Raw genomic sequence first — 57,384 nt, forward strand, 5'->3', positions numbered from 1 at the left:
GTCACAACGGATCCTAAAAAGCGCCGTGTCAATTTCCACTTCATCTTGTTTCACCCTTGGTCTGTAATTTATAACCAAGCCCTTTAACGGTTATTAAAAAAGTTGGCTTTGAAGGATCTGCTTCGATTTTTTCGCGTAAACGGCGAATATGGACCATCACTGTATTATCAGAGCCAAAGAAATCATCGCCCCACACATGTTCAAATAAAGTTTCCTTGCTCAAGATCTGATTCGGATGATGCATAAAACAGCTCATCAGACCGATTTCTTTAGCTGTCAGCTCAAGGGTTTTGCCATCCTTTTTCACTTCATTTTCATTTGAACTAAGCTCAAATGGACCAATTTGCAATCTTTTCGGTGAGGTTTTTTCCTCTGTATAGCCCGCCCGCCTTAGCTGCGCCTTTACTCGAAAGGCAACTTCTTTCGGACTGAATGGTTTGGTAATATAATCATCCCCGCCAATCGCCAGCCCCAAAAGCTTATCAATTTCCTCATCCTTTGCCGACAAAAATAAAATGGGCACATTCGACACTTCACGAATTTGCTTGCATAAGTCATAGCCTTCACCATCTGGCAGCATGATATCCAGCAAGACTAGTGATGGATCGAACTTTTGAAACTTTGCCCACCCATCCGCAATCGTCCCCGCCGTAATAATATTGGGGATACCTTCTTTATGTAAAACTGTCTCCATGAGACGTGCCAAATCTTCTTCATCGTCAATAATTAAAATCCACTGATCATTAGACATTCTTCTACCTCCCAAACATCAATCATACCCTACAGTATAGAGTAACCCTTAAGAAAAAATAAGGGGAGGAAAAGATTTTTAACGAACTCATGCCATTGATTTCACGAAACACATTGAAAATAACGAAGTGCCATTACAGGAGAAATGACTGTAGAGTTGAGGATATTTATGCCTGGTTCTTATTTATTTAAGGGAGTTTCCGAAAGAAGATCGTGCTTCATACTGATTTGGTAAAGGTTGTATGATAAACTGTTTAAAGAATTGCCAGGTAGATTATGCTAAGTAATGGGATTTTTGGAATTCGTTCCAATGTACGTAGTGAATGTGGAAGAATAAAAGGAGAAATATATAATGGAAACAAAAAAGGTGTTACCCGTACTTTTTTTAGTGATGTTTTTAGTCATGGTCGGATTTGGGATCATCATTCCCGTCATTCCGTTCCTTGCTGAAAAGGTTGGTGGCAGTCCTACAGAGCTTGGCCTTTTAATGGCTGTTTATTCACTGATGCAATTATTTTTTGCCCCGATATGGGGACGTATATCTGACCGGATAGGGCGTAAGCCTGTCATGATTATCGGGATTGCTGGACTGGCCCTTTCGTTTTTCATCCAGGCTTCGGCAGATTCCCTATGGGTATTATTTGCAGCCAGAATCATTGGCGGGATTTTGTCATCGGCAAACATGCCAACCGCAATGGCTTATGTGGCTGACATCACGACGCCGGAAGATCGGGGAAAAGGGATGGGAATCATCGGGGCCGCCACAGGGCTTGGATTCATCTTTGGACCGGCGATTGGCGGGGTATTCTCCAAATCAAGTTTGAACTTGCCGTTTTACATTGCTGGAATATCCTCTTTGATTACTTTATTCTTAGTGATTGCAATACTGAAGGAATCACATACAGTAGAGAAGAGGGCCCAACAGTCAAAAAATAAAGAGTCCATGTGGAAAGCCTTTAAAGGGCCTCTTAAAACCATGTTCTTTTTGCAAATGATCGTCACCCTTTCAATGGCAGGACTAGAAACGACTTTCGCCTATTTTGCAGCCAAAAAGGCTGATATAAGTCTTGTACAATTAGGCTATATCTTTATGATCATGGGGTTTGGGAGTGCGATCGTTCAAGGTGGATTAGTAGGCAGGATGACAAAGAAATATGGGGAAGGCGCGGTCATACGAATGGGAATCATCGTCTCGGCAGTCGGTTTCATTCTCATCCTGTTTTCTTCCGGGTTCTGGACATCGGCGGTCTTCCTGACGATTTTCGGAGTGGGTAATGGGTTCATCCGGCCTGCCATTTCGGCCCTGCTTACCAAAAGTTCCATGTCGGGCCATGGCAGTGTCACGGGATTGCTATCTTCCTTCGACTCGTTCGGCAGGATTGCCGGTCCTCCGATTGGCGGTTGGTTATTTTCGATTTCGATTGATTTACCATTTATATCGGGTGCCATCCTTTCCGTTTTTGCTTTGATTCTTTTTCAGTTATACCATGCACGGACACAGACTAAACAGGTCCAAGCATCTCATTGATATAATGATGGGCAAAACCCCCCATTTCTAAAAATGGGGGGTTTTGCGAGCGGTGCTTGAATAGCACCGTTTTTTTATTGAATCATATTGAGGAATTTTCGTGTGCGCGCTTCTTTAGGGTTTGTGAAAATCTGCTCGGGTGTTCCCCGCTCCATTATTTTTCCTTCATCCATGAAAATGACTTCATCGGCGACTTCGCGGGCGAAACGCATTTCATGGGTTACCACGATCATTGTCATGCCTTCATCTTTCGCCAGGTCTTTCATGACCTGCAGGACGTCTCCCACTAGTTCGGGATCCAAAGCGGAAGTGGGTTCATCGAATAGCATCACCTTAGGCTCCATGGCCAGGGCCCTTGCAATTCCGACCCGTTGCTGCTGACCGCCGGACAATTGAAACGGATAAAAATCGATTTTTTCCCCTAAGCCCACCTTTGTAAGCAGGGCAGCCGCCGTTTCTTTCGCTTGATGTTTGGCTATGTTTTTTACAATGATTGGGCCTTCCATTACATTTTCCAAAGCTGTTTTGTGGGGGAAGAGGTTATAGCTTTGGAAAACCATCCCTGTCAAACTGCGAAAAGATGTAATCGAATTTTTTCTAACGGGTTTTTTGAAGTCCATTACCGTTTCATTGATTTCAATCGTCCCGTCCGTGGGCACCTCAAGGAGATTCAAACACCGAAGAAAGGTTGTTTTACCTGAACCGGAAGGACCGATCAATACAATGACTTTGCCTTGCTCCACTTCCAAATCGATGCCCTTTAATACTTCAAGGTCACCAAACGATTTATGAAGATTCTTAATGTTGATCATTTTAAAATCTCCTTTAACTACTGCGGTTCTTATTTTGCTACATAACGATTAAGTCTCTCCTCTAGACTTCCTTGAATGAAGGATAGAATCGTACACAAAATCCAATATAAAGCAGCTGCTTCCATGTAAAGTAGTAAAAATTCATAGTTTTTTGCAGCGATTTCCTGGGCTTTACGGAATAATTCCGTTACAAGAATGAGTGATGCAAGCGATGTATCTTTTAAAAGGCTAATGAACGTATTGGATAATGGGGGAATGGATACCCGTGCTGCTTGCGGCAAAATGATGCGCTTTAAAGCTTGGGTATATGTCATCCCGATTGAATAGCCTGCTTCCCATTGCCCTTTTGGTATCGATAAAATGGCTGCTCGTATAATTTCCGAAGCATATGCTCCTACATTTAAAGAGAATCCTATAATTGCCGAAATGAAAGGATCGATGGTTACACCTAAATTTGGAAGTCCATAGAAAATGATAAATAATTGCACAAGTAATGGTGTCCCGCGGATGATTGACACATATACACGCGCAATTATTTGAAGAATTCTCATGGAAGATAATCTAGCCAATGCTGTGAGTACAGCCAGAATAAGGCCGAGAACGAATGTGATTAATGTTAGTGGAATCGTATATTGAATAGCTCCCTCTATCATCGGATAGAGGGAGGTTTGAGCGATCGAAACAAGCTGGTTCATACGCTCGGGGTCGGTGAAAATATTACTTAGGAGAAACATCTTCACCAAACCATTTATCCGAGATCTTCGCGTACGTGCCGTCGTCTTTCATTGCTTTAAGTGCTTTGTTTACTTCTTCCACTAATTTGCCGCTGTCTTTTCTGAACATTAAACCACTTGCAACTCCGGTTTCTTCCTCATCAGCCACTTTGATAGGTGCATCCGGATGTTGCTTTTTATAATCAAGGTACGATAATTTGTCATTGATCGTCGCATCTACACGTTTAGAACCAATAAGCTGTACGGATTGAGAAAATCCTTCAATGCCTGTAACTTCAGCACCATGAGATTTGGCTAGATCATTGTAATTACTCGTTAAAGATTGTGCAGAGGTCTTGCCTTTCAAATCATCGAAGGATTTAATATCCGTATTATCTTTGTGTACAAGCAATACGGCTCCTGATTGAATATATGGGTCAGAGAAATCATATTTCTTTTGACGGTCTTCATCGATGCCCACTTGGTTTGCGATCATATCAAAACGTTTAGCATCCAAGCCTGCAAACATGCCGTCCCATTGTGTTTCCTTGAATTCAGCTTTCACTCCAAGGCGTTTTGCCACTTCTTTAGCAATTTCAACATCAAACCCCGTTAGTTTATCTGAATCATCGTGGAATGTGAAAGGAGGATATGTACCTTCAGTTCCAACAGTTAATACGCCATCTTTTTTGACTTTATCATAAAGACTTTCTTGTGATGAAGATCTATTGCCGGTATCGTTTGCCTCATTTTTGGTATTGGTACCACAAGCGGTTAGTACGACCGTGAAGGCTAACAATAGCGATAAAAGTGCAACCATTTTTTTCATTTGGGTAAACCTCCTAGTAATCTGATAGGGATTGATACTCTGTGATACTATACAAGAAAAGGAAAAAAGTCAATGAAAATAACTTACATCATTAGTGTTAATGAAACTTGGTGAATTATACGGATTTTCATGCAAGGAAGTGAAAAAAACGAAAGGGAAGGGAAGTGTACATTAAAATTCTAAGGGGGCAAAAAGCCCTCTTCCGCTAATTGGGAGAGGGGCTTTTTGAAGCCGTCCAGAACTATTGCAGTATTCTTTTTAACTTAGTGTTTACCATGATTATTTATCCTCTACGCTGACGAATATAGGGTTTGAATAAAACCAAAGGTCTTTATAGTTACGATTGTTTATTTCTGAAAAACGCGTTTCGTTATCCTCGATTTCAGTCTTTTTATCGATCAGCGGTTCACCGTCCATCGTTTCTCCAGAGACATTTTCCCCTAGATTCGTGCCGCGCAAACGGAAATATTGATCCTTCTCGGCTTTGACTCTGTAAGTGATGGCATGAAAACCATCGCGACCGGTTTTCCAGTCTTTACTTGTAAAGCGTTTAACCACTTTTGTCGTATCATTGGTGGCTTTATTATAAGCAGGTGTGCCAGGCTCTGCTTTCCCGGTTACTTCACCGGAAATTAGATCCACGTGATCTACCTTGACGGGGTCCCCGTTATTGTTCTTTTCGGGGCTCTTAAATCGGACGGTGATCTTGACCATCTGTCCTTCCTTCACTTTAAGGTATCCGCCCATATCCACCGTATTGTTTCCGTTTTTAGCTTGGAATTCAAGGGCATCGATCAAATCACCAAAAACGGAGAAGGATTTTCCGGATCGCATGCCATCAAGGACAGATTTTATTGATGAGCCATTTACCCATGTATAATTCTTGGAATATTCTCCTGGCCAGTAACCGCTTGAGTATAGGCGGTTTTCACTGATTACAAAATGGGAGTCCGAATTGGAAAAATTCCAGAACTTGCGACCTTCCCCAAGTAGCGCATCCCATGCACCTCCTACCTTAGCAAGCATGTAATCGGAACCGCCATAGGTCCGGTTTTCCGGTGTTGTCAGATTTAAACCGCCTCTGTCCGGCTCCATCTGGTTACCTGGCATACCTTCAAATCCGAACATGACATCCGGGGCGATATTGTTGAAGTCGCGAAAATCAGATATGCTGTACACCCTCTTTCTTGATGGATGGTTCAATATGGCATAACTTGTATTTTTATAATTTTTTTCGAGCCATGCCAATGCCGTTCGGGCATCCTCGGATGTTTTATTGGCTCTTTGATCCTGTGACTTCCAAATGACTACATCCTTAGGATCAAACATCTTTTCATCCTGGTTGGTGAACAGATATTCGAACTGATTGCCAGCTTTCAGACTTTTGGGCGAGCCCGGCTGATCTCCCAAAATACCTATACCGACATGCTCGTATGTGGGCATGTCCCATTCGAAGCCTGAAAAGATGACTTTATCTTTAAATTTGCCCTCTTTTTGCAGTTGTTTTATTTTTGGGGCTTGATATTGAATGATTCCCTGAGACAGCGGTATCGGCCCTCCTGGAATCAAATTACCTTCATCATCCCTCGAAGACATCCTCAAGTGATCGGAAATTCCCATCCAATCCATGCCATACTTATCAAATGCGTTATTCAGCAAGCTTTCAAGGCTCTGTGATCCCTCGGCATCCTCGGACTGAGTGGTATGGGCATGATATTCCCCCTTCATCCATCTGCCTCCTGGATTTGTCTGATTGTCTTCTGCATCTTTTGCTGAAACCGCGGCCGGAAGACCCTGAAAAAGGATGGCCAGGCTTAGAACCGATACTGTGAAAGCCCTGAACTTATTAAACATTTTACTGACACCCTCCATATATTGAAATAATATTGAACAAGCTAATTTTATTGTAAAAATATTAAGAATCCGTTTGGGGTAAGTATGGTTTAGTAAATGAAATGACCGTTTTGCTTCCATTATCTGATTTTGGCAGTACACGGCTTTGAAGTTGAAAGGGAAAGAAGGGGAGGGGCTTGAAACAAAAAAGGTTGCAGAGATACTTTTCATTCTCTGCAACCTTCGACAACCATTTTACCGTACATATTATTTAGCTTCGAGTAGATTGATATGATCTACAGTTTGATTTTCACCGACAATGAATTGCAGTTCATAATTCCCTGTCTTGTAAATGTAGTTGATTTCATTCGTACTGGAAATATGGCGTATTTCGTCAGCACTGCCGAGTTGATTTCCTAATACTTTAGGTGTGATGCTTCCTAGATTATGGTCCCGTTCCACATTTGTCCCGAAATATCGGATTTGTGAGATGGTCTTGTCAGCGTTATAGGCAAATGCAAAACCTGGATGCCCCATTTCTGCATGGTAATAGTCAAAAGTTTCATCTGTGTTCCCTGGTTCTGGGGGAGAACCAAATATCTCATATACATCTTTTTGGGTGTTTTCATTAATTTTCAAACCCATGGCAGTATAAGGCATTTCTCCTGAAAAAGCTTTGTTGTAGATTTCATGTAAGGTGGTAAGAGCGTGATCCTTAGCTATGGCAGAAGCGGAATCCATTGTGGATGCAGCCTCAACAGCTTCTGTTGAAAACGATGCACCTGCCCCTAAAAGAGAACCGGTCAGAATAAAGGCACTGACCATTCTGGCCGCCGGTTTTTTTGATAACATTTCTTATCCCTCCTATATCATTACTTTTCCACAATTTTCTTGCATGAAACATTTTCTTGAAGATAATTGGATTGTTTGATCATGGTGGAGCATCAGGGGATTTATAAGCTGCATCTGCGGCAACAGTTGATTTAAAGTAAACATATCAAGTTGATCTCTAGAATCATGTTTAGCAAGCATCCTCATAATCACAAGTTTAAATACTTCCATTTAAAACAATAAAGAATGCCTGAAGCGGAAATCACCATCCAAATCGTACAAGCAAAAAAAACTGCAGGCCATGCAGACCGGTCCTGCAGTTTGTAGGCGGAAAACATATCTTTCATCAAATGATGTTCTTAAACCAACCTACAACTCCCGGGTATGGGTTCTAACTAAATGCTAATACAAAGTTGATTGGTGCGGAAGGTACGAGACTCCTGCGGGAAAAGCGTGTCTGGGGGAGACCCCGCAGGGTTAAGCCGAGAAGGCTCCCCGACCGCCCGCGGAAAGCGAGTGCCTGAAGCGGAAATCAACGTCAAAATCGTACCAGCAAAAAAACTGCAGGCCATGCAGACCGGTCCCCGCAGCTTGTAGGCGGAAAACATATCTTTGATCAAATGATGTTCTCAAACCAACCTACAACTCCCGGGTATGGTTTCTAACTAAATGCTAATACAAAGTGATTGGTGCGGAAGGTACGAGACTCCTGCGGGAAAAGCGTGTCTGGGGGAGACCCCGCAGGCGCAAGACGAGAAGGCTCCCCGACCGCCCGCGGAAAGCGAGTGCCTGAAGCGGAAATCAACGTCCAAATCCGTACAAGCAAAAAAAACTGCAGACAAACACGATTTTCATCGAGTTGCCTACAGTGTGGTGCTTCAGGATGATGAAACACCTTTGAAAATGATTTGATTAATCCCAAACGCTTATTCTAGGGACTCCAGCAGTTCTTAAATAGTCCAATAATTGACCAGTATGTACAGACTCATGATAAGCGATTCTTAGCAACATGTCTCCTAAATCCCTGATATATCCAACATCAGAGCGATCAATTTTAATAGTGGATAAGTCGTCTTCGCTGAAGGACATGATTGTTTCCAAAAAATCACGCCTGTATGGTTCAGCAAAGTTTAATTCCGCTTCCACGGAGATAAGCGGCTGTTTTTCATATGGTGATTCATAAACTGGTAAGCTGCCTTGATTTTTAATGGATAAATGATAATAATGCTCACTATCAAGGACATGTCTAACCATTTCTAAACAGCTCATTGCCTTGTCGTCCGGTTTCCAATGGAGTGTGCCTTTAGGTATTGAAGTCCATAGTTTAATGTTTCTTCTTCTAACCTCTTCCAGATTTAAGATGATTAGTTCTATCGATTTCATTATATCTCCCCTTTTAGAAGGTATACACTCACTATACAGGAATGGGTTTATTTTGAAAATATAGAAAAATGTTATGACTAGGGTAATGAATTATTGCGATTCCTTCCAATATAGTACCGCTCAAGTTTTATTCAAAAAGATAAACATATGATAGGTTCACTAGTGTTACTGGTTGACCTTTTTAATGGGAACTCTACGACCAAGCCTAGGAATGACAAACGTTGCATACTGTTTTTTTAATAGAGTTGCCTGAAAAGTTGCACGAAAAAGAAGCATCGGAGAGAGGAGTAAGATTATAAGTAAGGTTGAAGAGACTACAGGGAAAATGCCTATGAATCCGTGTAGAATTTACAGGCTTTCCTTCCCTAGTTATTCATTGCATGGAGGAACAGGGAATTCATATATCCCTATAATCCTATTCCCGCTTATTTGTATTGGTATCAGGAATGAAATTCCGTTAATAGGGGGTGAAACAGAATGTATTTTGATTGATCTTTCTTCTTATTTACGCTATAAGCTTCAAGAGAACCTTCTTAAATCAGTGATTGAATTAGAATGTCATCATGATAAATAAAAATCGGTTTAAAACCAAGGGCTCTAAACTTTTGCAATGCCTCATGGTTATTTTTGTTCACGAAACCGGATACTACAAGGATTCCTTTATTTCTCACATATTCTACTAATTCGGGTAAAAGGGCTTGCAGAATTCCCTTTCCTCTATATTTTTTGTCAATGACTACATAATTAATATGAGCCACTTTATATAAATAAAGATTGTAACAAATGTATCCCACTACTTTACCTTTATCATTACAAATCACAAGTACCTTGTGTGACTTTTGCAGAATTTCATTCACTTTATCGGAAGAAACCCGAAAATTTTTTACGGTGATATCCGTTAATCTCTTTATATCCTTTTTAGGTTTCCAGTCTCGAAAAAAATACATCATAACTTCTCCTTTATCTCTATTAGATATAACAGTTATTCACTAGATATATATAGCTGGTACATGTAAATACATAACACGGAATCCCTTTAGATCAGTCCAAAGGGATTCCATGTTAATCTCAAAAAAGCAACCTTCTAATTTTCAAATTCTTTGACAGAAGTGGGTTGCTTGATGGAAGTAGGTTCCTTAATTGAAGTACCTCTATTATTGTTTAATAAATTTTGTAAGACTCTTCTCAAGGCAGACCTAAGGCTGCTATTGCCAGTTCCGGAATTACCAGTTCCAGAATTAACAGCTCTTCTTAGCTTTTTGTTTGACACTGAAATCATCCCCTTTGTTTTATAAATTTCCACATTACTAATTTATGTGTAATTTTCCCTTTTGCTTGGACAAGTTCACCAATTATTGCACAGCGGCAGGAGTTGCTACCATTTAATGTAATAACATGGTGTGATATATGTGAATTACTTCACATATAAGGCGCTCGTTATTATTCATATTATTAACTCATAAACGAAAGTGGTTGGTTATATGCGAGATGGGGGAGTGATGACCCCATATAGGAATTTGGTTAAATTCGCACTGGGAGGCCATAAAGGATCAGGAAATCAGAAATTCAGTTGGATACATATAGAAGATTGTCCATTTTCTAAGAAAGAATCAGGAGCTGAGCGGGGTGTTCAACTGTTCATCGCTGCATCCAGTTACAAATCGTGAATTGATGGCTCATTTGAGAAAGCTCATGAATATTCGGAATTGACTTCCCTGTCCAACTCCCATTCTTGAAATGGGGACTTTCTTTATGGGGACCGAAACGGAATTGATATTAAAAAGCTGGCGGGTCATACCTGAGAGATTGGAAAAGGCGGGGTATGCATTTAAATTCGATGATCTCGATGAGGCTCTCGAACAGATACGGATGAAGTCTTAAAATACTCGTGAAAGATTGCTATAATGATAGATAGAAAATCATTAATGGAGGGGAATCGCAGAATGAATATGACTCCATCTGAAAAAGTCGGAAGATTCACAACAGGAATATTTTCAGAGTTGGCGGCCCGCAAGCAGGATGCAATGAAACGGGGGCTGGATGTTATCGATTTGAGTGTAGGAAGTCCGGATTTACCCCCGCCTGATTTTGTAGTGGATACGCTTGTGAAGTATGCGCAGGATCTCAATTCTTACGGGTATACGTTAAAAGGTACGCCTGAATTCCATGAGGCAGTCCGGTATTTTTATCGGATGCGTTATGGAGTGGAGCTGGATGCAGAAAGGGAAGTCCTCCAACTGATGGGGTCACAGGATGGCCTTGCACACCTGGCAACGGCGATGATAAACCCTGGAGATTATGTGCTGGTGCCAGATCCGGGATATCCAATTTATGAAGCGAGTGTGGAACTTGCCGGCGGAATCATTCATCCGATGCCGCTTACTGCCGAAAATGGATTCCTGCCGCAGCTGAACGAAATTCCGGATGAAATACTGAAAAAGACGAAAATGATGATCATCAGTTATCCAGGAAATCCTGTCACGGCCCTTGCTGATGAGACTTTCTTTTCGGACGTTATATCGTTTGCGAAAAAGAATGAAATAATGGTGGTTCACGATTTTGCTTATTCGGAATTGATTTTTGATGATCATCCGCAAATTAGTTTTATGTCCATTCCTGGTGCCAAGGAAGTGGGGATTGAATTTAACTCACTTTCCAAAACTTTTAATATGGCCGGCTGTCGCATTGGGTATGCAGTGGGCAATCAAGAGGCGCTGAACATCCTGGGAACGCTGAAATCACACATCGATTATGGGGTTTTTTATCCTATTCAAAAAGCTGCCGAAATGGCGCTAACTTCCAATCTTTCGCTGCTATCCGAACAGGTTAAGGAATACCAGTCCCGACGTGATGCCTTGATTTCAGGTCTTGCGGAAGGGGGATGGCATGTACCGAAAACATCAGCTACGATGTTTATTTGGGCCCAAATTCCTGCTGGCTGGAAATCACGGGATTTTGCCTATGCATTGATTGAAAAAGCAGGGGTAACGGTCGTTCCAGGCAATGCTTTTGGGAAGCAGGGTGAAGGGTATGTCCGGATGGCCTTGGTCCAGCCGGCCGAGAGATTGACTGAAGCTGCCGAACGGATCAGAGTGTTTTTGCAGGAAAAAATGGAGTGTGAAAAATCTAGCATTTAATATATTCAGATTTTAAGAACGTTCGATCACGAGCACACCGAGGAGTATATAGAGCTCGAGGAAGCTGTTACTTACTTGTTAAAGTGAGGCGCTCTCTAGTGTTTTTAAGAACTACTTTGAAGGTCCATCCTCTGATGGGCTTTTTTTATGTTTATGGGAAACTAGCGTGATAGATTATGAATGGAATTTCCGAACGTAAGAAGGACAAGCCGCATAAAATATAGCAGGTCCGCGACAATCTTCAATGAAGCGGACTTAATAGGATAGAGAGGGGGAAAAGCAATGATCAACTGGAAAGTGCGTCTTAAGAACCCTACGTTTATATTCACTGTACTCCTTCCTGGGCTTTTAATATTGGCGCAGATGGTTGCCGCGTTCATAAACAATTTCATTACTCCTATAGGCTTTACCATTACTGATGATGCATTGAACGGCGCTTTAGGCATCATTAACTTCATAGCGCTTACATTTTTTGGGGTCGGCGGTGTGGTCGATCATACAACTAAAGGTTTAAGTGACAGTGAAAATGCACGACAATACAAGGAACCTAAGTAATGGACACTATTCTTTCAGTTACTGAAAAGTAGAGTATACCAGATAGCACCGTATTAGCTAGAAAACGGCGTTATCTGGTTATTTTTTTTTGCAGGGATGACGATCGCCGAAAATGATTTGGTCTAAAAACCGAAATGTAACATACATTTAAAATTGTGGTTCATTTTCAGTTTGGGGAGGAAAAAGGATGAGTTATCGTTTACCAGTTTCAAAATGGTTTGCAGCCATAGTTTTAGTCGGGGCATTATTGACGGCATTCATATTCAGTCCGGCTAATGCTTCAGCCTCTATCAATTATGGTGATGAAGTTGCCGCTTTGGCAAAGAAGCAGGTGGGAAGCAAATATAAATATGGGGGGACGACCCCTAAAGGGTTTGATGCTAGCGGTCTTACCCAATATGTATATAAAAATGCCGCCACAGAAATGAAGATTCCAAGAACGAGTGCGGACCAGTATAAAACCGGAAAGGCCGTGAAGCAAAAAGATTTGAAAGCGGGCGATTTGGTTTTCTATGCGACAGGTAAGAAAGGGCAGGTCTCTTTTGTAGGAATCTATTATGGAAATGGCACATTTGTCGGTACCACCACCAAAGGGGTCAAAGTGGTCAAAATGAGTGATGAATATTGGAAAGAAAAATATATAGGGGCTAAACGGGTCATTAAGTAACAATCTGAATTCACATGATAATAGTCCAGAAAACAAAAGAGCATCGAAAAACCGATGCTCTTTTTGCTAGTCATATCCGGGGCCATTCATTCAATGATGATATCGGTTAAAACAACATGGCCATTACGAACTTTTACGACGGCCACTGAAGGATTGGCCAATGCTTCCTTCTCCATTTCTTTTGCCTTTTCTTCGGATGCGAAATAATTGTCCAGACCGTATCTGATCTGAATGGATTTAGCATTTTGCAGGTCATAAGGGACTTCCAATTCCCCTTTTAGGTACACGCCTTCGCCGGGTTTTTCTTTCGTTACGTAATCGACAACATATAGTCCATCCTTATTTTGTTTTAAACGTACATATACCTTTTTATAATCACCCATATTCCTTATATTGAACTCGGTTTTAATCGAGTCATCGACTTGCGACGGCTTTACTGATTCAATTTCGTATTTCAAAGCCACATAGCTTCCCCTAAACAAATCAGTCGGGTCGACCGGGGCTGTTTTGATTTTGATTACATCTCCTGTCATTGTTGTCCAGACCGGGGGAAACGCCAAGATTAACAAAATCAAGACTGGAATGGAAAATACGATGAGTGGCCGGAATGATGGATTACTCATTGAGTTCCCCTCCTTTTTTTCGTTGGTTTTCAAAGAAGAAGCCAAAACCGATGAGCATGATTCCACCGATGATGAATGTAAGCGATTTTGGCAGGAAGTCAAAGGAGTAGATGTAATATCTGAAAATCAGTACACATATTATCACGATGCTGGTCAAACTGCCTTTTAGAATCAGATAAAGCAGAAAAACGAAATAAGCTATAGGAAACCAGATTGAAAAATCAAAGGTAAGGAAGAGTGCGGTTAAACCATGTAAGATATGCCCTTGTATGTGTGTGATGTTTTGTAATTTGGCTCTTACCGGAATATAGGCAAGCACGATACCCAGTACAAACAAGATGGAAAGGACAATCGTATTCGAATTTTCAAACCCTAGTTTCGGCACGAATTCCATAAGAAATAAGGCAATTGTATTGATGGCTAAAGCGTTAATGAAAAAGGTCAGATAATTAGGGTAATCGAATTTCTTTAACAGAATGTATAAAGCCGGTAGAAACACAAGAATGGCAAGCGGATAAGATGTTTCATCAACGAATATACTTCCATTCAAATAAATGAAAAGCAGGAAAGATGTAAAAAGGAGGATGAAAACATCCTTCAAATAGTATCCAATGAATACCGTTCCAATCGCCCATAATAAAAAGGAATTGTTGAAATTGATGCTAATGTTAAACATCTGCTCGACTAGAAATATCCCTGCACCAAAGATCAGGATACCTGCATAATGCAGACTTCGTGACGTTTTGGGAAAGCGTGCCTGCACCTTCACGCCAGCAAAGTTCACTCCGATTAGGCATGCAATGATAAGCAGGAATTTAACCGCTTTACTCAAATAGATCCAGTTGCTGGCCACGAAGGTCAATACGCCTAAACCTAAAAGAAGTGCCCCAATGGATAATAGAATCGTGATGAAGTTCAAATTGCCTTTTACATCATAGGAACCTAACATCCTCACTTTCTCTTGCCGGGAGATGACTCCTTCCTTTTCAAGGTAATTAAATTCATGTTCAAGAAAATCGAATTGCTTCTTTGTTATTGCTTTGTTGGCCAAAGTAACTCCTCCTTCCACATTTTACTATTATACATCGTATTCTCTTGCAGCTTTGAATATAATGCTAATTTTCTTCTACCCTTATTGGAATGCGTGTAGGACATAAAAATATTTATAGTACCTTGCAATGAACAGTACCATGTGGTAAATTATTTACATAAGATGTATTGTTCGGTGTTCAGTACTGTTTATTGAACTATACTGAAAAACTTTTGGAAGGAGTGAAGGTGCTATGAATGTACAATTTAAGAAAGGTGTCCTGGAACTGTGTGTTCTGGTGTTACTGGATAAGCAGGATCGCTATGGGTATGAACTTGTACAGAAGATTTCGGATCAAATTGAAATATCGGAAGGGTCGGTATATCCACTTTTAAGACGATTGACGAAGGAAGAGTATTTTACGACATATTTGCAAGAATCAACAGAAGGGCCTCCGCGCAAATATTATACATTAACCGAAAAAGGACGGAGATACCTTCAAGAACTGCTGATGGAATGGAATGAATTTTCCAATGGGGTCAACCAATTAATCAAGGAAGGTGTGAACCAATGAATAAAGAACAATTTTTAAAACAATTGAATGCCTCTTTAACCAGACTTTCCTTAGAGGAACGGGAAGATATCCTTCAAGATTACGAAGAGTATTTCGAAATTGGAATGGAAGAAGGGAAGTCAGAGCAGGAAATCTCCAAATCCCTTGGGAATCCTAAACAGATTTCCAAGGAACTGATGGCAACCTATCATCTTGGTCAGGTAGAACAAACGACTTCTGCAGGTAATGTTATGCGGGCAGTTTGGGCAGTCATTGGTTTGGGGTTCTTTAATTTAGTGATCGTTTTGGGACCATTTATAGCCTTGATCGGAGTTGTCATTGCAGGGTGGGTTTCGGCGATAGCGTTCATTCTTGCTCCGCTTGGCGCTCTGTTTAACCTTGTGTTAGGTAACTTTCAATTATTCGATTTTTTCTTCGCATTGGGACTATGCGGGATTGGCATTTTCATTGCCATGGGAATGTTTGTCGCTACGAGTGCTTTAACTAAAGGATTCATTCGCTATTTAAAATTTAACGCTTCCCTTGTGAAAGGCGGTTTGAAAAATGATTAATGTAAAAAAATTATCGATCATTGCACTTGTATTGTTATTGATCGGGGTAATAGGAAGTCTGTTTACGTTTTCCCAAATGACGAATAAGGAAACGACTACAGAGGAAAAAACGATTTCGGAAATCGTGACGGACATTCAGATCGACGCTGACAATGCAGCTGTAGAGATCGTGCCAACGAAGGATAAGGAGACCAGGATAGAGTTGGTTTCAAAAGGGATGGATGTTTCCAAGTTGGATTTCACTGCAGATGTGGAAGGGAAGAAGCTTTCGGTACAATTAAAGGATCGACGTACGTTTAGCTTTGGTTTTCATATTCAATCCTTACATTTAAAGGTGTATGTGCCTGATGAATCTTATAAATCCTTTGTCGCCGAATCCGATAATGGAAAATTGCAAATAACAGGATTGAAAAGTGAAAATCTAAATGTGAAATCTCAAAATGGCCGGGTAGAATTAAATGATATAATAACCGAAAAAGTTGAAGTGAAATCTGCTAATGGAAAAGTAGAGCTTAATAATGTGGAGGGAAAACTAGTTGGTTCATCGAATAACGGTAAAATCACATTAGTCACGAAAGACTTGGATAGGGAGATCGAACTCGAAAGTAATAATGGTAAAATCATGATCAAAACGGAGAATGAACCGACAAATACAACTTTCGATGTTCATGTTGACAATGGGAGAGTGGATATCCTTGGTAAGTATGAGGGCGATACTGTCATTGGCAAAGGTGAAAATCTAGTTAAATTGGAAACGAATAATGGGAAAATCGAGATAACGAAATAGTCGTGAAGCATGAAAAGCCGATCCAATTGGGATCGGCTTTTTTCAGTTATGCATCCCCTTTTCTTAAGGAGATAAGGAAAAACATTTAAAGTTTTTCCTTTTAGATGTTTTTGGAATTTAATAAGATAGGGTGTAGAACCATCCTTCACTTGCAGAATGGTTGTTTCAGGGGATGTTTTATGAAAATTTGAATGTAAGGAAAATCCATTATGCTGGAGGAATGCGTTTCAGCTAAGAGCCGTTACGGATGAATAGAGGCAATGGTTTAATGTATTACAGCATGGAGAATCTAAATTATTGGTTCGCATACGGAGGGTAAGTGGACGGAATGATCATGAATGTTAAAGGGGGAGCCCTATGTCATATTGGGTTTTTATTTATATATATATATTTAGGTACACGAAATAAATCATTCGCTTATTTTAACCAATTTTAGTAAACTGGCAATGACTATTATAATTAGAAGGTGAAGGAATATGAGGGAAACCTTAGTGGATGAACGGGTAAGAGGGACTGATAAAATCTGGACACGTGATTTCATCATGATCTGTTTGGCAAATATGTGCATCTTCATGGGTTTTCAAATGACGATGCCGACCCTCCCGTTGTTTGTGGAACAGCTTGGCGGTGATGATCGTCTTGTGGGGGCTGTCCTTGGAATCTTCACTTTTTCGGCCTTGCTTGTCCGGCCAATTGCCGGAAGATTATTGGAGACGAAAGGAAGGCGCATCGTTTTTCTTGCTGGGTTAGCCATTTTTGCATTGTCAGTGGGTTCCTTCGGTTTCATGGGGAGCATCGGCTTGTTATTCATGATGCGGATTGTACAGGGCGTCGGCTGGGGATTTTCTTCAACGGCTTCAGGAACGATTGCTTCCGATATAATCCCTGCGAAACGGCGGGGTGAGGGGATGGGGTATTACGGATTATCGGGTAACTTAGCACTGGCATTCGGGCCATCATTGGGTCTTTTCCTAGTTACGGTACTTCCGTTCCAAGAGTTGTTTTTAATCTGCTCTTTATTAGGATTGCTTGCCATCATTGCAGCATCACTTATTCGGTATCAAAAAGTGGAAAGTGATCCTTCGGTTGCTGTCAGAGCCAAAAGGTTTGATATTTATGAAAAAAGTGCCCTTCAGCCATCTTTGCTCATTTTCTTCATCTCCGTTACATTTGGTGGAATTGCAACCTTCCTTCCCCTGTATACAGCGGAAAAAGGTGTAGATGGAATTCAGTGGTACTTTTTAGTATATGCAATGGCCCTTATGGTCACGAGATTATTCGCGGGCCGACTATATGACAGAAGGGGACATCGAGCCGTATTCGTGCCTTCAACGGTACTCATCATGGCTGGGATGCTGCTGCTTGCATGGATGCCGAGTGAAGCAGTACTTTACATTGCGGCAGTGCTTTATGGATTTGGCTTCGGTTCTGTTCAGCCGGCGCTGCAGGCATGGTCGATTGAAAAGACGGCACCCAATCGGAAGGCGATGGCGAATGCCACATACTTTTCATTTTTCGATCTTGGAGTGGGCATAGGTGCCATCGTGTTCGGGCAGATTGGCTTCCTCTTCGGATATAGGAGCATCTATATCACGGCGGCCGCCTCGATTTTCATTTCGATGATCGTTTATTTATTCATCATCAGGAGCGAGGATAAAGGAAAATCAATATAAGGATGTTGAATGGCTTCAATGGAAGTCATTCTTTTTTTTGAGTCAGCAGGAACACGCTTGGTGCATTATCCTGAATATTTTAAAAATGGAAAAACTTTGTTATTATCGAAAAGAGATTATACATAAGATGATAGAAGGTCTATTTGAAGGAAGGGGAAGCTTGGAATGAATGACTCTTCAAACGAAGAAATGACATTAGAAAGAAGGAAGCGTATTTTCCAAGAAGAGCTGGATGTTTTATGGGAAAGGCGGCTCATCCCTAAATCAGAATATATCCGGATTAGCAGGGCTTACAATCGGCATTTCCAATTAGCCCTCCATAAACAAAAGCGCTTAGAGCAAGAAAAGAAGAAACCCACCCATGGAACTGAAACGATAATCGGTGAAAATGCCGATAAGAGGAGGATTCAGGATAGCCTGATCGAAGAATCTTCATTCCAATTAAGGGGATCCAGTGGATTGAATGAAGCGCCTACTGAATCTGGTTTCGAGGAGAGCCTTGAACCTGTCAAGGAGAGCAATGATAGGAAACCGGTTATTCAAAAGCAGGCCATCAAGCGGGATAAACCGGTAAAACCGGCAAAGCCGAAGAAAACACCTGAACAAATCAGGGAACGGAATATTTCTGTCATCCTGCTCACTGGGGTCATATTGCTTCTGTTTGGCGGGTTGATTTTAGCAACCACTTCATGGGGGGATCTGAATGCGGTCCTGAAAGTTTTCTTCATTGGAATGGTTTCCGTCATTTTTGCAGGGATGGCCTTCATCGCATCGAAGCTGAAAATTAAACAAACCGCTTTTGCATTCCTGACGCTAGCGGGGCTGTTCATTCCGATTACGATATTATCAGCTTCATATTATCGGATTTTTGGAGAGTACCTTTCACTTAATGGTGATGGGCGGGGGCTTCTGGGGTTTCTTGGGGGATTACTTTGCTTAGCCATTTATTGTAAGATTGCTGACTTCTTCAAGTCGAAAATATTCATTTTCATTTCAATATTCACTTTTGCCATTACCTGCTATTTCGGATTGGCTTTTGTGACGCCAACTATCGAGTGGATGTTTTTGGCGATTGGCATTCTTAATTTAATACTAGTATGGAATATGGAGCAATTGAAAAATCAAAAAGCCTTAACGCTATTCAAACCATTCATTTTTCAATTCATCCAGTTTAAGCTCATCGTGGAAGCCTTTGTGATCCTGACGTTATTTTCAAGCAACTTGGTGTATTCGCTAACGTTGATGGTCTTTTCTGTTTTGTTTTTGATTTTTTCGGTCAAATTCAAAAAAAAATATTATGAAATGGCTTTTAGCGCCGTTTTCACGTATGGATATATCCATCTTGTTTATAACTCGTTTTTAAGTGAGTACATGATCATTGCATTTGCACTTGTTCCAATCATTTTTACTATGCTATCGAAATATCTGGCCAAAGCCAAAAGGACTAACCTTTCGAAGAACTTCATGATTACCAGTTTGATTGAGAGCGGGATCGTTTTCTTATATAGTAACGCGATGGTGTACCAGGATAACTATGCGCAAATATTCATCGCGCTCATGTTAGTATCCGCCCAGCTTGCTTATGTTTCCCTTCATTCGGGAAATTCAAGCTTCACGTACCCGGCTGTTGTTGTTTTCGACTTAGCGTTCCTATATCTTTTCTTTGCCTTGCAAATCTCTTTTTCTACCATTTTAAATCTGTTATTTGTTGTTCAGGTCATTCAATATCTTGGAGTATATCTATATAACCGTCACCCAAGGTACAGCCTGTTTAAGAAGAGTATCTTACTTATCTCCCCAATGATCATGCTAGTGATACTTACCAGTAAATTGAGCGAAATGGCTTGGCTTGCTGTTAGTGCAGAGCTCGCCATGATCTCTGGGCTTTTCTTCATCACCTATATAAAAGACGAATCAAAGCATATGAAGGAAAACGCCATATACGGATTTCCGATCACTTTCATACTGGCTTTGGTTGCTTTCTATCCATATTTGACGGAAAGTTTAGAATGGGTTCGGTCAAATATCCCGCTCAGCGTCTATTTAATGGGTGTTTCACTGATTTCCATCGGAGCAGCTTACACATTTAAAAAGGGATACCATAAATTGTTTCCAGTTTTTGCGTATAGCGGACAGATTCTTTCCTTCCTTTCCTTGATATCGATTCCCTTCAATTCACAGAATCCTTTGGAGGCAAGCGGAGTGATTGCCGTAGCTACCGCAATGAACGGCTGGTCCGTCCATATACATCGGAAGCAAATATTCTGGGTGCCTGTCGTGATTACAAGTGCCAGCTTATATGCCTCACTCTACGATGTTTTTGATTTTGCTTCAATGGAGCTGAGGATTGCGTTCGTGTTGCTCGGCCCCATTATCTTTTTCCTATTAGGAGAATGGCTTGGGAAATATTCGAAAAATGGGAAACTGTATTTCATTTACGCAAGTCACCTTGCCAATTTACTGGCGATTCCCGTTGGATATTTGCTCATCATCCAAACGGAAAGTTCACCGTTCCTATATGTTGCACAACTCTTGATTTATATTTTAAGTGCTTTAAGGGCACATGTGAAATGGGAAAAATACGTTTTTACTTACCTAGGGTTTTCGACCCTTTTCCTACAGGTCCATTTATTTGTGGTAAACATCGAGCAAATAGTATTCATTACATCAATATGCATGATGATTACAGCAGGACTCATAACCATTCTGTGGGGGTTATCCAATAAGAATTGGAAAGGCATCATGGAGTATTACCTTATTCCATTCATTCATTTAGGGATAAGCATATCCATTTTGGAAACGGCAATCCGGGACTTTCCACTTAACCGCGAGTTAGTCTGGGTAGGAGTGATGACTGTACAGCTCTTGTTTGCCTGGTATCTGCTCATGCAAAGAAACTGGCGGAACTATGTTGCCGCTCCTCTAAGCCTGGCGTTCATCTTCTATAATCTGTATGTAAATACATTGCCTCTGGTTATGGCGTTTATCGTATTGCTTGTATGTATGTTTGTGATGTTGATGGCTAGCAGACGCCTTTTCAAAGGATTGCTCAACCAAGAGGGAACAAAGAGAGTCATTGATTATTATCGGATTTTTGGCTTGCTATATCTATGTACTCTGAATCTGGAAGTGTTTACGAGTGACTCAGATTCTGTGATTTTAGAGATTTTTGTTTCCCTGCTGTTGCCTAGCTACTTCATCCTGATAGGAAGATTCACAATCTATAAGAAAGAAAAAAGCATTTACTCGGGAATAGCGGCTATCATCGGCCTTTTCCCGTTCATCAATATCATCGATTATGCCCATACACTTCCAATCGTCATGAGTTTGGCTGTTCTTTTTGGCTGTATGGCAGGAATGTTGTTGTTAAGCAGGTTGTATTCCAGAGGATTACTCAAGAAAAACGGATCAGGCATCATCAGCTTTGATCCTTTCAGGATTTATGGTTTATTCTTTTTGATCGATATGAATGCAGAGGTTTTTAATGATACTAAACATCAGTTACTCCAAGTCTTTGTATCGCTGCTGTTAACCGCTTATTTCATTTTCCTGAGAAGCTTGACAGAGGAAAAGCTAGAAAGGAAAATCTATTCCAATATTGCTGCACTAGTCAGTCTGTATCCCTTCCTGATCATAGTTGGCTATGCCGACAGCTTATCTGTTGTAATGGGATTGCTATTCCTTTTTGGCTGTATGTCAGGGATGCTGCTTTTAAGCTGGCGTTATTTCGATGGTTTAATAAAAAAGGAAGAAACAGGAATTACCTTCGATGCATACAGGATATATGGCCTGCTGTTTTTACTGGCCATGAATAGGGGAATCCTAGCATCTGAAACATCAAGCCAGTTACTTCAGGTTTTCGTCTCGATCTTGATCACGGTTTACTTCATCTTGATTGGAAGTTTCTCAAAGGATGTAAAAGAAAAGGGCATCTACGTTTGGCTGACGGGAGTTCTCAGTTTGTATCCGTATTGGATCATCATCATGTACGCGGACACATTACAGCCTTTCGTTGGAACGGCAGTCCTTCTTGGATGTACGGCCATAATGGTCTTGCTAAGCAAGAAATACTTTAAAGGTTTGCTTGATAAAGGCGGGGCAGGACTTCAATTGGATTTTTACAGAGTCTATGGTCTGCTGTTTCTTATTGCCATGAACATGGATGTTTTGACGGGGGGACCGACACATTTCATTTTGGAAATCATCGCGGCACTTCTGATTCCGGCCTATTTCATTTTGATGAGAAGCACGACGACAGGCATGTTGGAAAGAAAATCCCAGATGGCAGCAGCGATTTTGTTCAGCCTATATCCGTATTGGGTCATTGTCGATCAGCTCACGATTCCTCCTGTATTTGAGGAGGAGGTGAATATTCTGCCGCTGTTCATTGTCAGCACCACTCTGCTGAGGAAAATATTTGTTAAAGGCAAAGTCACACAATATATCGAAAGCGGGATTGTTTTCCTATTGTTTTTAGCCCTGATCATTGATGCAATGGCAGGAAACACCTTATATGATGCCCTCATTATCGGAACCGTGTCATTGGCAGCAATGCTCTTTGGATTCATGATGAAATACAAATCCTATTTCATCGCTGGGACTGGGACGATTTTATTCAATGTCTATATGAATACCAATTCGATGTGGAGCGAGATGCCATGGTGGCTGTATTTAATCATCGGCGGAGGGCTGCTTATCGGAATTGCATCTTTCTTTGAATGGAAAAAACAAAAAGACAACCGGACATCGAAGGAGGTACTTGAGAAAAATAAACAAAGGATCAAGAATTGGTTCAATCGGTGGAATTAATGAAGAAGGAAATGGATTGCGTTAGATACCCAAGCTCAAAACCTTGGACGAAAATTCAAAGGGGTTCGGAATTTATTAATTCCGAACCCCTTTTGCCTGTAAACCGAGAGCACTTAAAAGCTCTCTTCCTCTGCTTCTATTTTTTTTATTTCCTCATCCCAATCATGAAGCCTGAATTTTCGAATCTCATTATCATCCATATCAGTTGTAACTCCTTTAAAATTGAGTGAAAAACTAAGCACGATCAATCAGTTCATCTAATGCTTGTGTATACAAAAACGCTTGGATTTCTCCAAGCGAAAAGCTCAAGACGAACAAGAACTGCATGAAGAACAGCTGGAAGACGAATCAGAACTGCTGTCATGGGAACCGGTATGGCCACCATGATCGGCATGGCCGGATCCGGAGGAAACCGTGTTCGGTTCATTCCCGAATATATCTTTAAATTCGCTGTCAAAATCATCAGTGCTTGCATAAGTGAAATAGGCAGGAGCTGCGTAGTCCGTCTGGTTGTAGGTTTTCCGCCCATTCAATTCTGTCATGGGCCGATTTTCTTTAAATTGTGAAGTGAAGGCTTCAAAGGTCCGTTCCGCTTGTATACTTGTCGGTTTCCGCATATATTTCCCTTTTAACTGCTCCAGCTCCAACGTTTCAAAATCGCGGAGAAGCTTTAGCCCTTTATCATGTTTGAAAAATTTTCCCCACTTTTGAATGGAATGGGTGTCCACCGTAAATAGCTGTACATAGTAAAAGTCAAAAAGAGTGCGCTCTTCGGGTTTGAAAACGGGTTCTGAATGGTCCTACCGATGAAAACCTGGCAAAACTCATCATATTCCTGACTATAGTTCAGCATGATATGCCATAACTCATCGATGACTGAATTAAACATTTCAACTTTTCCAAACACTGCAGCCATAATCAAATGGCGTTTCAATTCACGCCAGGCCTGATTGACCTTTAACTGTGAGTACCGTGGATGCTTCAGGCGGAATTCAGTATTGACCTTTTCCATATAATCGAAATCCAGTGCTTTATTAAGCTTTTCTATCAATGCTTCTGAAACGACTTCAGTTGCATGAAGATCTAAAGTTTCTTCACGGTATTTACGGAATTCATTTTGATAGCGTTCCATTTTAGCCGGTTCACTTAGCCCTTTAACGAAATTGACAAGTAAAACAGCAAAAATTGCCGCAAGAATGACATAAAAGAAGGTCATTTTTGTCCACTCCTCTTAATCTATGGATATATTGCTTTAACATTATCTTACATGTTAATGGAAGGGATTGTAAGCTGTTTTATCTAAAATGTTCCATTCGCGGAAATTGATTAATCTCGTGAGGTTAAAGGACAATACCTTGAATCGGGTATCGTCCTTTCCTTGGCATGTAAGGGATTTTCAGTTAAAAATCAAGCGCTTCAAATAATGCCTCATATCTAGTATAGTTATAGGGGAAAAGGGGTGAAGGCATGTACTTGACAGTAAAAGAGACTGCGGAATATCTATCGATGCCGGAATCTTATATAGAAGGTTTGATCATTCAAAATAAAATTCGCACCGTTCATGATGGTGAGCAGCATTTGATTTTTAAAGATCAGTTTAATATGCATCTTGAACAGATGGAGAAATATAAGAAGGATTTAGCGGATTATTATAACGAACCCATCCCCGAAGATATCGATGTGAAAGATGAAGATTAGCATCTGTCCATTTAGCAGTTGCTGAGTTTCAAAAAGGAGGAAGGTACGAGAATCCTGCTTAGAAAAGCGTGTCAGGGGAGACCCCACAGGCGCAAGCCGAGGAGGCTCCCCGACCGCCCGCGGAAAGCGAGTGTCTGGAGCGGAAATCAATGCCCAAATTGTACAGCCATAACAAAAGCTGAGGCCTTATGCTTCAGCTTTAGTTTGTAGATAAAAGGGGTCCTGAAAGCATATCTTTCATCAAGTGAAGTTCCCGAATCATTTGCCCCAAAACAACACCTTCAACTCCATAGGTAGGTTCGTTCTAAATTTAAGAACAGAGTTGATTGAAGTGAAAGGTACGAGGTTCCTGCTAAGAAAAGCGTGTCTAGGGGAGACCCCACAGGCGCAAGCCGAGGAGGCTCCCCAACCGCCCGCGGAAAGCGAGTGCCTGGTGCGGAAATCAACTTCCAAATAGTACAAACCAATAAAAAACCTTAGACATACTCGATTTTCATTGAGTTTGTCCAAGGTCTGACATCTGCCGATTTGTCAGATGTTTTTTCATGCAGAAATGGCTGTCAAAGTAATGGTCGAATTTCCGAAAAAGGTCTTTAAATACGTCTGTATCATGGGAATTACTGATCATTCAAATAATTTTGTTGTCAATGCAAGGTAATTGTAGTAGAATTCCTCAATTCCGTGTAAAATGAAAGGTAGATGGAATTATCACGGCAGAATGGTAGTTAGGAGATAGGTAAGTGGTAAAAGAGTATTTGCAAAGCGAAGGTTTTTCAAGGTTAATTACATTAATTGTGTTAGTCCTCTTTTTAATAAGCATCGGCAGTATGGTTAATATCGTGTTATTCACATTTGTTTTCACTTTCCTGATGGGAAGGCTGGAGCAATTTATCATGATTCGGCTGAATAAAGTAGTGCATATCAACTCTAAGGTTGTCATAAGCTTTTTATATGTAGTCGTCATTTCTTGTTTAGCCATCGTACTTTATAAATATCTACCGGTCATTACGCTACAATTCACGGAATTAGTGACACAGATCGTTTTCTTCTTTCAACATCCACCAGATAGCAGGGTCATTCAATATGCCATTAATATAATGAACGAGCTGGAATCGCCGCTCGATCTTCAAAAACAGATGAATACACTCTATCTTTATATATCCGATTTCGGTAAACTGGCATTTCAAATTTTCATTTCCATGTTGCTTAGTCTATTTTTCTTATTGGAAAAAGATAAAATCATTCGCTTCACTTCTAAATTCAAGCGCGCCAAATTCAAGTCTTTCTTTATAAACTTAAGCCACTTTGGCGTCAAATTCATCAATTCATTCGGGAAGGTGATCGAGGTCCAGTTCTTGATAGCCATTACGAATGCTGTCCTATCCGTAACTTTCTTATGGATTCTTGGCTTCCCGCAGTTGCTTGGTCTAGGGATCATGATTTTCTTTCTTGGTTTGATTCCGGTTGCAGGGGTCATCATCTCCCTCATCCCGCTTAGCATGATTGCCTATAGCATCGGCGGCATGCCCAAAGTGATTGCTGTATTAATCATGATTGTTGTGATCCATGCAATTGAAAGCTATATTTTAAATCCGAAATTCATGTCGGCAAAAACGAATCTTCCAACATTTTTCACCTTCATCATCCTATTGTTTTCCGAGCACTTCCTAGGAATATGGGGATTGATCATCGGAATACCGATATTCATCTTCCTGTTGGATATGTTGGATATTGAAGAGGGGAATACGGAAGTACCATAATAATCTTTTAGCAGCGGCCGCTAATTTGGCCGCTGCTTTTTTTGTTCCTTAAATCTTTTGAACGGTGGCACTATCTGTTTTCAATATAATATCCATTAACTCGAGTGAAGGGGAGAAAGTTGCCTCTTTCCCTATTAGAGCACAGTTGCGTTTTTAATTTACCGAGTTAATTGATTAAAATTTTATTTTACTAAAGTTATTTATCGACTTTTTATTGCATAAAAAAACAAATAAACGTATAATATTCTTAAAAGAATAAACTGAAAGTTCTCTAAAGTTAGATTTATCTGTTTTTTTTAAAAAAAGAGAGTTTACGAGAGAGAAGAGGGGATTATTTTGAAAAAGGTTTCTTTTTTAGTGTTTGCCTTGGTTGCTTCTTTGTTACTAGTCATGACAGGATGCGGGAAGGATAAGGAAGTCTCGACAACTGGTAAAGAAGAAGAGTCAAATGGGAAAACACTCAGGATCGTGACTGACGCCAACTATGCTCCATTTGAATATCTTGAAGGCGATAAGATTGTAGGATTCGATGTTGATTTCATCAATGCCGTTGCAAAAGAAGCGGGATATGAAGTTAAATTGGAAAGTGTTGGCTGGGATCCGATTTTTGTTGAAATTGAAGGTAAGAGAGCGGATGTCGCCATATCTGCGATTACAGTGAATGACGAAAGAAAACAATCTTATGACTTCTCGGTTCCGTATTTCTTATCCACAAACAAAATTCTCGTTCCTGAGGATAGTGATATAAAATCTGGAGATGAATTGAAAGGAAACGTTATTGCCGTTCAGACCGGTACTACTGGACAGGAAGCGGTAGAGAAACTCCTTGGAAAGAATCACAAGGATATCAAAAAATTCGAAAATAATAACCTGGCCATTCAGGAATTATTGAAGGGCGGAGCATCGGCTGTCGTTGCTGATAATACGGTTGTTGAAGAATATGTGAAAAATAACCCCGATCAAAAACTGAAAGTCGTTGAAGACAGCAAAAGTTTCAATGAGGAGTTTTATGGTCTTATGTTCCCAAAAGGCAGTGAATTGAAATCGGAGTTCGATAAAGCCGTGAATGCCATTTATGAAAATGGGAAATATGCAGAAATTTATAAAGAGTGGTTTGGTACTGACCCAGATATTGAAACGTTGAAAGCACAACAATAAAACAAATGGATAGTAAAAGATTGCGTAACTTTACGTATGAAGTTACGCAGTTTTTTTGGCCTTTAGGAGGGGAACGAAATGAGTTTTCGCTGGGATATTATTTTTGAGTATGCTCCTTTCTTATTAAAAGGGACATTGCTTACTATTGGGCTTTCGGTTTCCTCCATCCTGATCGGAACCTTTTTGGGGTTATTGATCGGTTTAGGGAAAATCATGAAAAACAAAGTGCTTGCCTTTCCATTTTACGGTTATGTCACGGTTTTTCGCGGAACACCGCTTTTAGTTCAAATCTTTTTAATCCATTTTGGAATCGTGCCCTTTTTTACCGGGGAAACGAATGCAGTAACCGCCGGTGTCATTGCTTTATCGTTAAATGCAGCCGCGTATATCGCAGAAATTTTCCGGGCGGGCATTCAATCCATCGATAAAGGGCAAATGGAAGGGGCGCGTTCATTGGGGATGACCCATGCCCAAACAATGATACATGTTGTATTGCCACAAGCTTTCAAACGAATGATTCCTCCGTTAGGAAATGAATTCATCGTATTATTGAAGGATTCATCCCTGCTTTGTGTCATTGCTGCCCCGGAATTAATGTACTGGGGGAAAGCGATGGGGAGCCAGTACTTTAAAGTGTGGGAGCCATACTTGGCTTGTGCCTTCATTTATCTATTCCTGACCCTCATTTTAAGTTTCGTATTAAATAGACTCGAAAGAAGGTTGAAAACAGAATGATAAAGGTGGAGAATCTAAAGAAGTCATTTGGCGAAAATGATGTATTGAAAAATATCAATGCAATCGTTTCCCCTCGGGAAGTAGTCGTGGTAATTGGTCCTTCCGGGTCGGGTAAATCCACTTTTCTCAGATGCATCAATCAACTTGAAACGATTACGGGAGGCCATATTTTCATTGAAGGGCTTGATACGACAGACAAGAAGGTCAATATCAATAAAGTCCGGACGGAAGTTGGCATGGTATTTCAGCATTTTAACTTATTTCCGCATAAGACTGTTCTTGAGAATATAATGCTGGCGCCTATAAAGGTCCGCAAGATATCCAAAGAGCAGGCTTCCCAAAGAGGGATGGAACTGCTTAAGAAAGTGGGACTTGCAGAGAAAGCGAACGCATATCCGGATTCATTATCAGGTGGACAAAAGCAACGCGTCGCAATTGCCAGGGCGTTGGCGATGGAACCCAAAATCATGCTATTCGACGAGCCCACTTCCGCCCTGGATCCGGAAATGGTCGGTGAAGTCCTTGAGGTCATGAAGCAACTGGCCAAGGAAGGCATGACCATGGTAGTTGTGACCCATGAGATGGGGTTTGCAAAAGAAGTTGGAGATCGCGTGATCTTCATGGACGAAGGTTATATTATTGAAGAAAATATTCCTAGTGAGATTTTTAATAATCCCCAGCAGGAAAGAACTAAAGCCTTTTTGAGTAAAGTCCTTTAATTACACGTAAAGAAAAAACCTTCCATTATGGGAGGTTTTTTTTCGGGGCATATCAGGGGGCTTCATTTTATGCATGAAGCTCCTAAAAGCGATTCAGGGCTTTTACCGAGCACAAGCATACTGATTTTTGCATATCCAATATTCTTACTTTGGGAGAAGGTCTGAAGTAATAACTGGATATTCGGATCATCCTTTAACTTTTGAACTTCCTCAATATATAATTCGATAACGGAGGGCATAACGAATTCAGGGGTGTATTCGTTAGGGTTTTCATCCATGATTAATGTGCCCATAAATTGATATTTAAAATGGAGAGCCCGTGTTAAGGCAACGACATGGAGCAGTTTATTAAATAGTTCGGGGTATGAATATTTAATTTTCTCCAGAGCTGCTTCTGATGCCTGTAACTCATCGACATTAGATAAAGTGATCATGAATATCTCCTTTTTAGAACATATGGAATCCATCAGCATTCAACGTGCTATTTACTCATACTAGTCTACCCCCGCTGTAACTCATTGTAAAATGGTTAGATGTTATCACGTGCATAACCCAAATCTATGATAGTGCTTTCATCAATCTTGCTGGATAATCCACTACTTATGGGACCATGCTTCCCTAGTATATTTCAGCCATTCTTTTGCAGCGTATGAAAGGTAATGGTCCTTACTCCATATAAATCCTAAATTCCAGCTAATGGAGGGGTTTCTAACCTTGATTGTCTTTACGCGATCATCATGACGGCATAAACTTTCAGGTAATAGAGCAACGCCAAGTTTACAGTAAACCATTTCCTCAATAAAATCCCATCGTGAACTTTCCGTGACGATATGTGGAGAAAAACCAGCTTCACTACAGGATGAAATGATGAGATCTCGAAGGACGTAATCTTTATTGAATAAGATGAAAGATTCCTTTTCCAGGTCGGCCAAATCAATTTCTTCCACACAAGCATGGGGGTGGGAGGGATGAACTATCAAGTTGATGTCTTCTTCCAAAAAAGCAAAATGGTGAAAAAGCGCGTTGTTGGTTGGCAGGACTATTACGCCTATATCGATTAAATCATTTTGGACGGATTCTTCTATTTTCTTTGAACCATCCTCCACTAATTGAAAGGTGATATTGGGATAGTCCTGGTGAAAACGGCTAAGAATTCGGGGGAAGAAAGAAGCGTCGATGATCGGCGGCAGCCCGATGCGTATATGTCCCTTTTTTAAACCTAATAAATTGTCCATTTCCGTTTCTAAATTGTGAAAGGCCTTATCGATCAATTTTGCCTGGTCTAAGACAACCCTGCCTGCATCGGTCAAGATCAGTTGCTTACGTGAACGATCAAAAAGCTCAACACCTAGCTCGATTTCCAGGTTTTTAATCATCTTGCTGATGGTCGGCTGTGTAATGAATAAATGATCGGCAGCCCGAGTGAAGCTATTGAAATTGGCAACCTCTATAAAGTATTGCAAATGTTTAATATCCATTGCGTCACCTGTTTTCCTCGTTTGAAATTAGTTTCATTTTACCCGTAAACGGAAGTGTTTGTAAAACATGATAAGTTTGGAGTTCATGCACGCATAAATAAGCTGGATTCCAAAGGGGAACCCAGCCTATGAAGGGGCTGGCCATAACTGCCGTAAATTTCATTTGACCAACAAGACAGGAACTGGAGAATGTTGAACGATATAGTGGCTCACGCTGCCCAGGAATTCCTTGAAGCCGCTCAATCCGCGGCTGCCCATGATAATAAGGTCACAATTCTTGGATTTTGCATGTTCCAATAAAGTCGTGATGGCTGAACCTTCTACGACAAATGTTTGGGATGCATTCGGGATTTCGGATAAAAGGGCTTCCGCTTTTTTAATCACTTCCTTGCCATGCTTAAGCATGGATTCTTCAATTTCCTGAAAAGCACTGCCATATATATTTGGCTTGATTGGCAGTGTAACAGCGTGAAGCACCTGGATTTCGATAGCGGGATCCAGCTTTGCTAATTCAATCGCTTTTTCTAAAGACTTTAGTGCCAACTCAGATTCATCATAAGCAACTAATATTTTTGAACATAGCATTGATCGATCATTCCCTTCTATAAAAAGAATATACCCATAGTATATCAATATAAATCTTCCATGCAGATTCATATATTATAAATTTTGTGAATATTTCATTGAAGTTTACGTTAACGTTAATGTTAGAATAAAGGTAAATAATCCCTTTGCAAAGTGTGGTTTTAACATGTACACCATTTCTGAGTTAGCAAAAGAATTCGAATTGACGACAAGGACCCTCCGTTATTATGAGGAACTGGGTATGCTTAGGCCAATGCGTACCGAAACGGGAAAAAGAGTTTATGGAAAGAAAGAATATGCACAGCTCAAAATCATAATGCGCGGTAAGAAGTATGGTTTTTCGTTAGTGGAAATAAAGGATATAGTCCTTTTATTCGATAAGGATAGGACAGGCATTAAGCAATTGGAAAAAACGATTGAAACTGCAGGACAGAAGTTAAACGAACTTAATGAACGAATTAAAGAGCTGGATGGGTTGAAGCAGGATTTTGAACAGGTAATCAAAGGCTTTACCGAAACCCTTCTTGAGTTGAAAATGAACGATAAAACAGGCAAGCGGTGAAATTAATCTTGAAAATAGGTTTTGATGATAGTGAAAGATGAATATATTCTAGAAACAGATGGGGTGAGAATTTGGAAATTCAAGAAACCATTGCAGTTGTGACAGGCGGGGCTTCAGGTCTGGGAGCGGCGACAGTAAGAAACATCATTAAAAAAGGTGGAAAAGCGGTCATATTCGACCTCTCGGAAGAAAATGGCGCTAAAATGGCTCAGGAGTTGGGCGATTCGGTCCTGTTTATTAAAACGGATGTAACTAGTGAAGATAGCGTATCTGTAGCATTGGATGAAGGATTAAAAAAATTCGGTAGCATTAATACTGTCATCAACTGTGCAGGCATTGCCATTGCAGAGAAGGTCATAGGCAGGAAAGGCATACATGAATTGAAAGCGTTCTCAAAAGTCGTGCAAATCAATTTGGTCGGTACATTTAACGTAATCCGGCTTGCAGCTGAAAAAATGGTCGAAAATGAACCGAATCAAGAGGGGGAGCGTGGAGTCATCATCAATACAGCTTCGGTCGCTGCCTTTGAAGGACAAATCGGACAAGCCGCATATAGTGCCTCCAAGGGAGGGATTGTCGGTATGACTCTGCCAATCGCAAGGGAGCTTGCCATCAAAGGGATACGTGTCGTATCGATTGCACCGGGTCTATTCCATACACCGATGTTCGATTCATTACCTGAAGAAGCCAGGACGTCATTAGGGAAAACCGTGCCATTCCCATCAAGGCTCGGGTATCCAGAAGAGTACGCTAAACTAACGGAAAGCATCATAACGAATCCGATGCTGAATGGGGAAACAATCAGACTGGATGGGGCCATTAGAATGTCACCAAGGTAAGTTGTCAATCAAACCATTGTAAATCTAGAAAAAGAGCCTCCGACAAAGGAATGGAGAGGAGATAAAACAGATGAAGCATCCGTACCTAAGTGAAGAACATGAAATTTTCCGTATGTCCTTCCGAAAGTTTTTAGAGAAAGAAGCAGTTCCCCACTATGAACGTTGGGAAGAAGAAAGAATCATTCCCCGGTCTTTTTGGGTGAAAATGGGGGAACAGGGTTTTTTATGTCCGGACCTTGAAGAAGATTATGGGGGTTCCGGGGTAGATTGGGGCTTTGCCGTTATCATTAATGAAGAATTGGAAAGGGTTGGTTCTGGGTTCATTGGTTTCGGACTTCACAGTGATATCACCGTACCGTATATTTCCGCCTACGGAAATGAGTCGCAGAAACAGCGCTGGCTTCGAAAATGTACGACAGGGGAAATCATTACAGCCATTGCCATGACAGAGCCTGGTACAGGTTCGGATTTGGCCAATATTAAAACGACTGCCATTTTGGATGGAGATCATTACATATTAAATGGTCAAAAGACATTCATCACAAATGGCATTCATTCGGACTTGATCATTGTTGCCTGTAAAACGGATCCCAGCGCCGTTCCGAAACATAAAGGCGTTAGCTTAGTCGTGGTCGAAAGGGATACACCCGGATTTTCCAGGGGGAGAAAACTGAAGAAACTTGGCTTGCACAGTCAGGATACAGCAGAACTCATCTTCGAGGATTGCCGTGTTCCAAAGGAAAACCTGCTTGGTGAAGAAGGCAAGGGGTTTATTTATTTAATGGAAAAACTGCAGCAGGAACGCCTTGTGGTGGCAATTTGTGCTCAAACCGCGTCTGAGGATATGCTGGCTGATACGATTGAGTATGTGAAGGGCAGGGAAGCGTTCGGAAAGTCTGTAAGTCAGTTTCAAAATACTCAATTCAAAATCGCGGAAATGGCTACGGAGATAAAAATGGGGCGTGCTTTCCTAGATCAATTGATCACCAAACATATGGCTGGGGAACAGGTTGTAACGGAAGTTTCGATGGCGAAATGGCGTTTGACGGAGACTGCCAGAAAAATATCCATTGAATGCATGCAGCTCCATGGCGGCTATGGGTATATGGAGGAATACAAAATTGCCAGAAGGTATCGGGATGTTCCGGTAGCAAGCATCTATGCCGGCACAAATGAAATCATGAAGAAAATCATCGCTAAGAATCTGGGCCTATAGTAAAGATGAGAAGGGAAGAGAGTATATGCGGGAAGTGGTTATCGTTGAAGGAATTCGCACGCCGGTAGGCAGAAGGAACGGTGTCTTGAAAGACGTTCGCCCTGATAATCTGGCAGGGGAAGTATTGAAGAAGCTGATTGAAAAGGCGGGCATCGATCCTGCTATTGTCGATGATGTCATTTTAGGGTGTGTCTCACAGTCGGGCGAACAGGCCGGTGATATAGCAAGGGTTGCCGCACTGATAGCCGGATTTCCGATTGAAGTGCCGGGAACGACGATTGACCGTCAATGCGGATCAAGTCAGCAGGCAGTCCATTTTGCTTCCCAGGCCATCCTGTCGGGTGATATGGATGTGGTAGTGGCAGGTGGAGTGGAAAACATGTCACGAGTTCCCATGGGGTCAAATCTTCAAGGTGCTGTAACAAGCCAAAAGTATATGGACCTTTACGAGGTGATCAACCAAGGTTTATCAGCTGAAAGAATCGCAGACAAGTGGGGAATAACACGTGAAGATTGTGATCGGTTTTCCGTTGAAAGTCATGCCAAGGCAATACGTGCTCAAAAAGAAGGACATTTTAACCGTGAAATGATATCAGTAATGGGTACTGATAAAGAAGGAAATCAAATCGAAGTTACGGAAGATCAAGGCCCAAGGAGCGGAACTACGCTTGAAGTGCTGGCTGGATTGAAACCGGCATTTCAAGAAGGCGGTTTAATCCATGCAGGGAATTCTAGTCAGATCAGTGACGGTGCTGCCGCTTTATTATTGATGGAACGCAGTAAAGCAGAAGAACTTGGATTGAAACCGCGCTTTAAAGTGCATACACGGGTTGTTGTCGGGTCGGATCCCACCCTGATGCTAACGGGACCGATTCCCGCCACCCAAAAAGCTTTGGAAAAAGCGGGTCTTACAATTGATGATATCGATATCTTTGAAGTGAACGAGGCTTTCGCTCCTGTACCGATTGCATGGCTAAAAGAAACGGGGGCAGACCCAAAGAAGCTGAATCCAAATGGCGGGGCGATTGCATTGGGGCATCCTCTTGGCGGCAGCGGGGCCCGTTTGATGGTGTCCATGATCCATGAATTAGAAAGGACGGGCGGCCGTTATGGGCTGCAAACAATGTGTGAAGGCCACGGCATGGCGAATGCCACCATCATTGAAAGAATGGACTGAAGCTGGACTATCCATTTATGAATATTCGTAATTCGCACGAAAGTAAAAGCTGAAAAAGGGATGAAGTCGACCATCGGCAGGCTTTGCTGAATTCTTCCTGTTGATGGTGGTTACTTGAGGAGGAGAATGATTTGTCAGTAACGATTAAGAATATCTTTGATCAGACGGTTCAGAAATTCCCCATTAAAGAAGCTATCTACGACGTGAGAAGAAATATCCGCTATACGTATATCCAATGGAATGAACAGGTGAATAGGTTGGCGGCGGCCCTTCAAGCGGAAGGGGTGCGAAAAGGGGACAGGGTATCTACGTACCTTTACAACAATGAAGAGCTTGCAACAGCGTTCTTTGCCTGTGCAAAAATCGGTGCAATCTTCAATCCGATCAACTTCCGTTTAATGCCGGAAGAGTTGGCCTTCATTTTGAATGACGCTGCTCCAAAGGTCGTTCTATTCGAACGCGAATTGGAAACGAACGTCGCCGCGGTTGAAAAGCGATTTCCGGAAACGGCCTTCTGGTATATTGATCAGGATGTGCCTGGGTATGCCAAAGGTTACCGCCAAAAATTGGCCAGTATCTCCTCAAAGCCAGATGAAGTTGAAGTTCACGAAGATGACATTTATGCCATCATGTATACGAGCGGAACTACCGGACGTCCCAAAGGGGTCATTCACCTTCATAAAGACATGGTCAAACAAGCCGAGATTTTAATAGAGGCCATGAAGTATGAACGCTCTGATATCGGTTTGATTACTGCACCAATGTTTCATTGTGCTGAATTGCACTGCTCTTTTTTACCTCGTGTACAGGTCGGTGCAGCTAATGTCATATTACATCAGTTTCATCCCAAAAAGGTCATGGAACTGATTGAATCCGAGGGGGTCACCAAGTTTTTTGCTGCACCTACGATGTGGAACATGCTCATTCAGGAAAAATTGGAGGAGTATAAATTCCAGAGCTTGAAGTTAGGGCTTTATGGAGCAGCCCCGATGGCTCCATCCCTTGTACGTGCCTGTCAGGAGAAACTCGGCATCCAGTTCATCCAGGCCTATGGAATGACTGAAATGGGGCCGGCCATAACTCTCCTATTGGAGGAAGATCAAATTAGGAAAGCGGGTTCTGCCGGCAAGGCATGTTCCGAACATGAAATCATCATTGCCCGTCCGAATGACGATGGGCCATCAGATCCCGAGGATATGCTGGAACCTGGGGAAACAGGGGAAATCCTTGTAAAGGGTCCGTGTATCATGCAGGGTTACTTTCAAAAAGATAGAGAGACCGAAAAGGCGCTTTACAAAGGCTGGTACCATTCCGGTGACATCGGTTTCCTGGATGAAGATGGATATCTGTGGGTCAAGGACCGTGTGGACGACATGATTATTTCTGGAGGGGAAAATATTTATCCGCGTGAAGTGGAAGATACACTATATGAGCATCAAGGAGTTCTCGACTGTGCGGTACTTGGTCAGCCAGATGATCAATGGGGGGAAACGGTAACGGCATTCATCGTAGCCAAAGACCCAATGCTTGCCGAAAGCGATTTAGAAACTTGGTGTAAGAACAGTAATAGTTTGGCGAACTATAAACGTCCAAGGAGATATATCTTCTGTAATGAGCTGCCTCGGAACGCAAGTGGGAAGATACAAAAGTTCTTGCTTCGTAAACAGTTGGAAGAAAATGTTGATGGCAAAGGTTTGGGGAACCTTCTTTAAATGCCGGGGTCAGCGGCCGATGAAATACCAAGATAGGGTTTAGAATTGCTGGAAAAAGATTTGGATAAATTATTTTATAAATAATAACCTTGTGGAACAAATGAAGGAGAGAGAATAGTTATCCACAACGAAAATGTAGCGTGTTAGCCCAATCTCTCCTTTATCCACATAATCCACAGGGTTATCCAGAAATAACATTATTTTCATGTTGATAAGGTGAGTTAATGGACTTATTTTTTGTCAGTATTTTCAGAATATATCCACAATATACACAGGGTTGTGGATAAGCTATGTAAATAAAGAGGACCAAGGGGCTAACTTACAGCCCCTTGGGTTGGTTTATTCTGCTTATCGGCGATTATGAGCACGGCGGTCAGCCGCATTTGCACGGGCTTGTGCCTCGATATCTTCCTGGTCAGCCAGTTCGGAAGAATATTCAACGTCAAGTCCGTCACTTTTCAGGTTTTTGGGAACCTGAGGAAGTTTCTGTGTGTTCTTATCTCGATTATGGTGTATGTTATTTCGTCCCATGTTATCGCCCCCTGGAATATAAATAAGCTGGAGATGAATTTCACTAATCATCTCCAGCTTATTTTGTGTTGAGTGGCTGTTCAAAATGTAAGGGAAAAAACTCCAAACCTAACGACGGGATTTCTTCTCGGTATATCCACCAGCTCGATCTGCTTTTTTAAATTCGCGAGCATAAAGGATCGCTTGTGTACTAGTTAAGTTACTTTTTTCTTTATCGTGTTTTTTGAGCAATTAGATCATCTCCATTCACTTAATATCCCTATTTTTTCCTAAAATGACCCTTTCATACGTGGGAATCTTCTTTTAAGATATTTTGTAAGGCTTCTTTAAGGGTTGGAAAGGAGAAGGTGAATCCTTCTTCTTTAAGTTTAGTGGGAAGGACATTTTGCCCTTCAAGTACAAGGATGCTCATTTCCCCCAACAATTTCTTGAGGAAGAAAGGGGGGACAGTTAACCAATGGGGCCGGTGCAGGACAGTTCCTATTGTTTTTCCGAATGTATCCATCTGGACGGGGTTCGGTGCCGTAAAATTGACTGGACCTTCTATCCTAGCATCATTCATGCTAAAGATGATTGCACGGACCGCGTCATGGATATGAATCCAGGAAAGCCACTGATTCCCTTTGCCAATCTTTCCTCCGCCAAATAGTTTATAGGGGAAGGCCATCATTGGCAGTGCTCCGTCTTTTTCTCCAAGAATCACCCCGAATCTTGTTAAGATCAACCTTTTACTGTAAGAGCGTGATTTAGCCGCTTCCTTTTCCCATAGTTGAACAGTACGGGCCAAGAAATCATCACCAATGGATTCAGAGGTTTCGGTAAAGGTCTCATCGTCCGAAATACCATAATATCCGATTGCACTTGCATTAATGATGACGGACACTTTGGAGGGCAGTATGGAAATGATCCGGTTCATCTCTTTGGAAGCCTCGATCCTGCTTTCGACAATCCGGCGCTTTCGTTCAGGTGTCCAACGGCCGCTGTTCAGAGATTCACCAGCAAGGTTAATGAACACATCGAGCCCCTCCAAGTGCATTTCCGGCGTTGCCTCCTCGGTTAACCAGCCGATATATGTCAAATTAGTCCGTTTCTTGAATTTTTCGGGATGACGGGTCAAAATATATATATCATGATTTTCTTTTGATAATTCATCAATTAGGGCTGTGCCGACAAAACCGCTTCCACCAGCAATGGCTATTTTCATGAAAACCACTTCCTTTCCCTGTCTTTCCTTCACTTTAACATGCCCATGTTCTTTTTTCATTTTTAGGCATGCTATATATAGAAATGGTAAACGTAAAGGGGTAAAGTAGGTGTGGGGGGTGGATTTATGCCAAACATAACAAAAATAACAACCCAAAAGAAACGTAAAGATCGTTATAACATCTTCGTTGACGAAAAATATGCCTTCAGTGTAGACGAAGAAGTGCTATTGAAATTTCAGTTGAAAAAGGGTATGGAACTTGATGACCTGCTTTTGGCCGAAATACAATTCCATGATGAAATCCAAAAAGCATTTACCGATGCACTTAATTATTTATCATACCGGATGCGCTCAGAATCGGAAATTCGCCTTTATTTAAAAAAGAAGGAAACGGAAGAGCCGATCATTAAGGAAGCGATACATAAACTATACAGCTTTAACTATTTAGACGACCTTGAATTTTCCAAGGCTTACGTGCGGACCCATGTGAATGGAGGGAATAAAGGGCCCACTACCCTTAAGCTTGAGCTTAAGGAAAAAGGGGTGCAAGAGAAGTTGATTGTCGAGGCATTGAAGGAATACCCTTATGACATTCAAATTGAACATGCAAGGAATCTGGCTGGAAAAGCGGTCAAAAAGGAAAAAAACATTTCCGAACGAGCTTTAAGGCTGAAGGTTGAACAAACCTTGTTACGGAAAGGTTTTCCAAGAGATATCATCCATGAAGCACTTGAAGATGTGACGGTGGAAAAGGATGAGGATGAACAATGGGATTCCCTTTGCCACCATGCCGAAAAAATGCAACGCCGATATAAAAACCATGAAGGCTTCGAATATGAACAAAAAATGAAGCAGGCATTATACCGAAAAGGTTTTCCAATAGAATTGATTGAGCGTTATCTTTCCAATCCTGATGGTGATTAAGTGCATCAATAGCCAAATCACAAAATTTTGTTTAATATATAAGTAAATTAATTATTTCATTTGAGGAGTCATATATATGAGCGACGTAAGATACAGCAAGCTATCTGCCTATGAACTGCAACAGGAAATCGCAGCGTTGACTGAAAAAGCGAGAAAAGCAGAGCAATTGGGAATGGTTAATGAATATTCAGTATTGGAACGAAAAGTGACGATGGCCAAGGCCTATTTGTTAAATCCTGATGATTTCAAAAAAGGTGAAATATATCAAATTGACGGAGATCCCGGTGTCTATTTCAAAATTGATTATATGAACGGCGTATTCGCTTGGGGTTACCGCTTGGGCGGTAGCGGTAAGGAAGAAGCACTCCCGATTTCAATGCTGAAATAAAAAGGAACCGGGGAAGTACCCGGTTCCTTCTGATGTACCTTTTAATTCGATCGCTCGTTTGAAGCTTTCATTCTTTCTTGAGGGTGTGTATTAATACTTCCATCTGCACGCTTTGAAGCATATCTTGCCTTTGCACGAGGCTCGCCTTGGAATTTATTATTGTTTTGGTTGGGGAATCCTTTTTGTTTATTTCGCAAATTTTTTCTCCTCCAAGCATCAGATTAAGAAAGAAGCGTTTCCGCTTACAACTAGTATGGGTATGGGACAGTATAGTTCATTCTGTAAAAATATTGGCAATGAGGTGGTTCTAATGAATGATTACCATGAAAGATTAACCAAGATACTGCTTGAGAAAAATGAACACATCACGTATGAGCAAGCTTTGACTTGGGTGGAATTATTATGGGAAGATTTCGAAGCGACCTATGCAAAGGCTGGGCATGAATATGCCGGTGAAGAAATGACATCGCGCGTTGTAAGGACCTGGATTGATAACTACGGTGAGCAATTCCACGAATTCATTGCAAAGAACCCTAAATATCAGCAGTTATTAAATCAGCAGAATCGACTGCATTAAAAAAGCTGATTCCAGAGGAGTTCCCTGGAATCAGCTCTTTTTCAATATACTATAAAATAATATTCAATTTCTTCTGCAGCTTCGCTTCACTAAAGATCCAGCCGGTATAAGAATTCAAGATATTCAATTCGCTGTCTAAATGGACCACTGCCACAAACGGGTAATATCCATTGCTGCGATATCTTAGATCGATAAAACGGACTTCGTAATATTCTTTTATCTGTTCGATTTCGAATCGGTAAACCGGAGAAAAGGACAGAAAGGCTGCCAAGTTGATATCCTTCTTGGCGGCTTCGAGAATTTCACTTTCAGGCAATGGCACCCGATCGAACGTATCAAGAATCTTCACATATCCATTATCGGCTCGTGCCACATAATAATTCTTTTCGGTAATCACCGCAATTTTCCAGCGGTGAAAACGCATCGTCGGTGATAAAAGAATTTTCCTTGCTCCAGGAATTTGCTGTTTGACCACTCTTTTTATAAAAGCTTGTTCCCTGAACCTGGAAATGTAATAAATGACGAGTATCCCGTAAATGGAAAGAAATAAATAGCCTGGAGGAAATCCGAAGCCCCATAATATTAGGCCTGCAACATGTATTCCAAAAATGAATGGATCGAATGTATTGATGACCCCTAAAGCTACCCATTTTGACGAAATCGGCCTAAGAGCCTGGGTCCCATAAGCATTGAATATATCCACGAATACGTGAAGGAATACGGCTAAAAAGGTCCAAAGCCAAAGATGAAGGTAATTTGCTTCAGGTATGATGGCGAAAATTGCTCCGCTAATAATCAAGGGCCAAAGTAAAACAGCGGGAATGGAATGCGTGATTCCACGATGGTTACGTATATATACAGCGTTATTCCTTAATTTTAAAACGGTGTCAATGTCCGGAGCTTGTGATCCCAATATCGTACCTGCTATGACTGCACTTGCAGTAACTGGGCTCTGCGCAATGACGGGATCTAATGTGGCAAGACCTCCAAGAGCAATTCCCATGACAAAGTGAGTACCTGTATCCAAAAAACTAACCTCCCTGCCACAATTTGAAAAAAATGGTCTTCTTTCATCATACCGTATTTATATATTAACCATCAAATGAATATAATTTTGATTTATTTCAAGTGACCCGTTACAAATAAATGGATATGAACATGATATTAAAAAAAGAATGGCCTACTATAGGTATTCCCAATTTTGATTAGAGTGTAACATCTTTGGAGGAACTGATGTGAAAGAAATAACGATCCCGACAATAGAAAAAATAAAAATCGATGAATTTCAAAAAGATTTGGTTTCCTGGTTTCTCGAAGAACAAAGAGAATTGCCATGGAGGGAAAATAAGGACCCTTACCGCGTTTGGGTTTCTGAAATAATGCTGCAGCAAACGAGAGTGGATACGGTGATTCCTTTTTTCAACCGGTTCATCGAATGGTTCCCGACACTCGAGGACTTTGCCAATGCAGATGAAGAAAAGGTCCTGAAAGCTTGGGAAGGGCTGGGATATTACTCGCGTGTAAGGAATCTGCATAGTGCCGTTCAGGAAGTGAAGGCATCCTACAATGGGATTGTACCGGATGATCCCGAGGAAATCTCCAAATTGAAAGGTGTCGGCCCATATACTGCTGGTGCGATTCTAAGTATCGCATACGGCAAGCCGGAGCCAGCCGTTGATGGAAACGTCATGCGAGTTTTATCAAGGATATTAATGATATATGAAGATATAGCAAAGCCAAAGACAAGAAAAACATTCGAAGCTGCCGTCAGGAAGCTGATCGATCATGAACATACCTCTGCCTTCAATCAAGCCTTGATGGAACTTGGAGCATTAATCTGCACACCTGGTAAGCCTGCCTGCCTATTATGCCCCGTTCAAAGTCATTGTCTAGCATTTGAAGCAGGGGTTCAGTCGGAATTGCCGGTAAAAATCCAAAAGAAAAAAACAAGGGATGTACCAATTGTAGCCGCCGTTTTAACGAATGAAAAAGGTGAATTTTTAATTCACAAGCGAGCGTCAGAAGGATTGCTAGCTAATCTTTGGGAATATCCGAATTTCGAAAACCATACATCCCTCTTGCATAAGAGGGAATTCTTCGGGAGTCGGTTTAAGGAAATGTATGGCGTCAAACCGGAAATCACTGAATCACTTGTGAGAATTGAACATGTTTTCTCACATCTCGTTTGGAAAATGGACACGTATACCGGCGTGGTCAAAGAGGACATCGATGAAGAGACACTGAAAGAACAGCAACTTAAGTGGGTGAGTGCAGCAGAGATGGAGCAGTTGGCATTTCCGGTCTCCCACCAAAAAATGATGAAGGCGTATAAAGAAAAAGGAGTGCATTGAATAAGCGAATGAAATCGTGATATATGCATAAAAGAGGATATCCGATAAGATATCCTCTTCCTTTTGTTGATTTTCAAAGCAATATCCGTATAAAATCATTCGTAACTGGTTTTCGTTCCATGAGTATAATCGGCCTCTTGCCTGTTAAGTCCGCCTCTATTTTCAATTTCTTTGACGATTTCGTTATGGATACTCTGTCCTTCTTGGTTTAAATAAGGTACCATTTGTTGAAGGGAGTGATGAAAATAGGCAAGTTCACTATTTTCCCAATCCGATTTTTTCATCATCGACAACTCAGTCATATCACGTCCAACATACATAACAGTAACACTCCTTAAAAAATGATTTTTATTACTCGGTGTTTACTCAGAAAGGATGAATAAACGAATGGAACAAAAAGTGGCACTCGTTACAGGTAGCAGTAAAGGTTTAGGCAGAAGCACGGCAATAAGGCTTGCGGAGGAGGGTTACGACCTCGTTATTAATTATGCCCGGAGCAAGTCGAAAGCATTAGAAGTGGCTGCCGAAATTGAAGCGTTGGGGCGAAAAGCCCTTGTAGTCAAGGCAAATGTCGGTGATGTTGCGAAAGTGAAAAGCATGTTCGAGGAAATCGATGCTTATTACGGACGTTTGGATATTTTCATCAATAATGCGGCCTCTGGCGTCCAGCGTCCATTGATGGAGCTGGAGGAATCCCATTGGAACTGGACCATGGACATCAATACAAAAGCTCTCCTTTTCTGCGCACAGGAAGCGGCGAAACTAATGGAGAGGAACGGCGGGGGGAAAATCGTCAGCATCAGTTCACTAGGATCCATTCGCTATTTGAAAAATTATACAGCTGTTGGAGTTTCCAAAGCTGCGCTTGAAGCCCTGACAAGATATTTAGCGGTCGAATTGGCTGCTAAAAATATTTGTGTCAATGCCGTTTCAGGCGGTGTGATCGATACGGATGCCCTGAAGTCTTTCCCGAATCGGGATGAAATGCTTGCTGAGGCGGCAGAACAGACTCCCGCTGGACGGATGGTCGAGGTGGAAGATATGGTGAATACCATCCTGTTTTTAATTTCCGATGGAGCCAGGATGATTCGTGGACAAACCGTAATAGTTGATGGGGGCATTTCATTGCTTGTTTAATGTAACTGGAAAAATTTAAATGATTATTGTTGGATAGCACTCCGGGATAATGGTTATCTTATTATCGTGGAGGTGATATCAATGGCTAAAAACAACATGAATAAATCACAAGCAGGTACTGACGTTCAACAAGTAAGACAACAAAATGCGCAATCTCAACAAGGCCAAGGCCAATTCGGTACAGAATTTGCTTCTGAAACTAACGTTCAAGAAGTAAGACAACAAAACGCTCAATCTCAACAAAGAAAAGGCCAAGGTCAAGCACAAGGCCAATTCGGTACAGAGTTTGCTTCTGAAACTAACGTTCAAGAAGTGAAACAACAAAACCAAAGATCTCAAAGCAATAAAAACCAAGGCTAATTGCCGATGAAAAGCATCCTTCTTATGAAGGGTGCTTTTTTTTGCCTTCCATTGGATTCGACAAATGTTTCGTCGTGTTTACATTTTATGTCAAAGGAGAAAGCTGATAAAAATAGAATATACATACTATAGAAAAAATACAGATTAGGAAGGTGCATTCATGGAGGAATTTAACCGGCTTATAAACAACCAGTTGAAAACGATGGATAAGCTTTTACTTTTACAATCCGAAATCGAAAGATGCCAAGATATAGAGAAGCAACTCCTTGCCCTTGAAGAGGAGAGTGAAGCGGTCACAATTCAGGAAGAGATTCAACTTAAAAAGCAGGAATTGAAAAGTATCCATGAAATGTTCGAAAAGCAAACGGAAGAAGTAATCCGTTATTTTCAGCAAGGACAGGCAGCCATACGATAAATAACCGGCTAATTTCTTAGATGAAATGGGTGGATGGTCAGACTTTTTCGACTTATTTACACATTTTCACTGGGAGATTAGCCACTTTTGTTTTAAATTTATGAATAAATCGCTATAATATAGGAATATAGGGTAAATGGAAAAAAGTATATATTTTAAATACACAAAACAACTGCAAACGGAATAGGGCACAGTACGCTGTCAGGGTGTCTATAGAAAGTAGGGAGAGATAAATGGGGATTGTTCCTGCCGAAGGAGGAAAAATCCAAATCCATAGCTATAAACATAATGGACATATCCATCGTATCTGGGAAGAGACAACCGTTTTAAAAGGGACCCAAAATCTGGTGATAGCAGCGAATGACCGTACTATGGTAACGGAATCAGATGGAAGGACCTGGATTACGAGAGAGCCGGCGATTTGCTATTTTCATTCAAAGTATTGGTTTAATGTTATTGGTATGTTGAGAGAGGACGGGGTTTATTATTATTGCAATATCAGTTCGCCGTTCACATACGATTCGGGAGCATTGAAATACATTGATTATGACCTGGACATTAAAGTATTCCCAGATATGACGTTTAATTTGCTGGATGAGGATGAATATGAAAGGCATCGGAAAGAAATGAATTACCCGGATGCCATCGATTCAATATTGAAACAGAACGTAGACTATTTGATTTATATGATACGCCAGCGAAAAGGACCATTCTCCGCAGAGTTTATTGATAGTTGGTATGAACGCTTTTTAACCTATCGATGATAGAAAAGGCCTGCTGCATAATTGGCAGGCTTTTTCATTGTGTATCTTACCTACACATCTGATTCACTCTTTATACGCAGGAACCATTAAACCTCCTACAAATGTTTATGAAGGTGATCCTTTTGATAGTTAATTACCGAAAAGGAAAATATAATTGAATAGTGCATATAAGATTCCCAAATGACCGTAATGGGCTTTTTTAGCATTTGGATTTATTGATTAAGAAAAGGAGGAATTCCGTGGGGAGCATTAAGAGATATTTGCAATTCGTCAAACCATATAAATGGCAGATAATCGGAACGGTACTGATTGGACTGTTAAAGTTCGCGATTCCGCTTTTGCTTCCATTGCTCAGTAAGTATATAGTGGATGACATTATCGGAAACGATGATCTGTCCAAAGCCGTGAAGTCCGAACGCCTTATCTGGGCGATGGCCATCATGATATTCATTTTTGTTGCAGTTAGACCGCCGATTGAGTATTACCGACAATATTTCGCTCAATGGACCGGAACGAAAATCTTATATGATATTCGTAATGATTTATTTACCCATATACAGAAACTGAGTTTTAAATATTATTCCAATACAAGGGTGGGCGAGGTCATTTCAAGAATGATCACGGACGTGGAACAAACAAAGAACTTTGTCATCACGGGTTTAATGAACCTTTGGCTCGATATCGCAACGATCATCATAGTGATAGTCATCATGTTTACGATGGATGTGAAATTAACCATTGTATCCATCATCATGCTTCCATTTTACGCATTTTCGATTAAGCATTTCTTTGGCAAGCTGAGAACGTATACAAGGATTCGGTCCCAAGCCTTAGCGGATGTACAGAGTCACCTTCATGAACGGGTTTCAGGGATGTCAGTCATCAAAAGCTTTGCGATAGAAGACAGGGAACAGGAATTGTTTGCAAAGCAGAACAAGAATTTCCTCGATAAAGCCCTAAAGCATACGAGCTGGAATGCCAAGTCATTTGCTGTCGTGAATACGATCACGGATATTGCCCCCTTGCTCGTGATAGGATTTGCCGGTTATCAGGTCATTCATGAACAATTGTCACTGGGTACCATGGTTGCTTTCGTCGGTTTCATTGACCGGCTATATAATCCCCTCAGACGTTTAGTTAACTCTTCGACGACAATGACCCAGACATTGGCGTCCATGGACAGGGTTTTTGAGTTTGTGGATGAGAAGTATGATATCGATGATGAACCAGGGGCGAAAGAGCTGAAGCATGTGGATGGCCGAATAACCTTTCAGGATGTATCGTTTGCTTATGACGAGAAAGAGGCACCTGTTTTGAAACATATAAACTTGGATGTTAAACCAGGGGAAACCATTGCACTTGTCGGTATGAGCGGCGGCGGGAAATCCTCGATCGTCAGTTTGATTTCCCGTTTCTATGATGTGACGGAGGGAAGGGTATTATTGGATGGGATGGATATCCGTAAATATCAAGTCCGCAGCCTAAGAGATAAAATAGGAATGGTACTACAGGATAATATCTTATTTAGTGAATCGGTTAAGGCCAACATCCTTATGGGACGACCTGATGCAAGTGATGAAGAAGTATTTGAAGCGGCAAAGGCGGCGAATGCCCATGACTTCATCATGGGTCTAAAAGAAGGATATGAAACGAAAGTCGGGGAGCGGGGAGTTAAATTATCCGGGGGCCAAAAGCAACGGGTGGCCATTGCGAGGGTATTTTTGAAAAACCCGCCAATCCTTGTTCTCGATGAAGCCACCTCCGCATTGGATTTGGAAAGTGAACACTTTATCCAGGAGGCGCTGGATATTTTGGCGAAAAACCGGACCACGATCATCGTCGCCCATCGGTTATCAACCATCACCCATGCCGATCGGATCATTCATATCGATAATGGGGAAATTACGGAAATGGGAACACACGAAGAACTTATGAAAAAGCAAGGGCATTACTACAACCTATTTCAAGTACAACAATTGGATTCTTAAGGAATACAAGATAAAAAAGAAGGCCATTCCGCTAAAGGAATGGCCTTCTTTTTTATTCTGATACGAACTTGTGCATGCACGTTATGAAATCCTTTTTTCATGCAGCGTTTTTTTTCCAGGAAGGAAATGCGGCAGATGCTTTATTCCCTCAGGCAAGGCGATGCCGACGATGATCAAGCACATCCCGAACCATTGCAGTGACGTTACCTGTTCATTCAAGAAGATGACGGAAACGACCATCGCTGAAGGCAGTTCCGCAGCACAAAGAATTGTTCCAAGCCCGACCCCCACTTTCGGTAAACTGACAGCAAAGAAAAAGAAAGGAACTAAAACACCCAATGTGCCGAGCAGCAGACCGTAGTACCATAGGTTCGTTTGGACAAGATTCGTTACAAGTGTGACGGGGTTAGTTGTGAATACAGCAGTCAGCATACCCCCCGTTGCAATGAAAAACAGCCGTTTCATGGAAGATTCCCCAACAGCGAATTGAGAGTTGCAGTACATATACAGCGCAAAAAGCAATGCAGACAATAGTCCGAACAATACGCCTTTTAGGCTTAGGCCAGATAGAGGCTGACCGAAGATTGCCCCTGCCAATAATGTACCGATGAAAAGAACGAAAATGGCAATGAGTTTATTTTTATCCGGGCGTCTTTTATTTAAGAAGCTTTCAATAAGGACGCCTATCCAGGTAAATTGAAATAAAAAGACTACGGCAATCGAAGCGGGAAGCTCGGATACGGAAACGGCATATGCCTTTCCGACGAAAGTGGACATCATGCCCGTGATTAAAAGTAATCCGGAACTCTTCCATGAAACTTTATATTTAAACGAAAAGAGAAATATAACGGAGACAATCAGCCAACCGACAAGATATTGACTGCCGACCAGTTCTCCAGAAGAATGGCCATCCATGAATCCAAACTTCATCATGGTGGATAAAGTGCCATATGAAATCGAACCGATTAAGACCATTATGGAATACTTCAAAAGTTGCATATTTTTCACCCCTATAAAAATAAAAATCGCCACCTGCCAAAAAGGCAAGTGACGAACGAAAAAAGGAAATCCTTTTAAAATTCCGTCTCTCAACAAAAGCTGAGTTTAACAAATTGTATGCGTTGCATTACCTTAGCTTAAAGTCTTTGTGAATATTTGTCAACCAGAAAATAAAGTTAAAGACTGCACGTCGATCACTAAGTTAAGGGTGGCCGCAGAGGTAGGAGAAGATCCATTCAATGGCATATAAAACAAAACCCCCAAATGGCAAATTAGCCTAATGGGGGGGTGTTTTAATCGCCATTCTGTCGGAAGTCCTCCAATGTACCACGGTATTCCTTGTCTTTCATTTTGCGAATATCAGGCTTTTTTTCTGCAGTTGGCTCATCATTTGGTTTTTGTTTATGAAGCTTGGAAAGAGCCAAACGATAATCCTGATCTTTCATTTTCAATTCATCATTGTCTGTGGGGGAAATGATTTCGGTAATGGAATCATCTGCAGTCGGGAAAGCGGACTCTTCCGACGAATTCTCTTCCTCGACTGCAGGCGGCTTACCTTCAGGTGATAAGGCTTTGATATTGAAGGTGATCAAGCCCGTAACCGCTAATATGGCAACGATGATAATTAGAATTATGCCCATTGAATCAAGCCTCCTAGAGCCCGTTTATGAATGAACGGGTGACATGGGCTACCCGTTTTCCTAATGCTTCTCCAAGCTTCAAGTCATTTTTGGTGATATTGTCATCCACACCGGGCGGACAGCTTATCCCTACTCCATAGTAGGAACCATATAAGGCATTTTCCGGGACAGTGCCGGGCAAGCCGACAATGATCATGCCTTGATGAAGCATAGGGGTGATTAAGTTCAGCATGGTAGCCTCGAGTCCGCCATGTACGGTGGCCGTGGTACAGAACACAGCACCCACTTTATTGATCAGCGCACCTTCCGCCCATAGATACCCAAGTTTATCGATCCATGTTTTCAAACTCGAACTGATGGTTCCAAAATGACCGGGACAGCCCCAAATGATCGCATCCATTTCCTGAAGCTTATAAACATCCGCCTCGTTTACATGGTCAATGAGAACCTCAGCCCCAGGAACCGCAGCGGCTCCTTGAGCTATTGATTCGGCAAGTGCTTTCGTATGGTTACCTTCACTGTCGTAAACAACATAGATCTTCATTTTAATTCCTCCATTTAATTAAACCGATTTTTTTACTGGCGAAGGAAGCAAGGGTACATCCAAAGGTTCTTGTTTAGCTTGTTTCATTGCTTTATCCTTCCGAACGTCGCGCAAAAATAATGAGAGAACGATGCCTGCAATTGCGAAGCCTGATGCCCAAAAGAATGCATCATTGATTCCCATCACATTTGCTTGACCCTGGATTTGAGAAGAAATCAGCGACATGGCAGTTTCCTGTGCCTGTTCACTAGTTTGATTCATCGAAGTCATGATGGATTGAACGATAGTCTGGAAATTCTGAACAAAACCGGGATCACTCGTACTCATTTCCGTTCCTAAAGCAGTTCCATGGAAAGAAGCACGGGTTGTATAAATGGTCGTCACGAAGCTCGTACCAATGGCTCCGGTCACTTGTTTCAGCGTATTGCTCATTGCCGTACCATGTGTATTCAAATGCTTAGGTAGCTGATTCATCCCAGCAGTCATGATCGGCATCATCAGTAAAGACATTCCAAGTGCGCGGATGGCATAGATGATGACCAAAGTCGAATAGGTTGTTTCCGTAGTCAATTTAGCGAATTCGAAGGTTGTGACGGCAGTGATCGCCAACCCAATTAGTGCTAATGGACGAGGTCCGATTTTGTCAAATAATGCTCCTGAAATGGGTGACATCACCATCATCACAAGGGCTCCGGGTAGCATCAACAGGCCGGATTGAACTGGTGTGAAGCCTCTTAAAGTCTGTAAATATATAGGCAATAAGAATATCCCGGTAAACATGGCCACTGTGACGATTGCAGAAATGATATTGGATAATACGAACATGTCATACTTAAATACACGGAAGTCGAGCATAGGTGTTTCCGATTTTAGCTGTTGAACCACAAAAAGCGTCAAAAGGATCAGCCCAATGATGATCGTTCCCAGAACAATTGGATCCGTCCAGCTTTTGGAACCTGCTTCACTGACACCGTATAGTAATGATGCAACACCTAGCAAGGATAGAGAGGCACCCAGCAAATCCAATTTGATTTTCCTTGGTTCCGCTACATTACGCATACTTAAAAAGGCGAGTGTCATGACGATCATGCCTAATGGCACCATTGCGTAGAACATGACCCGCCAGCTATATTCCTGAATGACCCAACCTGATAAAGTCGGGCCGATTGCAGGGGCAAACATAATGGCAAGTCCAAAGATCCCCATCCCTTTCCCGCGCATTTCCGGAGGGAAGATGAAAAGAATGATCGTCATGACCAAAGGCTGCAGGATTCCGCCGCCAGCGGCCTGAATCAGCCGGCCTGTAAGGATGACGGGGAAATTTGGTGCGATGCCGCAGATGAATGTCCCGACGGTGAATAGAAACATGGCAGCCAGGAATAAAATGCGCGTGCCAAACCGTTCTATTAAAAAAGCGGAAAGTGGGATCAAGGCTCCATTCACGAGCATGAATCCAGTTGATAACCATTGAATCGTAGTCGCAGCTACATTGAATTCTGCCATCATCCTAGGCATGGCGACACTAAGCAGGGTTTGATTCAAAATGACCATGAACAAACCTAGCATTAGGATAATTAACATGGGGGCAAACTGTTTCATTCCCTTGTTTTCATTTACTGTGATGGTTTGAGAAGCCATGTAAAGAAAAGCCTCCTTTCTGTATAACGGTGTAGCAGGTTTATTTAGTCGAAATTTTCACTTCTGCGTTCATTCCAGGCAGAACTTTATCGGATGGTGCTTTGATGGAAATTTTCACTGGTACTTTTTGAGTGACTTTCGTATAGTTCCCGCTGCTGTTTTGATTGCCCATCACTGAAAAGACAGACGTTGTAGCATAACCGATCTGTTCCAATGTACCTTCAAAGACCGTATCGGGATCTCCATCGATGATAATATCGACGCTGTCACCTTTTTCGATATCCTTCAATTTATTTTCTTCAATATTAGCCGTTATGGACAAATCTTCCATATTGATGGTTTGAGCTAGCGTTTGTCCTGCTTGAACAAGCTGCTCATCATGCACTTGTGTTTTAACGATCGTACCTTGTGCTGCGGTTTTTACCGCTTCTTTACCGTCTAAGGTGGATACATTGGCAACTTTGTCATCCTTACTTACACTGTCTCCTTCGTGTAAGTCCCAATCTGCTAGTTTACCGGCAGCGGGGGCAACGATGGTATATAGCTCACCTGACACTTTCGCTTCATCCGTTTTAATGAAATTCGTGCTTTCATAATAGTAATAAGCCCCACCGGCCAATGCCGCTATTATAATAACCAAACCAATGACATTGATTAAAACTAAACGTCCTCTATTCACTTGTTTCGCCTCCAAAAATATATTGATGATGTGTTCCTTTTTTTATTTACGTTCATTAGCTAGAAATGAAATAACCTCCTATTCTAATGTTTATTTATTAATTTTAATAAATATTAATTTTTATAAGTATTAATATTATTAAGTAAAGAGTTTACCAGTTTAATTATTTTTTGTCATGTAATTTATTCGGAAAAATGGTGGGAAATAAATACAGTGAAATAGTAAAAATTTGAATTTTTTTTAGTTTTAAGGATATATGGAAAGTAAAGTTGACATTGGAATGCCATTTAATTAAATTTAAGAGGTAGGATTGTCCTATATAAGGAGTGAGAAGGCTGGAATTTAAATGGGAAGTAACTAATAGTATAGAGATGCAGATTTTTCGGATTAGGAAGAAGCTTAGGGCCATCGTAGCAAAAAATCTTCAGCCTTATGGATTAACATCGCCTCAGTTTTTCATTTTATTGATATTGAAAAAAGAGGGATCGATTAAATCGACCCAGCTGGCTGACTTCTTAACCGTAAAGCCAAGTGCGATTACAGTATTTGTAGATAAGCTGGTCGAAATGGATTATGTGAAACGGCAGCCCTCTGATAAGGATCGCAGGGTCATCAACCTTGAATTGAAAGAGGCTGGGGAAGCGATTTTGGGGAGAGTCCTTGCGGATCATAACAAATTGATGGGCAAGAACTTCAATTCATTCTCGGAAGATGAGCTGCAGGATCTTGTGAATAAATTGGATACGATTGAAAAGGCTGCTGATAAGAACCTTTTGGATGATTGAATGAGTGCTGCTCTAAATAGAGACGAAAAAAAGACGGTTCCCGGGAACCGTCTTTTTTAATCTTCTTCGTACTGGACAGATATTTCGTTATCTTCCTTATGGAACGACTGGAAGCTGACGATCAGCTTTTCAAGGTGTTCCAATTGTTCGTCATATTCTATGACTGCAGAAATCAATGGTACAAGGCGGGCAGAGAGGTGGCCTAGGTTATCATGCATTTCGTCCACTTGATTCTGCTGTTCGAAAAAATGGGCGAGCAGCTCTTTACGACTTAAACAATCCTGGTCCCAATCTTCAATCTCCTCGATTGACTTGATTTTTTCGATATGCAGTAATATCAACTGCTCATGCTTGCGGATCAATGAATCAAGCTGCTGTAAGATGCTCCGTTGGAAATCTTCAGGCATTTGATATACTTCATTCTCGAATTTATGGATTCTCTTCAAGGTTTCAAACGCTTTTTTCGTCGTTATGATCATTTGCCGATAAACGACAAGCTTTCTTGCTTTAGCAACACTGTTCTTCTTGAAATATTCCCGTTCCTCTTTGTACATGGAATAGATATGTTCCAAATCGAGTAACTCCGCCTTCAACCGGCTGATGTCCTTTTTCAATAAAGTGTGTTCTGTAGCATGTCTTGTGCTGATTCTGATCCATTTCAAGATGTCTTCCGTTACATCTGTAATGCGTGTATAAAGCTTTGCTTCGTACTTTGGAGGAATGAAAACAAGATTCACGATAAACGAAGAAACGATTCCAAGCAAAACGGATGAGAGACGAATAAAGGCAAAATTAAGGAATTCCCCGTCCTGGCTTTCCATGATGGCAATGACCGTCACGATGGAAAGGACAATCGTTTTATCCATTTTCAGTTTTAAATTGATGGTTATGACAACCATTACGGCAAGACCGATAATAAAAATATCATTTCCGAACAACAAAACGAAGGAGACAGCAACCAATGCGCCAATGATATTTCCTTGAATTTGCTCCAATACCGTTTGATATGAACGGTAAATGGTCGGCTGTATTGCAAAAATTGCAGCAATCCCAGAAAGGACAGGAGCAGGAAGGTTAAGCAGTTCCGATAGGTAAAGCGCTAAAACAATTGCTATTCCTGTTTTGAGAATGCGGGCACCAAACTTCATATATGGGTTAATCCTTTCTTTGTGTTGTAATGGGTCTGGCAAGAAAAGGCTCTATTAATATATAGGCCTTTGCTTAAAGTTGTATTCTAACTTATTTGTTAGTACTTTACACTAAAATAAGATGATGTAAACAAAAAGTAATATACAGGATTTTCCTAAGAGATACAATAGTTAAAATCAAGTTTAATATATAAAGAAACGTTAGGCAATTTCTTGATTGCTTTCAGCATTGTTTTTCAATCGTTTGAAGATGATCCCAGAGGTATATGACCGAGAAAAGGCTGATGCTCGAAATGAAGAGCATCAGCCTTTTTTAATATACATTTTCGGCATCACTCCGTGGATACAGCAGGATCCGCCTGTTCTTTAACTGGAACGACCTGAAGGAAATGCTCTCCAGAATTCTGAAGCAGTGTCTCTAAAGAGGCCGCTTCTTCGGTTTGGCCATGGTCTTTCAAGAGGGCCGTGTATTTGCCAAGGAGTTCAGCCACATCCTGCAGGCCTTTTGCAGATAGGGACTCAATGGAAATCTTTGCCCCTTTCGCAACCCGTTTCTTAATGACCTCTTTGGTTAATCCAGATTCAGGCTGTTGCCGTAAATAAACGACACCCCCTGTCATCCCTGCGCAAATCCATGGACCGGGATCACCTAGAACTAAACCTCTTCCATTTGTCATGTATTCAAAAGCGAATCCCTTAATATTGGATGTTACCGCTATATTCCCGTGTTCCTTTTTAGGAAGCGGTTGTTTCAATAATCCGCCAATGATCATATCCGCTCCGGAAAGCCGGATTCCCGCCCTGGCATCGGCATCACCCTGGGCAATTAGGAGACCATGCTGTGCACCGTAACCAAAGCCCTTACCGACAGAGCCATTGTAGAACTTCCCATCTTTTCCTGGAGATTTAAAGATGGCAATGTTACCGCCAATCGATGTTTTACCGATACCATCCTGGGCACCGCCATTTACGCTGATTGAAATTCCTTCTGTATTGTATGCCCCAAGTCCATTACCCGGAATGGAACCATCCTGGTAGGATAGGTGAACGGGAGGAAGTTTTTTGTATGAACCATCCAATCTGCCCCTAACGCGGTGACAGGAGACCCTGCTGCCGAGTACACGCTGCTCGGATGTAATCGAGCTATAGCTGCGGGATTGCTGCAGTTCATCTACATGTGAATCAAGATATTCTGCGCCAACGGCTACCTGCATGGAGCCTTCATTCAAATATGCCGCCGCTTCCTTATGCGAGAACGGTGTTATATCCAGATTTTTTAATAAATAGGTTAAATCCAATGATTGTTGACCTTTAACTTGCTGCAGCAAATCAGAACGCCCGACGATATCCTGAAGATTCTTCACCCCAAGTGATCCGGTCAAAGATTTGAGTTCTTTTGCAAATGCACTGAACATATTCGTTAACCCCTGTACGGCTAAATCAAATTTACGTGGAACAAAACGGCGCAGCCCGTGTTCTTTCGCCTGAGCTTCCGATTCAATTTGGGTGGCGATGCCCACATGGCAAGTATCAAGGTGACATCCGCGGCACGTTGTGCAGCCGACTGCAATCATCGAAAGGGTCCCAAAGCCTACACGATTTGCCCCAAGCAGCATTACCTTCAAAACATCCATCGAGCTTTTTAACCCACCGTCAGCCCAAATTTCAACGTTCTGCCGGATACCTGATTCAAGCAGTGCATTATGGGCCGCTTTCACACCTATCTCAACTGGCAGGCCTACATGTGAGAGAGCATGGATTCTGGCAGCACCCGTTCCGCCATCAAAACCGGAAAGCGTTATGATATCGGCCCCTGCTTTTGCGACGCCGACAGCAATCGTACCGATGTTTGGAACAACTGGTACTTTGACGGCAACTTTTGCCTTGTCATTTGCCGTTTTTAGCTCATGGATCATCTGGGCCAAATCTTCAATTGAGTATATATCATGGTTATTGGAAGGGGAGATCAAGTCGGAACCGATTGTAGCATTTCGGGCTTCTGCGATTTTCGCTGTGACCTTGGAACCGGGAAGGTGACCGCCTTCACCGGGTTTTGCCCCTTGACCAATTTTAATTTCCAATAGATTTGAAGAGTTCAGGAGTTCTGCATTGACACCGAAACGTCCGGAAGCTATTTGCTGTCCGCGGGATTTCGGGTACTTGCCCAGCATATCCTTTATTTCCCCGCCTTCGCCATTCATGCTGATCATGCCTAGCCTCTCGGCAGCTTCTGCATAGGCCCGGAAAGCAATCTCATTTTGTGATCCAAAGGACATGGAGGCTATGACGAACGGCAATTCCTGTTCACCGACCGAAAGGCTGACTTCTTCAGAAGGGACGGAAGCTTCTGAAGTTTTTAATGATGTCAAGTGGCGGATCGTCGTCGGATTGGATTCTTCCTGTTCAGTGATCTTTTCGCGATAAGCATCATAGTCACCTGTTGAAGCAACTTCCCCGATGGATTTCCAGATTCTAGGGAATAGATGGAAGGTTTTCCCCATCCGTTCTTTTTCATTGCCGTAATCCACTGCACGCTGGATGGCATCTGCCTTGATTTTATCAAAATTATAGTCAAGATCATTGGATCCGAAGAAATTAGCCACATTTAGATATTTCGCGATTTCCTCATGTAAACCGATGCTTGAGAAAAGTCTTCCATAGCCGCGCAATTCATGAATGCCAATGGTGGAGATGACCTTCTCAAGCCCTTTCGTCAAGGAGTTATATAGATTGGTAACCCCCTTATGGTCATCTGAAGATAAGGAAAGGAACATATAATAGGGGCTGATTAAGTTTGCCCCAAGACCATAAGAAACGATGATATCATGCAGTGACCTTAGCGATGCTGAACGTAAAAGGATGGAACAATCACGACGCTTGCCTGTACGGACCAACGCTTGGTCGACGGCTGAAGTGACCAGGTGTGGATCAAGCCAAAGGTTGCCGTTTTGATGGGCAAGGGCATCATCCAGAACGAGCAGCGTTTTTCCTTCATCCACAGCATTGACACTTTCATCCGTAATCCTGGTCAGGGCATCCGTGATGTTTTCATCCTCTTTGAATGTGCTTGAAATGATGTGCACGAGTTTTTGATCTTGGTTATATTTAATGAACTGGTCATAGCTTGGCTGCGATACGATGGATGAGCACTCATAACCCGTTGATCCTTCGATCAATAAGGGAGTCAGCAGCTCCGTCACCTTTCCTGCCTTATTCGCTTCGAATAGGGAAGGGCGCTTTCCTATGATCGTCCTTGTTGAGAAGTGCTCGGTTTCCCGGTCCCGGTCAATCGCCGGGTTGGTTACAACGGCCACGCTTTCCTTGATGAAATCAGCAATGTTGGTCCGTTGGGGATTAAGTGCTGCCAGCGGCGCATCATGACCAAGTGAACGAATTGGCTCAGCGCCTTTTTCGGCCATCTGTTCCACTAATTGGACATGCTCCCTTTCCCACCCAAAGGCTTTATACTGACCATTATGAATGGCTTGCGTGTTTGTCATGGAGACAACCTTTTCAAAAACCTGTGGCTGTAAGCGGATTCGGTCATTGGAAAGGACGAAACGATCATTGAATAGTTCAAACACTTT

61 protein-coding genes (2 of these 61 cut by a window edge) are annotated in these 57,384 nt (G+C 41.6%); 32 read left to right on the forward strand and 29 right to left on the reverse strand.

The window, feature by feature from the left end; all coding sequences use genetic code 11:
* A protein-coding gene (locus OTG27_RS13385) for a sensor histidine kinase (protein WP_268937190.1) crosses the window boundary here: on the reverse strand, positions 1 to 44 show its 5' portion. The gene continues 1,345 nt to the left of window position 1, outside the view; only the first 44 of its 1,389 coding nucleotides appear in the window; the start codon lies at positions 42 to 44; the stop codon falls past the left edge of the window.
* Positions 41 to 751, reverse strand: coding sequence for a response regulator transcription factor (locus tag OTG27_RS13390; RefSeq protein ID WP_268937191.1), 711 nt, complete (start codon positions 749 to 751; stop codon positions 41 to 43). The genes OTG27_RS13385 and OTG27_RS13390 overlap by 4 nt, the downstream gene beginning before the upstream one ends.
* Positions 752 to 1,102: 351 nt before the next feature.
* On the opposite strand from OTG27_RS13390, the gene OTG27_RS13395 reads away from it, so the two are divergent.
* The gene (locus OTG27_RS13395; RefSeq protein WP_268937192.1) at positions 1,103 to 2,278 is read left to right on the forward strand and encodes an MFS transporter; all 1,176 of its coding nucleotides are present in this window, start codon (positions 1,103 to 1,105) and stop codon (positions 2,276 to 2,278) included.
* Positions 2,279 to 2,352: 74 nt separating this feature from the next.
* On the opposite strand, the gene OTG27_RS13400 is transcribed toward OTG27_RS13395, so the two are convergent.
* The 7 genes from OTG27_RS13400 to OTG27_RS13430 form a co-directional block, all read right to left on the reverse strand.
* Positions 2,353 to 3,090, reverse strand: a complete 738-nt coding sequence (locus OTG27_RS13400; RefSeq protein ID WP_063577365.1) for an amino acid ABC transporter ATP-binding protein — start codon at positions 3,088 to 3,090, stop codon at positions 2,353 to 2,355.
* Between the two features lie 29 nt (positions 3,091 to 3,119).
* Positions 3,120 to 3,824: an amino acid ABC transporter permease gene (locus OTG27_RS13405; protein ID WP_191929834.1), complete on the reverse strand. Its 705-nt coding sequence runs from the start codon at positions 3,822 to 3,824 to the stop codon at positions 3,120 to 3,122.
* On the reverse strand, positions 3,808 to 4,632 hold the full coding sequence (locus tag OTG27_RS13410; protein WP_268937193.1) for an amino acid ABC transporter substrate-binding protein: 825 nt from the start codon (positions 4,630 to 4,632) through the stop codon (positions 3,808 to 3,810). Before OTG27_RS13410 ends, OTG27_RS13405 begins: the two co-directional genes overlap by 17 nt.
* A 279-nt stretch (positions 4,633 to 4,911) precedes the next feature.
* Positions 4,912 to 6,486 carry an S-layer protein gene (locus OTG27_RS13415; RefSeq protein ID WP_268937194.1) on the reverse strand — a complete coding sequence of 525 codons (1,575 nt, stop codon included), beginning with the start codon at positions 6,484 to 6,486 and terminating at the stop codon, positions 4,912 to 4,914.
* 246 nt (positions 6,487 to 6,732) lie between these two features.
* Entirely contained in the window at positions 6,733 to 7,317 is a 585-nt protein-coding gene (locus OTG27_RS13420) for a YjgB family protein (protein ID WP_268937195.1), read from the reverse strand.
* Positions 7,318 to 8,208: 891 nt separating this feature from the next.
* Complete coding sequence (locus OTG27_RS13425) at positions 8,209 to 8,679, reverse strand: DinB family protein (protein ID WP_095679880.1); 471 nt, start codon at positions 8,677 to 8,679, stop codon at positions 8,209 to 8,211.
* 533 nt (positions 8,680 to 9,212) lie between these two features.
* On the reverse strand, positions 9,213 to 9,626 hold the full coding sequence (locus OTG27_RS13430; protein ID WP_268937196.1) for a GNAT family N-acetyltransferase: 414 nt from the start codon (positions 9,624 to 9,626) through the stop codon (positions 9,213 to 9,215).
* Positions 9,627 to 9,800: 174 nt separating this feature from the next.
* On the opposite strand from OTG27_RS13430, the gene OTG27_RS13435 reads away from it, so the two are divergent.
* From OTG27_RS13435 to OTG27_RS13460, 6 genes are all read left to right on the forward strand, one after another.
* On the forward strand, positions 9,801 to 9,974 hold the full coding sequence (locus OTG27_RS13435) for a hypothetical protein (protein WP_251541364.1): 174 nt from the start codon (positions 9,801 to 9,803) through the stop codon (positions 9,972 to 9,974).
* 186 nt (positions 9,975 to 10,160) lie between these two features.
* The gene (locus tag OTG27_RS13440) at positions 10,161 to 10,346 is read left to right on the forward strand and encodes a hypothetical protein (protein WP_268937197.1); all 186 of its coding nucleotides are present in this window, start codon (positions 10,161 to 10,163) and stop codon (positions 10,344 to 10,346) included.
* An 85-nt stretch (positions 10,347 to 10,431) separates the two neighbouring features.
* On the forward strand, positions 10,432 to 10,560 hold the full coding sequence (locus OTG27_RS13445) for a DUF1731 domain-containing protein (protein ID WP_268937198.1): 129 nt from the start codon (positions 10,432 to 10,434) through the stop codon (positions 10,558 to 10,560).
* A gap of 62 nt (positions 10,561 to 10,622) precedes the next feature.
* A complete protein-coding gene (locus OTG27_RS13450; RefSeq protein WP_268937199.1) occupies positions 10,623 to 11,816 on the forward strand; it encodes an LL-diaminopimelate aminotransferase in 1,194 nt (397 codons plus the stop codon).
* Between the two features lie 282 nt (positions 11,817 to 12,098).
* Positions 12,099 to 12,371, forward strand: coding sequence for a phage holin (locus OTG27_RS13455; RefSeq protein ID WP_063577356.1), 273 nt, complete (start codon positions 12,099 to 12,101; stop codon positions 12,369 to 12,371).
* A 187-nt stretch (positions 12,372 to 12,558) separates the two neighbouring features.
* Positions 12,559 to 13,038: a C40 family peptidase gene (locus OTG27_RS13460; RefSeq protein ID WP_034305456.1), complete on the forward strand. Its 480-nt coding sequence runs from the start codon at positions 12,559 to 12,561 to the stop codon at positions 13,036 to 13,038.
* A gap of 86 nt (positions 13,039 to 13,124) precedes the next feature.
* Here the strand turns inward: OTG27_RS13460 and OTG27_RS13465 are convergent, their stop codons facing one another.
* On the reverse strand, positions 13,125 to 13,661 hold the full coding sequence (locus OTG27_RS13465; protein WP_268937200.1) for a GDYXXLXY domain-containing protein: 537 nt from the start codon (positions 13,659 to 13,661) through the stop codon (positions 13,125 to 13,127).
* Positions 13,654 to 14,712: a DUF2157 domain-containing protein gene (locus OTG27_RS13470; RefSeq protein ID WP_268937201.1), complete on the reverse strand. Its 1,059-nt coding sequence runs from the start codon at positions 14,710 to 14,712 to the stop codon at positions 13,654 to 13,656. The genes OTG27_RS13465 and OTG27_RS13470 overlap by 8 nt, the downstream gene beginning before the upstream one ends.
* Before the next feature lie 232 nt (positions 14,713 to 14,944).
* On the opposite strand from OTG27_RS13470, the gene OTG27_RS13475 reads away from it, so the two are divergent.
* From OTG27_RS13475 to OTG27_RS13495, 5 genes are all read left to right on the forward strand, one after another.
* Positions 14,945 to 15,265: a PadR family transcriptional regulator gene (locus OTG27_RS13475; RefSeq protein WP_034305446.1), complete on the forward strand. Its 321-nt coding sequence runs from the start codon at positions 14,945 to 14,947 to the stop codon at positions 15,263 to 15,265.
* Positions 15,262 to 15,816, forward strand: a complete 555-nt coding sequence (locus tag OTG27_RS13480) for an HAAS signaling domain-containing protein (protein ID WP_268937202.1) — start codon at positions 15,262 to 15,264, stop codon at positions 15,814 to 15,816. Before OTG27_RS13475 ends, OTG27_RS13480 begins: the two co-directional genes overlap by 4 nt.
* On the forward strand, positions 15,809 to 16,603 hold the full coding sequence (locus tag OTG27_RS13485) for a DUF4097 family beta strand repeat-containing protein (RefSeq protein WP_063595111.1): 795 nt from the start codon (positions 15,809 to 15,811) through the stop codon (positions 16,601 to 16,603). Before OTG27_RS13480 ends, OTG27_RS13485 begins: the two co-directional genes overlap by 8 nt.
* 476 nt (positions 16,604 to 17,079) lie before the next feature.
* Positions 17,080 to 18,276 (forward strand): MFS transporter, encoded by a 1,197-nt coding sequence (locus tag OTG27_RS13490; protein WP_268937203.1) that lies wholly within the window; start codon positions 17,080 to 17,082, stop codon positions 18,274 to 18,276.
* A 165-nt stretch (positions 18,277 to 18,441) separates the two neighbouring features.
* Positions 18,442 to 23,085 (forward strand): hypothetical protein, encoded by a 4,644-nt coding sequence (locus OTG27_RS13495; RefSeq protein ID WP_268937204.1) that lies wholly within the window; start codon positions 18,442 to 18,444, stop codon positions 23,083 to 23,085.
* A gap of 305 nt (positions 23,086 to 23,390) precedes the next feature.
* Here OTG27_RS13495 and OTG27_RS13500 read toward each other — a convergent pair whose 3' ends face one another.
* On the reverse strand, positions 23,391 to 23,702 hold the full coding sequence (locus OTG27_RS13500; RefSeq protein WP_268937205.1) for a hypothetical protein: 312 nt from the start codon (positions 23,700 to 23,702) through the stop codon (positions 23,391 to 23,393).
* Positions 23,703 to 23,755: 53 nt separating this feature from the next.
* Positions 23,756 to 24,301 carry a glycine-rich domain-containing protein gene (locus OTG27_RS13505; protein ID WP_268937206.1) on the reverse strand — a complete coding sequence of 182 codons (546 nt, stop codon included), beginning with the start codon at positions 24,299 to 24,301 and terminating at the stop codon, positions 23,756 to 23,758.
* A gap of 251 nt (positions 24,302 to 24,552) precedes the next feature.
* Between OTG27_RS13505 and OTG27_RS13510 the strand changes: the two genes are divergently transcribed.
* The 5 genes from OTG27_RS13510 to OTG27_RS13530 all read left to right on the forward strand — a co-directional run bounded on the left by OTG27_RS13510 (position 24,553) and on the right by OTG27_RS13530 (position 29,155).
* Positions 24,553 to 24,783, forward strand: coding sequence for an excisionase family DNA-binding protein (locus OTG27_RS13510; protein WP_034305425.1), 231 nt, complete (start codon positions 24,553 to 24,555; stop codon positions 24,781 to 24,783).
* A gap of 740 nt (positions 24,784 to 25,523) precedes the next feature.
* Positions 25,524 to 26,543 (forward strand): AI-2E family transporter, encoded by a 1,020-nt coding sequence (locus tag OTG27_RS13515; protein WP_063577349.1) that lies wholly within the window; start codon positions 25,524 to 25,526, stop codon positions 26,541 to 26,543.
* A 336-nt stretch (positions 26,544 to 26,879) separates the two neighbouring features.
* On the forward strand, positions 26,880 to 27,701 hold the full coding sequence (locus OTG27_RS13520) for a basic amino acid ABC transporter substrate-binding protein (RefSeq protein WP_268564764.1): 822 nt from the start codon (positions 26,880 to 26,882) through the stop codon (positions 27,699 to 27,701).
* 78 nt (positions 27,702 to 27,779) lie between these two features.
* The gene (locus tag OTG27_RS13525; protein WP_054397812.1) at positions 27,780 to 28,436 is read left to right on the forward strand and encodes an amino acid ABC transporter permease; all 657 of its coding nucleotides are present in this window, start codon (positions 27,780 to 27,782) and stop codon (positions 28,434 to 28,436) included.
* A complete protein-coding gene (locus OTG27_RS13530) occupies positions 28,433 to 29,155 on the forward strand; it encodes an amino acid ABC transporter ATP-binding protein (protein WP_048685484.1) in 723 nt (240 codons plus the stop codon). The genes OTG27_RS13525 and OTG27_RS13530 overlap by 4 nt, the downstream gene beginning before the upstream one ends.
* 62 nt (positions 29,156 to 29,217) lie before the next feature.
* Here OTG27_RS13530 and OTG27_RS13535 read toward each other — a convergent pair whose 3' ends face one another.
* From OTG27_RS13535 to OTG27_RS13545, 3 genes are all read right to left on the reverse strand, one after another.
* The gene (locus tag OTG27_RS13535) at positions 29,218 to 29,589 is read right to left on the reverse strand and encodes a hypothetical protein (RefSeq protein ID WP_268937207.1); all 372 of its coding nucleotides are present in this window, start codon (positions 29,587 to 29,589) and stop codon (positions 29,218 to 29,220) included.
* 162 nt (positions 29,590 to 29,751) lie between these two features.
* Positions 29,752 to 30,633 (reverse strand): cidABC operon transcriptional activator CidR, encoded by an 882-nt coding sequence (cidR, locus tag OTG27_RS13540; protein ID WP_268937208.1) that lies wholly within the window; start codon positions 30,631 to 30,633, stop codon positions 29,752 to 29,754.
* Positions 30,634 to 30,792: 159 nt separating this feature from the next.
* Positions 30,793 to 31,218 carry a universal stress protein gene (locus tag OTG27_RS13545; protein WP_268937210.1) on the reverse strand — a complete coding sequence of 142 codons (426 nt, stop codon included), beginning with the start codon at positions 31,216 to 31,218 and terminating at the stop codon, positions 30,793 to 30,795.
* A 166-nt stretch (positions 31,219 to 31,384) separates the two neighbouring features.
* Between OTG27_RS13545 and OTG27_RS13550 the strand changes: the two genes are divergently transcribed.
* From OTG27_RS13550 to OTG27_RS13570, 5 genes are all read left to right on the forward strand, one after another.
* Positions 31,385 to 31,780 (forward strand): MerR family transcriptional regulator, encoded by a 396-nt coding sequence (locus OTG27_RS13550; protein WP_098187153.1) that lies wholly within the window; start codon positions 31,385 to 31,387, stop codon positions 31,778 to 31,780.
* Positions 31,781 to 31,851: 71 nt separating this feature from the next.
* Complete coding sequence (locus OTG27_RS13555; RefSeq protein WP_098187154.1) at positions 31,852 to 32,619, forward strand: 3-hydroxyacyl-CoA dehydrogenase; 768 nt, start codon at positions 31,852 to 31,854, stop codon at positions 32,617 to 32,619.
* A gap of 70 nt (positions 32,620 to 32,689) precedes the next feature.
* The gene (locus OTG27_RS13560) at positions 32,690 to 33,835 is read left to right on the forward strand and encodes an acyl-CoA dehydrogenase family protein (protein WP_057278711.1); all 1,146 of its coding nucleotides are present in this window, start codon (positions 32,690 to 32,692) and stop codon (positions 33,833 to 33,835) included.
* A 25-nt stretch (positions 33,836 to 33,860) separates the two neighbouring features.
* Entirely contained in the window at positions 33,861 to 35,012 is a 1,152-nt protein-coding gene (locus OTG27_RS13565; protein WP_268937211.1) for a thiolase family protein, read from the forward strand.
* 131 nt (positions 35,013 to 35,143) lie between these two features.
* Positions 35,144 to 36,724 carry a fatty acid--CoA ligase gene (locus tag OTG27_RS13570; RefSeq protein ID WP_268937212.1) on the forward strand — a complete coding sequence of 527 codons (1,581 nt, stop codon included), beginning with the start codon at positions 35,144 to 35,146 and terminating at the stop codon, positions 36,722 to 36,724.
* A gap of 348 nt (positions 36,725 to 37,072) precedes the next feature.
* Here OTG27_RS13570 and OTG27_RS13575 read toward each other — a convergent pair whose 3' ends face one another.
* The 3 genes from OTG27_RS13575 to OTG27_RS13585 form a co-directional block, all read right to left on the reverse strand.
* Positions 37,073 to 37,255 carry a YfhD family protein gene (locus OTG27_RS13575; RefSeq protein WP_057278714.1) on the reverse strand — a complete coding sequence of 61 codons (183 nt, stop codon included), beginning with the start codon at positions 37,253 to 37,255 and terminating at the stop codon, positions 37,073 to 37,075.
* Positions 37,256 to 37,363: 108 nt separating this feature from the next.
* The gene (locus OTG27_RS13580) at positions 37,364 to 37,486 is read right to left on the reverse strand and encodes a YfhE family protein (RefSeq protein ID WP_081088510.1); all 123 of its coding nucleotides are present in this window, start codon (positions 37,484 to 37,486) and stop codon (positions 37,364 to 37,366) included.
* A 52-nt stretch (positions 37,487 to 37,538) separates the two neighbouring features.
* The gene (locus tag OTG27_RS13585) at positions 37,539 to 38,459 is read right to left on the reverse strand and encodes a TIGR01777 family oxidoreductase (protein WP_268937231.1); all 921 of its coding nucleotides are present in this window, start codon (positions 38,457 to 38,459) and stop codon (positions 37,539 to 37,541) included.
* A 126-nt stretch (positions 38,460 to 38,585) separates the two neighbouring features.
* Here OTG27_RS13585 and recX point away from each other — a divergent pair, with 126 nt between their 5' ends.
* Together recX and OTG27_RS13595 are read left to right on the forward strand one after the other, a co-directional pair.
* The gene (gene recX / locus OTG27_RS13590; RefSeq protein ID WP_268937213.1) at positions 38,586 to 39,383 is read left to right on the forward strand and encodes a recombination regulator RecX; all 798 of its coding nucleotides are present in this window, start codon (positions 38,586 to 38,588) and stop codon (positions 39,381 to 39,383) included.
* Positions 39,384 to 39,459: 76 nt separating this feature from the next.
* Positions 39,460 to 39,771, forward strand: a complete 312-nt coding sequence (locus OTG27_RS13595) for a YfhH family protein (protein WP_034305394.1) — start codon at positions 39,460 to 39,462, stop codon at positions 39,769 to 39,771.
* A gap of 41 nt (positions 39,772 to 39,812) precedes the next feature.
* On the opposite strand, the gene OTG27_RS13600 is transcribed toward OTG27_RS13595, so the two are convergent.
* Entirely contained in the window at positions 39,813 to 39,968 is a 156-nt protein-coding gene (locus OTG27_RS13600) for a small, acid-soluble spore protein K (RefSeq protein WP_034305387.1), read from the reverse strand.
* A 113-nt stretch (positions 39,969 to 40,081) separates the two neighbouring features.
* Here OTG27_RS13600 and OTG27_RS13605 point away from each other — a divergent pair, with 113 nt between their 5' ends.
* Positions 40,082 to 40,348 (forward strand): YfhJ family protein, encoded by a 267-nt coding sequence (locus tag OTG27_RS13605; protein WP_034305384.1) that lies wholly within the window; start codon positions 40,082 to 40,084, stop codon positions 40,346 to 40,348.
* 49 nt (positions 40,349 to 40,397) lie between these two features.
* On the opposite strand, the gene OTG27_RS13610 is transcribed toward OTG27_RS13605, so the two are convergent.
* Positions 40,398 to 41,375, reverse strand: a complete 978-nt coding sequence (locus OTG27_RS13610) for a metal-dependent hydrolase (RefSeq protein WP_048685454.1) — start codon at positions 41,373 to 41,375, stop codon at positions 40,398 to 40,400.
* Positions 41,376 to 41,583: 208 nt separating this feature from the next.
* Here OTG27_RS13610 and mutY point away from each other — a divergent pair, with 208 nt between their 5' ends.
* Entirely contained in the window at positions 41,584 to 42,699 is a 1,116-nt protein-coding gene (gene mutY / locus OTG27_RS13615; RefSeq protein ID WP_268937215.1) for an A/G-specific adenine glycosylase, read from the forward strand.
* Positions 42,700 to 42,794: 95 nt separating this feature from the next.
* Here the strand turns inward: mutY and OTG27_RS13620 are convergent, their stop codons facing one another.
* Entirely contained in the window at positions 42,795 to 43,019 is a 225-nt protein-coding gene (locus OTG27_RS13620; RefSeq protein ID WP_096339011.1) for a hypothetical protein, read from the reverse strand.
* Between the two features lie 67 nt (positions 43,020 to 43,086).
* Between OTG27_RS13620 and fabL the strand changes: the two genes are divergently transcribed.
* The 5 genes from fabL to OTG27_RS13645 all read left to right on the forward strand — a co-directional run bounded on the left by fabL (position 43,087) and on the right by OTG27_RS13645 (position 47,363).
* Complete coding sequence (gene fabL, locus OTG27_RS13625; protein WP_048685448.1) at positions 43,087 to 43,836, forward strand: enoyl-[acyl-carrier-protein] reductase FabL; 750 nt, start codon at positions 43,087 to 43,089, stop codon at positions 43,834 to 43,836.
* An 81-nt stretch (positions 43,837 to 43,917) separates the two neighbouring features.
* Entirely contained in the window at positions 43,918 to 44,196 is a 279-nt protein-coding gene (locus OTG27_RS13630; RefSeq protein WP_063592108.1) for a gamma-type small acid-soluble spore protein, read from the forward strand.
* Positions 44,197 to 44,356: 160 nt separating this feature from the next.
* The gene (locus tag OTG27_RS13635) at positions 44,357 to 44,611 is read left to right on the forward strand and encodes a YgaB family protein (protein ID WP_048685443.1); all 255 of its coding nucleotides are present in this window, start codon (positions 44,357 to 44,359) and stop codon (positions 44,609 to 44,611) included.
* A 233-nt stretch (positions 44,612 to 44,844) separates the two neighbouring features.
* A complete protein-coding gene (gene ntdP / locus OTG27_RS13640) occupies positions 44,845 to 45,375 on the forward strand; it encodes a nucleoside tri-diphosphate phosphatase (protein ID WP_048685440.1) in 531 nt (176 codons plus the stop codon).
* A 239-nt stretch (positions 45,376 to 45,614) separates the two neighbouring features.
* A complete protein-coding gene (locus OTG27_RS13645; protein WP_268937216.1) occupies positions 45,615 to 47,363 on the forward strand; it encodes an ABC transporter ATP-binding protein in 1,749 nt (582 codons plus the stop codon).
* An 81-nt stretch (positions 47,364 to 47,444) separates the two neighbouring features.
* Here OTG27_RS13645 and OTG27_RS13650 read toward each other — a convergent pair whose 3' ends face one another.
* The 5 genes from OTG27_RS13650 to OTG27_RS13670 form a co-directional block, all read right to left on the reverse strand.
* Positions 47,445 to 48,362, reverse strand: a complete 918-nt coding sequence (locus OTG27_RS13650) for an EamA family transporter (RefSeq protein WP_268937217.1) — start codon at positions 48,360 to 48,362, stop codon at positions 47,445 to 47,447.
* Between the two features lie 293 nt (positions 48,363 to 48,655).
* A complete protein-coding gene (locus OTG27_RS13655) occupies positions 48,656 to 49,003 on the reverse strand; it encodes a hypothetical protein (protein WP_063592107.1) in 348 nt (115 codons plus the stop codon).
* Between the two features lie 13 nt (positions 49,004 to 49,016).
* Positions 49,017 to 49,547 carry an NAD(P)H-dependent oxidoreductase gene (locus tag OTG27_RS13660; RefSeq protein WP_034305357.1) on the reverse strand — a complete coding sequence of 177 codons (531 nt, stop codon included), beginning with the start codon at positions 49,545 to 49,547 and terminating at the stop codon, positions 49,017 to 49,019.
* 18 nt (positions 49,548 to 49,565) lie between these two features.
* Positions 49,566 to 51,170, reverse strand: a complete 1,605-nt coding sequence (locus tag OTG27_RS13665; protein WP_374941261.1) for a DHA2 family efflux MFS transporter permease subunit — start codon at positions 51,168 to 51,170, stop codon at positions 49,566 to 49,568.
* 55 nt (positions 51,171 to 51,225) lie between these two features.
* The gene (locus tag OTG27_RS13670; protein ID WP_268937219.1) at positions 51,226 to 51,864 is read right to left on the reverse strand and encodes a biotin/lipoyl-containing protein; all 639 of its coding nucleotides are present in this window, start codon (positions 51,862 to 51,864) and stop codon (positions 51,226 to 51,228) included.
* A 326-nt stretch (positions 51,865 to 52,190) separates the two neighbouring features.
* On the opposite strand from OTG27_RS13670, the gene OTG27_RS13675 reads away from it, so the two are divergent.
* Positions 52,191 to 52,649 (forward strand): MarR family winged helix-turn-helix transcriptional regulator, encoded by a 459-nt coding sequence (locus OTG27_RS13675; RefSeq protein ID WP_141489652.1) that lies wholly within the window; start codon positions 52,191 to 52,193, stop codon positions 52,647 to 52,649.
* A gap of 56 nt (positions 52,650 to 52,705) precedes the next feature.
* On the opposite strand, the gene OTG27_RS13680 is transcribed toward OTG27_RS13675, so the two are convergent.
* Both OTG27_RS13680 and OTG27_RS13685 read right to left on the reverse strand, forming a co-directional pair.
* On the reverse strand, positions 52,706 to 53,797 hold the full coding sequence (locus tag OTG27_RS13680; protein WP_034305350.1) for an FUSC family protein: 1,092 nt from the start codon (positions 53,795 to 53,797) through the stop codon (positions 52,706 to 52,708).
* Between the two features lie 332 nt (positions 53,798 to 54,129).
* Positions 54,130 to 57,384, reverse strand: partial view of a glutamate synthase-related protein gene (locus OTG27_RS13685; RefSeq protein ID WP_268937220.1) — the 3' portion only. The gene runs 1,218 nt beyond the window's last position; the window shows 3,255 of its 4,473 coding nt (coding positions 1,219–4,473); its start codon lies beyond the right edge, outside the window; the stop codon is at positions 54,130 to 54,132.

The sequence above is a fragment of the Peribacillus sp. AS_2 genome, from assembly GCF_026891895.1.
Lineage (GTDB): Bacteria > Bacillota > Bacilli > Bacillales > DSM-1321 > Peribacillus > Peribacillus frigoritolerans.

Coding starts and splice junctions, on each gene's coding strand:
- OTG27_RS13390 (WP_268937191.1), bottom strand. CDS start 751: ATGTCTAATGATCAGTGGATTTTAATTATTGACGATGAAGAAGATTTG.
- OTG27_RS13395 (WP_268937192.1), top strand. CDS start 1,103: ATGGAAACAAAAAAGGTGTTACCCGTACTTTTTTTAGTGATGTTTTTA.
- OTG27_RS13400 (WP_063577365.1), bottom strand. CDS start 3,090: ATGATCAACATTAAGAATCTTCATAAATCGTTTGGTGACCTTGAAGTA.
- OTG27_RS13405 (WP_191929834.1), bottom strand. CDS start 3,824: ATGTTTCTCCTAAGTAATATTTTCACCGACCCCGAGCGTATGAACCAG.
- OTG27_RS13410 (WP_268937193.1), bottom strand. CDS start 4,632: ATGAAAAAAATGGTTGCACTTTTATCGCTATTGTTAGCCTTCACGGTC.
- OTG27_RS13415 (WP_268937194.1), bottom strand. CDS start 6,486: ATGTTTAATAAGTTCAGGGCTTTCACAGTATCGGTTCTAAGCCTGGCC.
- OTG27_RS13420 (WP_268937195.1), bottom strand. CDS start 7,317: ATGTTATCAAAAAAACCGGCGGCCAGAATGGTCAGTGCCTTTATTCTG.
- OTG27_RS13425 (WP_095679880.1), bottom strand. CDS start 8,679: ATGAAATCGATAGAACTAATCATCTTAAATCTGGAAGAGGTTAGAAGA.
- OTG27_RS13430 (WP_268937196.1), bottom strand. CDS start 9,626: ATGTATTTTTTTCGAGACTGGAAACCTAAAAAGGATATAAAGAGATTA.
- OTG27_RS13435 (WP_251541364.1), top strand. CDS start 9,801: ATGGAAGTAGGTTCCTTAATTGAAGTACCTCTATTATTGTTTAATAAA.
- OTG27_RS13440 (WP_268937197.1), top strand. CDS start 10,161: ATGCGAGATGGGGGAGTGATGACCCCATATAGGAATTTGGTTAAATTC.
- OTG27_RS13445 (WP_268937198.1), top strand. CDS start 10,432: ATGGGGACCGAAACGGAATTGATATTAAAAAGCTGGCGGGTCATACCT.
- OTG27_RS13450 (WP_268937199.1), top strand. CDS start 10,623: ATGAATATGACTCCATCTGAAAAAGTCGGAAGATTCACAACAGGAATA.
- OTG27_RS13455 (WP_063577356.1), top strand. CDS start 12,099: ATGATCAACTGGAAAGTGCGTCTTAAGAACCCTACGTTTATATTCACT.
- OTG27_RS13460 (WP_034305456.1), top strand. CDS start 12,559: ATGAGTTATCGTTTACCAGTTTCAAAATGGTTTGCAGCCATAGTTTTA.
- OTG27_RS13465 (WP_268937200.1), bottom strand. CDS start 13,661: ATGAGTAATCCATCATTCCGGCCACTCATCGTATTTTCCATTCCAGTC.
- OTG27_RS13475 (WP_034305446.1), top strand. CDS start 14,945: ATGAATGTACAATTTAAGAAAGGTGTCCTGGAACTGTGTGTTCTGGTG.
- OTG27_RS13480 (WP_268937202.1), top strand. CDS start 15,262: ATGAATAAAGAACAATTTTTAAAACAATTGAATGCCTCTTTAACCAGA.
- OTG27_RS13485 (WP_063595111.1), top strand. CDS start 15,809: ATGATTAATGTAAAAAAATTATCGATCATTGCACTTGTATTGTTATTG.
- OTG27_RS13490 (WP_268937203.1), top strand. CDS start 17,080: ATGAGGGAAACCTTAGTGGATGAACGGGTAAGAGGGACTGATAAAATC.
- OTG27_RS13495 (WP_268937204.1), top strand. CDS start 18,442: ATGAATGACTCTTCAAACGAAGAAATGACATTAGAAAGAAGGAAGCGT.
- OTG27_RS13500 (WP_268937205.1), bottom strand. CDS start 23,702: ATGCGGAAACCGACAAGTATACAAGCGGAACGGACCTTTGAAGCCTTC.
- OTG27_RS13505 (WP_268937206.1), bottom strand. CDS start 24,301: ATGACCTTCTTTTATGTCATTCTTGCGGCAATTTTTGCTGTTTTACTT.
- OTG27_RS13510 (WP_034305425.1), top strand. CDS start 24,553: ATGTACTTGACAGTAAAAGAGACTGCGGAATATCTATCGATGCCGGAA.
- OTG27_RS13525 (WP_054397812.1), top strand. CDS start 27,780: ATGAGTTTTCGCTGGGATATTATTTTTGAGTATGCTCCTTTCTTATTA.
- OTG27_RS13530 (WP_048685484.1), top strand. CDS start 28,433: ATGATAAAGGTGGAGAATCTAAAGAAGTCATTTGGCGAAAATGATGTA.
- OTG27_RS13535 (WP_268937207.1), bottom strand. CDS start 29,589: ATGATCACTTTATCTAATGTCGATGAGTTACAGGCATCAGAAGCAGCT.
- cidR (WP_268937208.1), bottom strand. CDS start 30,633: ATGGATATTAAACATTTGCAATACTTTATAGAGGTTGCCAATTTCAAT.
- OTG27_RS13545 (WP_268937210.1), bottom strand. CDS start 31,218: ATGCTATGTTCAAAAATATTAGTTGCTTATGATGAATCTGAGTTGGCA.
- OTG27_RS13550 (WP_098187153.1), top strand. CDS start 31,385: ATGTACACCATTTCTGAGTTAGCAAAAGAATTCGAATTGACGACAAGG.
- OTG27_RS13560 (WP_057278711.1), top strand. CDS start 32,690: ATGAAGCATCCGTACCTAAGTGAAGAACATGAAATTTTCCGTATGTCC.
- OTG27_RS13565 (WP_268937211.1), top strand. CDS start 33,861: ATGCGGGAAGTGGTTATCGTTGAAGGAATTCGCACGCCGGTAGGCAGA.
- OTG27_RS13575 (WP_057278714.1), bottom strand. CDS start 37,255: ATGGGACGAAATAACATACACCATAATCGAGATAAGAACACACAGAAA.
- OTG27_RS13585 (WP_268937231.1), bottom strand. CDS start 38,459: ATGAAAATAGCCATTGCTGGTGGAAGCGGTTTTGTCGGCACAGCCCTA.
- recX (WP_268937213.1), top strand. CDS start 38,586: ATGCCAAACATAACAAAAATAACAACCCAAAAGAAACGTAAAGATCGT.
- OTG27_RS13595 (WP_034305394.1), top strand. CDS start 39,460: ATGAGCGACGTAAGATACAGCAAGCTATCTGCCTATGAACTGCAACAG.
- OTG27_RS13605 (WP_034305384.1), top strand. CDS start 40,082: ATGAATGATTACCATGAAAGATTAACCAAGATACTGCTTGAGAAAAAT.
- OTG27_RS13620 (WP_096339011.1), bottom strand. CDS start 43,019: ATGTATGTTGGACGTGATATGACTGAGTTGTCGATGATGAAAAAATCG.
- fabL (WP_048685448.1), top strand. CDS start 43,087: ATGGAACAAAAAGTGGCACTCGTTACAGGTAGCAGTAAAGGTTTAGGC.
- OTG27_RS13630 (WP_063592108.1), top strand. CDS start 43,918: ATGGCTAAAAACAACATGAATAAATCACAAGCAGGTACTGACGTTCAA.
- OTG27_RS13635 (WP_048685443.1), top strand. CDS start 44,357: ATGGAGGAATTTAACCGGCTTATAAACAACCAGTTGAAAACGATGGAT.
- ntdP (WP_048685440.1), top strand. CDS start 44,845: ATGGGGATTGTTCCTGCCGAAGGAGGAAAAATCCAAATCCATAGCTAT.
- OTG27_RS13650 (WP_268937217.1), bottom strand. CDS start 48,362: ATGCAACTTTTGAAGTATTCCATAATGGTCTTAATCGGTTCGATTTCA.
- OTG27_RS13655 (WP_063592107.1), bottom strand. CDS start 49,003: ATGGGCATAATTCTAATTATCATCGTTGCCATATTAGCGGTTACGGGC.
- OTG27_RS13660 (WP_034305357.1), bottom strand. CDS start 49,547: ATGAAGATCTATGTTGTTTACGACAGTGAAGGTAACCATACGAAAGCA.
- OTG27_RS13680 (WP_034305350.1), bottom strand. CDS start 53,797: ATGAAGTTTGGTGCCCGCATTCTCAAAACAGGAATAGCAATTGTTTTA.